We start from the raw sequence: 57,671 nt of genomic DNA, 5'->3' as shown, positions 1-57,671 counted from the left end.
TTATTGTTCAGCCGGCGTTTGGACACACGCTGAACAGGAAAAAAAAACCGCATTCATCTTGCCACCTACAGAGTTGGGAGTCTTCTGGAGCTGACGCTTCACTTTCAGTACAAAAGCATTTGCTGAATAAAGATAAAAGCACCGTATATCCGATAGTGAACGGATATACGGTGCTTCTTGTTTATGTTATTAGTTAAGTGAAGCAACTGCATCAAAATTTGCAACGCGCTTAGCGCCAATATAACGGCTACCCCAGTAGTAAGGGTCGTTTAGCTTATCAATGCGAACACCTCTTGAAGTAGATGCGTGTGCGAATTCACCATTACCTATGTACATACCCACATGTGAAACGCCTTTTCCAGTTGTATTAAAAAATACGAGGTCGCCAGTCTCCAAGTTTGCCTTATTAACTGCCTCTCCTGATGCGTACAAACTAGAAGATGAACGTGAAACATTAATGTCATGTGCTTTAAAAACGTAATTAATATATCCTGAGCAGTCGAATCCTTTTGTAGATGAACCACCATAACTATACTTAACACCAATTAGGCTTTTTGCAGTTTTTGTAAGATCAGTTGCTGCCGATGCTTCCGCTTGTCCAGTGAAAGGGGCAATAAATAACAGTAGTGCCATTACAATGATTATAGCTGATTTGTGTAACTTAACTATATTTTTCATACGTTCCCCCAATGAATTTATTTATCTGTAAACTAACTAAAGTAACTTTAACATGTGCGACGAGCCTCTAACATTACATTCGTGTAACAAATCCGTTACATATCATGTCATTTATTCCTCTTTCGAAACATAATTGTCTTATTGGATGGTTTAAAGTGATAGAAAACGGGAATACAAGGAAAAGGACATGATAAAATGGAGGCGGGTGAAGTGAAAGAGGTCTTTCATGAAATATACGGCTTGACTGGATTAGTAACAGATGGTCATTTTGTAGCTCTTAATGAATGGAAACATCCGCAGCACCGTTTTTTCAAGAACGCCGACCATGATCCAGCTGCAGGAGATTACGAACCTATCCAAAGGGACAAACAAATAACACTCATGGAAGTGAAGCAACGTGCAGAGATACTTGTCCCGATGCGTGATATGCGTAAAAAGGCGGATGAGACTTTGCAATAAGCAACTATTTCCCACACTTCTACTCTATACAAAAACCGCATTCCACTTCGGGATGCGGTTTTCTTAATGTCCAATATGTCCGAACTATGAAGAGCAGGTGAACAAAATGTGAACTCTTTCCACTTTCCTATATAGATAGGGATTTCCCCAATTCCTGTATTCTACCATTTGACTATGATAAAAGTATGACAGACTACTTCATCGTGAACGGGAGGTGTAACAATGGGGAAAGGAAATCCAAAGCAGCAACAGTCCAATCATACCGAAATGGATGCCGAAGTTAGTTTAAAAGGTACTTTTATCTCTGTTATGTTGGTCGGTATTTTCATTCTAATCTCTTGGTTCGGGCTGTACGCACTATTTCTATCTAGATAATGACAATGTTAGGAGGGTAAACGTATGCATTTGCACAAGTACGAAAAAATTTGGCTCACTCTTGGGGTAGGGTCACTCGCATTATTTTTAGTTATTATAGGGTTTGCTGCATTTTGGAAAGGCACACATCCGCAAAGTCATATTGAAATTATTGATCCACAAAATGTGGAAGCACATGATTCATTCAAACCAGAAAACCTTGGGCTCCGTGAGGTTGCTGACGGGAAATATATCGTTAATATTGTCGCTTCTGCATTCAACTATGATCTGGGGAAAGATGCTGACGGGAATCCAGTGAAAACAATTCGCGTACCTAAAGGATCTACTGTTCTTTATCAAATTACGACAACAGACGTTGTCCACGGTTTCAACGTTGCTGGAACAAACGTCAACATGATGGTCGAACCCGGTCACATCAGTCGTTATGAGGCAGTTCTGAAAAACGCTGGTGAGTTTACAATCGTCTGTAACGAATACTGCGGTATCGGTCACCACATTATGTACGGAACAGTGGAGGTGTATGAATAATGGCTACGAATGAGCTCTCAATATCAAAAAAAGATTCTAAGTTATACATGTCATTTATGTACGTTACGTACATATCATTATTGATTGGTGGTCTAATGGGTCTTTTACAGACGCTTGTCCGTTCCGGTAAATATACATTACCATTTAACATTGATTACTATACGATTTTAACGGTACATGGTGTCATTCTCGGTCTTGTTTTGACGACGTTCTTCATTATCGGATTCCAATTCTCACTGATGGGGAAAACAGTTGGGATTTCTGATAAACAGAGGAAAGTTGCCTGGTTAGCTTTCTGGGTAATGGTAATCGGTACGACTATGACTGCGATTACAATTCTCGTAGGTGAGGCATCTGTTCTCTATACGTTTTACGCACCACTGCGTGCACATCCTGCATTCTATTTTGGCCTGACATTTGTAATCGTCGGTAGCTGGATTGCCGCATTCGTTAACTTTCGTCAGCTCTATGTATGGAAAAAGGCACACAAGGGTGAAAAATCACCATTACTAGCCTTTATGGTTATCATTAATATGCTTATGTGGTTCATCGCCTCACTTGGGGTAGCTTCTGCCGTTATTATTCAGTTCATCCCTTGGTCACTTGGGTATGCTGAAACGATTAACGTGCTATTAAGTCGTACGTTGTTCTGGTATTTCGGTCACCCGCTTGTTTATTTCTGGTTGCTTCCTGCTTATATGGCTTGGTATGCAATCATCCCGAAAATTATCGGTGGAAAGTTATTCAGTGATTCACTTGCCCGACTAGCTTTCATTCTATTACTGATGTTCTCCATTCCAGTAGGTTTCCATCACCAATTAACTGAGCCCGGTATTGATCCTACATGGAAATTCATTCAAGTCGTCTTGACGTTCATGGTTATTATTCCATCACTGATGACTGCATTCTCGATTTTTGCAACATTTGAAGAAGCTGGTCGTAGAAAAGGCTATAAGAGTCTATTTGGCTGGTTTAAGAAGTTACCGTGGAAAGATGTTCGTTTCCTTGCTCCGTTTATCGGTATGTTAGCATTCATCCCCGGGGGTGCGGGTGGTATTATTAACGCCTCTTATCAAATGAATGCACTTGTTCATAATACGATTTACATTACTGGGCATTTCCATTTAACAGCTGCAACAACCGTTATTTTAACATTCTTCGGAATTACGTATTGGCTTGTGCCTCATTTGACAGGTAGAAGATTGACACCGAAGTTGAATAAGCTCGGAATTATTCAGACGTATATTTGGACGATTGGTATGACAATTATGTCTGGCTCCATGCATATTCAAGGGTTGCTAGGCGGACCGCGTCGCTCGAACTTCTCTGAGTATGCTGGCGGCGACCAAGTTGCGACTTGGATTAGTTACCAGGTTGCACAAGCAGTCGGTGGAACAATCCTGTTCATCGGGATTATTTTAATGGTGTATATTTTCATCCAATTGACGTTCTTTGCACCACGTGGTGTGGAGGAATTCCCAATTGCAGAGGAAGCTACAAATGCACAGCCTACACCTAAGTTTCTTGAGAACTGGTATTTATGGATCGGGATTACGATTGCGCTCATTCTGTTTGCCTATACAATTCCAATCATTGATATTTTGAAACACTCACCTCCAGGCTCAATTCCATTTGATTGGCCGATTGGTAGATAATAAGAAAAGAAGCCATACAGCTGGGAACCCCAGTCGTATGGCTTTTTCGTTTTACTTATTTATTATTTACCGTCATTCGCTATGCGTTCTACTGCTGCTGCTACGTTTTGGTGGACGTTTGGGTCAAGGGGGTGTGGCACGAGATCGCCAGGTTTTGTACTGTCGACGATAGCTAGCGCCGCTGCAATGAGCATCGGGTAGGTAATTTCTTTCGCATAGGCATTGAGTACACCACGGAAAATACCTGGGAACCCTAAAATATTATTGACGAGACGACCGTCTGCTGCAAAGGCTGCGCCTGCTTTTAGCGCCTCTTCCGGTGCAATTTCAGCACTTGGATTAGATAAAGCCAAAATGATTTGTCCTTTGCGTACCATTTCTGGTTTAATAAGTCCTGCAACACCTGTCGTTGCAACAATAATATCACATGTCTCCATTAGTTCCTCCAACGAATCTATGACCGTTCCACCGTATCGAACAAGCCGTTCACATGCTTCCCCATTGCGATCAACACCACGCATTTCTTTTACGCCATAAGCCATCAGCACACGACTGATAGCAAGTCCTGCTGCGCCAAGACCGACTTGACCAACAACTGAGTCAGCAAGCTCGACACCCGATTGCCTACAAGCGGATAGAACGGAAGCGAGTGTTACGACAGCAGTCCCATGCTGGTCGTCATGCATGACCGGAATCGACAGCTCCGCCTTCAAGCGCTCTTCGATTTCAAAGCAATGCGGTGATCCGATATCTTCAAGTAAAATACCACCAAAGCTTTTAGAAATATGCTTCACGGTCTCAACAACTTGATCGGGGTCACTCGTATCTAACAAAATCGGAATTCCACTTATCCCAGCAAACTGGTCGAATAGCACAGCCTTTCCTTCCATAACAGGCATTCCTGCGACAGGGCCGATATTGCCAAGACCTAGAATCGCAGTCCCATCCGTCACAATGGCTACGGTATTCGAAATCCCCGTGAAATATTTTGCCTGTTCAGGATCATTTTTAATGACTTCGCAAACGTTGGCAACGCCTGGTGTATAGACGCGGCGTAAATCTCCTAATGAACGGATTTCAAATCGTCCTTTCATATGAATTTTTCCACCTTCATGGGCTTGCAGAACATCATCCGTTACAGCCTGGACGCTAATTCCCTCCCCAATCCGATTGATTGCTTCTACAATTTTCAACAAATGCTCTTCATTCAAACACTGGATGGCAATATCACGGATTGTCGATAATGTTCCGACCTTAATCGTTTGAATATCACCTATATCTCCTTCTAATTGCCCGATAGCCATAGCTACTTTGGCAAAATTACCTGGCATTGAAGGCGTTTCGATAATAAGATTGCGCATAAATTGAACTTGTTCCACTATAAAAACCTCCTGTTATGTTGCTGCTACCTATTTTACATCTCTTATAATATCGGAACAACTTATCACATCTATCCGCAAAGAAAAACCGTAATCTACTGTACCACTTGGCAGATTACGGTCCTATTTTCCACTTCAATCAAACAAAAATAGTACTTCAAATTATTGTTCTTCGATAGCAAATCGTTTAACGGATGCTTCTAGCTGATCAGCGAGAGTGGAGAGTTCTGTCACGCCTGCCCTCATTGCTTCTACTTGGTGCGATGAGTGTTCCGCCGAAGCCGTTGTTTGCTGAACGCCTGCGGCAGATTCCTCTGCGATAGAGGCGACTTCCGTCACGCCTTCTGTCAATTTACCACCGATCTCTTCGAGATGACGAAGATCATTTGACATGACACTCGTCTGTTCATTCATCGTTGTCGCAAGCTCTGAAATTTCCTCGAATACAACACCGGTATCTAGTACCTTTTGTTTACCATCTGCCACACTCGTATAGCCACTTTCAAGTGCTTTGACAGCACTAGACGATCCTTCTTGAACCGTGTTGACGATGGTCGTAATCTCATTGACAGAATCAGCAACCTGTTCCGCAAGCTTTTTCACTTCATCCGCCACAACAGCAAATCCTTTGCCGTGCTCGCCTGCACGTGCCGCCTCGATAGCAGCGTTAAGTGCAAGTAAGTTCGTTTGACCTGCAATTTCACTGATGACTGTAACGAGCGTAGAAATCTCTTTTGTCTGAGTATCCAATTGCTTAATCGTTTCGACAGAGTCATTCACTACGCCATAAATGGTATTCATTTGTTGAACGGAACTTTCCATCATGTCATTACCACTTACTGTCCGTTCTAAGATTGCGCGTGACGATGCTACAACCTGCGTTCCAGCTTCATTCGCATGTTGAATGTCTTCAAAAACAGTTCCTACCATTTCAGCCATATTAGAAGCTGTATTCGCCTGTGCCTCTGATCCGGCGGCAAGCTGTTCCATCGTTGCCGCTATTTGATTGGTCGAGTCGCTCACAACAACGGACGTTTCAGTCAACTCTGAACTCCTACCATTCACTTGACGAGAAATCGCCAATGTATCCACTAAAATTGCTTGAATGGATTCTCTCATTTTATTTATGGAGTGAATTTGCTGGCCAACCTCATCTTTTCGTTTAGTTTCAAGAGGCTCATCATTGAATATCCCTTCAGCCATTCGTTCCATTCTTCCTGAAACCATTACGATGGGTCTAGAAATACTCCGTGACATGAAGGAGGCGATTACAAGACCAGCTAAGATAACTAAGATAGCGATTATGTAATTCATGGTCTGCGATGCATAACCAGCTTTTACATACTCTTTCCCATCGGCAAGAATTGTCTCTTGCCGATGGGTTGCAAGACTGTCAAATCCCGCCATTAATTCACGGGCAAGCGGCTGGGCAACCTCACTATCAATGCGAAGTGCTTCCGACTGTCTCCCTGCCATTATCGCTGGAAATACTTGATCCGTCATTATTTCACGCCATTCGATGCTTGTAGCAATCAGGCCCTTTACTTCCTCGGAGGTAGTTGTGCGCCCTAGCTCTTCTTGAAGACCAACACTTTCCTCTGTCAATAAATTGAATTCCTCCAAATATTGCATATCCCCGTACAGAATATAACCACGAGCCTTCGCCACACGATCTGCAATATTAAATGCAAGTCGTGAATCGGTGATAAGTATCGGTAATTGCTCTTCCGTTGTGTTTTCTGTCGTTTCAATAAGATTGTTAATTCCTCTTATTCCACTTACGGCCAACACGGCTGCTAATAAAAGCACTACCACAAAACCTACTAATATAGTTCCGCGTAATGTCTTCATTTTTTATCCCCCAATTCATCAATTTTTTTATAAGCTATACCCTTCCTATCGGTTATTAACACCGAAAATGAATGCGAAAAATGTCGAAATATGAAATTTATATGAATTATCTTATAATTATCCATTTTCCTCCAAAATACACTCTGCTGGTAGTAAGAATTATGTCTTTCGACCCCACATCCCTCCATTGTTGAACCCTGCCAAATGATGTATACTAAAAGAAAATCTGAGAAAGGTGGAGTTGGTAAATGAAAAAAACAAATCGAATAGCACGGAAACTATCTGTATTGATTATAGGGCTATTTTTGATTTTATTTGCGGCTTATTCAATTGTTACAAGTATCATTTTACATAATCAAAGTATTCAAGACGCGGAGGAAGCAGCAATTAGTAATACAGAGTTATACGCTTCCACAATGAGTGATCGCTTTAAAAAAACCAATGAAATGCTTCATACAACAAAACATATTTTTGAAACGTTACAGGCACAAGGGAATTTGACTGCCGATGAAATTATTAGCGTTATTGAAAATAACTTGACGAATAATTCGGATGCAACTGGGATGGCCGCTATTTTTGAAAGTGGGTCAATTCCAATCGACTCATCTGTTTCTAGTGGGTTAGTTGATCCGTCTAAACGTTTTATTCCTTATCTTTACAAGGATGGTGACAAAGTTCATGTCGAAGCGCTTAGTGGCTATGAAATTGAAGGCGAGGGGGATTGGTATTTAGTCCCTAAAAATGAAAAACGGGCAATTTTAACAGAGCCTTATGACTATAGTGCTGGCGGTGAAATCGTTCCTATGACAACGATTTCCGTACCATTGCTAACAAAGACAGGCACTTTTTTTGGTGTTTTAACAACAGATATTTCCATTGATTTTTTAAATGAGTTAGTCGACACGATAAAACCAGAAGGCGGATATGCCAGTATTATTACAGACGCTGGTTTTTTAACAGCCAATAGCTTAAACGAGGAATTGAATGGAACGAATATGCAAGATTCCTTTGATTGGGATACCATTACAAACACACTGCGCCAGGGAGAAATTTCAACATTTTACATCGATTCCAATCAGTTAAATGAAAACTCCTTTAATGCTTTTGCACCTGTAATAGTCGACCAGATTTCCGATACATGGTCGGTGCAAACCGTTGTCCCAAAATCTAAAATCTTAGAAACATATAATACTATTTTATTTTTGACTATTATTTCAGCTATCATCATGGTCATTCTCATGTCAGCTGCTACTTTCTGGTTCATCTTCAAACAATTGAAGCCGCTTGCTTATTTGCGTGATTCAATCGAGACGGCTGCAGCTGGCGATTTAACGAAAAATGTTGACGAAAAATATATTCAATCCGATGAAATTGGTGAGGTTGCACTTGCCTATAACAATATGCTTCAAAGAACTAATGACGCCATTCACACCGTTTTAGACTCTTCTACCCAATTGAATGAGTCATCGAGTCAAGTCAGTCAGGTTTTTGAAAAAGTTGTTGCATCGAGCCAGGAAGTATCATTGGCTACGGACGAAATTGCACACGGTGCATCCAAGCAATCAGAGGACACGGAAGAAACGAGCCACCGTATTTTCGACCTGTCGGACCAAATGGATTCTCTCAACGATCTGTCTAACAACATGAATGACTTGTCTAAACAAACAAGCTCATCGACTGAAATTGGGATGACAGAAGTTCGAAAGCTACGTGAACATAATGTCGCTGCCAATGAAATGAATGAGAAAGTACAACAGCAAATTGAGACGCTGACAGCTAAAATAGCGGATATTAACCAAGTTATCACGTCCATTCACGGCATAACGGCACAAACAAATTTATTGGCGCTCAATGCCAGTATTGAAGCCGCACGTGCAGGTGAACATGGCAAAGGCTTTGCTGTTGTCGCAGAAGAGGTACGGAAGCTAGCCGAGCAATCAAGCTCAGAAACCGATGTCATTCAGCAAACAGTTCAAGAAATATTAGTCGAATCTCAACAAACCGTTGCTGTCATTACAGCTAATATGCAATTGATGGAAGATCAAAATCAATCCGTAACGAGCACAGAATCTTCCTTTATCCGCAATGCGGAACTTGCGCAGCAAATGGGCGGAACGATCGATGAGTTAGCGACAAAACTTGCTGATATGATGGACCATAAAGATCAGGCATTAATAGCCGTTCAAAGCGTTGCCGCAATTTCAGAAGAAACCGCCGCTTCCGCCGAAGAAGTAAGCGCTTCTTCAGCTACACAGCAAACTGAGCTTGAAAGAGTCGCAGAGGCTACTGCACATATGCACACCATTGCGCAAGAACTGCAAGAAGTTGTAAATCGCTTTAAATTGTCATGATGTGCAACGCCGTTTGGGATTATCCAGACGGCGTTGTTTTTTTATAGAGTTGACTGTAATGCTATCAAACTCACTGTCGTCCATTCCATGCTGCGAGTAATCGACGGCTCTTTCATTACCATCCGCATCTCTCCCCTTTGGTATGTTCGGGTCAAATTTCTCTGGTAAATCAGACATATTGATATTTAAGAGATGAATTTGTACTTTTAGGGGAATTTTTCCAAGTTCAATAGTCGACGAAAACCCAATCGGTTTGCCCTTATTAGATAAAATCCAAATACTTATTCATCTTTGTAACATAAATATAATTTATTCTGAGTATTGTCCTATGACTTCAAAGCCGATAGAATAGAGTTATAGAACTATTTGTCGTAGGAAGGAGAATATACATGAAAAAGAAAGTTTTTTCGATGTTAGCAACTGCGGCACTTGCAACATTCATCGCAACAGGAAGTGCAGACGCAGCGACTGAATCATATACCGTCAAGGCTGGCGATACCCTATGGAAAATTGCTTCACAACACAAATTGTCCGTAGACGAGTTGAAAAGCTTAAATAAACTTACGTCCGATGCGATTACAATTGACCAGGTATTGAACATCTCAGGAAAAATAACGAGTCCTTCACCCGCTAATACAAATGGTCCGGCAACTACGTCACCCCAAAAAAGTAGCGTGTTGACCTCTTCCACAAATTCGTGGAAGAATGCGAACACCATTACTACAAATATCAATATAGAAAAATTATCTCCTACTGCTGAAAAAGTCTTATCTGCCATAGTTGATACATCACTTCCCCTTTTGGATACTCCCTATGCTTGGGCTGGCATAACAACGGAAGGATTTGACTGTAGCGGATTCATCCACTACGTCTATCAAGCAGCTGGACTTGATCTACCTCGATTCGATACCATAAATATGTATGTAAACTCTACTTACGTGGATGAGCCTAAAATAGGAGATTTAGTCTTTTTCGAAAATACATACCGAAGTGGAATTTCTCACGCTGGAATCTATCTCGGAAATGGCGAGTTCATCCATGCAGGGACAACGAAAGTTGAAATTTCCTCATTGGAATTAGCTTATTGGAAAGATAAATTCATTGGCTATAAACGCTTTGACCTTCTTTATTAACAACTTCGGCTTTCCCACCAGTAGGGAAAGCTTTTTTTATCCCCTATCCTATCCTTTTTCATAAATGCTACTATTCCAAATAACAATTGTAAGTTATAATCATATAGACATCTGTCAAGACACTCGGAGTGAGGTTGTCAAACTACAATGAAAAGAGGAATTTATCTGATGAAGAAAAACAGTATGTGGTCATTGAACTTCTCAACGGCTGCGCTTGTCCTTATTCCTGCCGCAATCGGCATCAACTATTTAGGGAAATTATTTGCAGGTCTACTCAAGCTACCACTTTGGTTGGATTCTATTGGAACGGTGTTGGCAAGTATGCTTGCAGGTCCGATAATCGGTGGGATTGCTGGTGCTGTAAACAATATTATTTATGGATTTACGGCTGATCCGATTTCATTCGTCTATGCCATTACGTCGGCAGTTATTGGACTTGTCGTCGGAGTTATGGCTTATAAAGGCTGGATAGCGAATGTTGGAAAAGCGCTTGTCTTGGGACTTGTTGTTGGTATTATTGCTGCCACTGTTTCCACGCCACTCAACATCATGTTTTGGGGAGGACAAACAGGGAATGTATGGGGTGACGCACTCTTTGCAACAATGATGTCAAATAACATGCCACTATGGTTTGCTTCATTCGCAGACAGCATTGTTGTCGATGTACCAGACAAAATGGCTACTGTCCTAATCAGTTTCTTAATTTTCAAAGGACTACCTAAAAATGTAGCGCATATGTATGATAATCGTTCAAAAATCGAACGACTGTAAGGAGAGACTTCCGTGAAAAACATGACACTGTATGTTCAAAAGGATTCGGTCATTCATGATGTCGATCCGCTTTCCAAGCTATTATTTGTCTTTATCTCCATCGCATTGACGTACATTGTTCCGAATCATCTATTCGTCATCGGTGTCTTGACGTTTACGCTCCTTCTACTACTTGCCGGCAAAGTACTTCAGTACATTTTGCCGGTTGTTGCACTTAGTATGCTGTTAATCGTTTCAATTATTATCGTGCAAGGCTTCTTCCACCCCGACCGCGCAACCGTTTTGTTTGAAATCGGTCCTTTACCTATTTATAAAGAAGGTTTCGCTTTCGCACTGTTGCTGACCCTCCGGATTATCAATATGGTTTGTGCATTTGGTGTTCTCATCCTAACAACTAAACCGGATAATCTTGTTGAATCGCTTATTCATAAAGGCATGTCGCCCAAAATTGGCTATGTGTTGCTATCTGTCTTGCAGATTATCCCGCAAATGATGGCGATGACAGGCAAAATCACCGATGCACAGCGCGCTCGTGGAATGGAAACGGAAGGTAAATTAGTAACGCGGATAAAATCATTCATCCCTCTTCTCGGTCCCGTCGTTCTTAATTCATTGAACGACACGCGTGAACGGTCGATTGCACTTGAAATACGCGGATTTAACGCCAAAGGGAAGAAAACTTTTTTGAATGAAACCTCGTATTATAAATACGGCTTTCAGCTAAAAATATTGCTTGTCTGCATACTGCTTGCTGTCATCGTTTGGAGGATAATCTTATGACGCGTATTCGTGTAGAAAATCTTACATATAAATATCCGAACACCGACACCTTCGCACTGGACGATGTGTCTTTCACGATTGAAAAAGGACAATTCATTGGCATTACTGGCATGAATACGGCTGGAAAAACGACGCTATGCTATGCACTAAGCGGGCTTATTCCCCACTTTTTCAAGGGAGCATATGGTGGGGATGTTTTCATTGGTGAGATGGAAGTGTTCACACATGATATAAGCGATATTACGGCTAAAGTTGGGCTTATTTTTGAAAATCCGTTTTCCCAAATGACCGGTGCAAAATTTACTGTGTATGATGAAATTGCATTCGGCCTTGAAAACCTCGGTATCCCGCGCGAAGAAATGCATGAACGTATCCAAGAAAGTATGCGACTGCTTGATATCGAAGGATTGCGAGATAACAATCCATTTTCGCTTTCCGGTGGACAAATGCAACGTGTTGCGATTGCCAGTGTCATTGCCATGAAGCCGGATATTTTAATTCTGGATGAGCCAACCTCACAGCTTGACCCACAGGGTTCAGAGGAAGTATTTCGCGTGGTTGAAAACCTGTCGAAGGAAGGCATGACGATTATTATGGTCGAGCAAAAAATGGAGAAACTTGCCGCCTATGCCGACAGAGTTTTCTTGATGCATGGCGGAAAATTGATTGATACCGGCACACCAGCAGAAATTTTTTCACGTGATGATTTGCAGTCGTTCGGTGTAAAACCACCTATCTATACGACTGTTGCGAGGGCTCTTCAACTGCGCAATGAAGAGACTGGACTCTACCCCATTTCCCTTGATGAAATGCCTAGCAATGGCATCGATAGCGACAGCATTCAATTAAAAGGTGAGCTAGTAATTGAAAGTGATTCTCCTGAAATACTTGTCACTGATTTGCATTTTAATTACACAAAGGATAGCCCTATCTTACAAGGCATTAACGTGACATTTCAGGGTGAACCTACCGCGATTATCGGGCAAAATGGCGCGGGGAAAACAACTTTCGTCAAATTGCTAAAATCGTTATTAAAACCAAATGCCGGCAATCTGATGATCAATGGAAACAATATAAAAAACATGACTGCAGCAAAACTTGCTGGTACAATTGGGCTCGTTTTTCAAAATCCAAACGACCAGATTTTCAAAAATAATGTGTTGGATGAAGTGATGTTCGGACCACTGAACATCGGACAAACACCAGAAGTTGCACGGACCAATGCAGAGAAAATGCTGAAGCTGGTTGGTTTGTTGGATAAAGCTGAAGAAAATCCATATGATTTAAGTCTCGCTGAACGGAAAATGATTGCTGTTGCATCCATCCTTGCCATGGATACGGCTATCGTGATTTTCGACGAACCAACGATGGGGCAAGACGCGCAGGGGAAAGCAAAGTTAAAAGAAATTATTCACGGACTGCATACACAGGGTAAACTCGTGCTATGTATTTTACATGACATGGATTTTGTAGCTGAAACATTCGGGCGAACAGTTATCTTTGGTAGTGGAAAACTGCTATACGATGGGCCAACACGCCAAGCGTTCGCAGAGCAAGCCATTCTCGAAACGGCACGGGTGGAGCAGCCCCATCTTACGCAGCTTACTTGTAAAATGGGCTACGACGGGGTTTTATTGTCGATTGATGAATTTGTACAATGATAAAACAAACGACCACCTTGCAAAAAAGCGAGGCGGTCGTTTACTTATAATTTGAATCTTGAAATCATTGTATTTAGGTCCTCCGTTAATTCACGTAAGGCAGTCACCTTATCCACAACTTTTCCGATGGAGTTAAGTTGTTCTTCCGCAGATGCAGAAATCTCTTCACTACCGGCAGCCGTCTGTTCGACAACGGCACTGATGTTTTCTGTATTTTCTAGAACTGTATTATTAAATTTCTGCGACGTGTCCACACCTGCTACAAGATCTTCCAATGCCCCCGTAATGCTATCCATTTTATCTTCAATATTTGTGAAGGCATTGAGCGTACGTGTCACGTTATCATCTTGGGCTGTCGCAATTTCCACACCTTTTCCTACTGATTCCGCAATCGAGCTTAGCCCACCTTTGATAAGATTGACCATATCAAAAATCTGTACGGTCGCCGCAGTAGAAGCATCTGCCAGTTTTCTCACTTCATCAGCAACGACAGCAAATCCTTTCCCTGCTTCTCCAGCCCGGGCTGCTTCAATTGCAGCATTTAAAGCGAGTAAGTTTGTCTGCGCCGCAATATCAGAAACGGTTTTCGCCATCTCTTCGATGCTCCCGGCATATTGTGTAAATTGTTCAGTTGCTTTTTCGATTGATTTCGACGCTTCGTTATTGTTGTCGATTAGCACACGCTGCTCATCAATTGCTCCACGGCCTTCTACAATTGCCTGATTGGCCATTGCTGCTTGTTTTGCAGAATTTCTAGCACGATCAACGTTTGTTCCAAATTCATGATTCATCTGCTCAATGAGCTCTACCGAACTTTGTAGATCCTCAGAAATACTTTGTGTTCCCTTCGCGAGCTCTTCCGTTGAAAGCGTCACTTGATTACTTGCTTCAGCAAGATAACTATTTTCATCTTCCAATTCTTTTGCATAGTTATCCACATTTCGACTCGCAGCATCAATTGATTGGAGGAGAGTGCGAAGCTGGTCAGTCATCGTTGTAAATGAATGATTCAACTGTCCCAATTCATCTTTTTTATCGTAGTGGATTTCCTCTACAACTAGGTTTCCCGCTGCAATTTCCTCTGCATTCGCTGCTAGCTTCTTCAGTGGATTTGTTACAGCATTCGCCAATCGAAGAACAATCACAATCGTTCCTACTATGACAAATATAGTACCAAGTACAGCAAATGTAATGACGTCCTTAATTTGTTTTGCGAGCAATTCTTGTAAATAATCGTAGTGTGCAGATGTATAAAGATCTACCATATAAATATCGTTAACGATCCCTACATTCCGGAGGGATTGTCGATTGATTTCTGCAGAATTGTTCTCTTCAACTGCCGCTAGTGCTGCTTCTTTCAATACAACAAATTTCTCCTGTGCTTCTACTAAAATAGCACGTGCTTCTTTCTCTTTTACCAGGCTCCCAGCGGCTTCAAATGCTAATGTTGTCGAATCAAGCTGATTACGCACATTTTCCTTATTACCGTCAGTCATATTATAAGCGAGCGTATTCAAGCTATTCATTGTTGCTTTCGTTTCAGCATTCACATCATGGACTGCTAATAGGACATTTACATAATCACTGCTTGTATTTTGAATCGCCATCATTCTAAATATAATTACCGCTATCATTACTATAGAAAGACCGAGCACGGAGAGTGAATTGAGTAATATCTTTTTCTTAATGGTCATGTTCATATTCCCCTCCCTATTTCATTTCCGAAGTAGCTTTTTCTAAGTATCCGTCCAGTCTATTTTGGTCCTCCTGCGTTAAATCGAGAACACGGAATGGAGCGAGTCCAACCGCATTTTCCGCAAGCCCAAGCTCAACATGACCTGATGGGATTTCCCCAGTTTCTTTATAGGCATGGATAATATCAAATAAGGCAAGATCGATCTTCTTCATCATCGATGTAATGACAGCTTTTTCTGCGTAAAAGTATTGATCACTATCTACCCCAATTGCGTAGACACCCTGTTTTTCAGCTTCTTGCAGCATGCCAACTCCTGTAAATCCAGCCGCAGCATACAGAACGTCCGCCTGACTATCAATCATATTTGCTGCAATTTCTGCTCCAAGTGCATCATTATCGAAGCTTCCGGCGTATTCAGTCATAATTTCAATCGTTGGATTCACTGATTTTGCGCCTTGCACGAAGCCTTGCTCAAAACGTTGAATGAGTGGGGCTTCTACGCCACCAATAAAACCGATTGTCTGCGTTTCCGACACCGTCGCCGCAACTATACCCGCTAGAACACTTCCCTCGTTTTCCTTGAAGGTAATTGAAGTAATATTGTTCATTTCCGATACCGCGTCAACCAAAACGAAGGATTGTTGCGGATAGGCTTGTGCTACTTTTTCAAGTGCTTCTTGGCCGGTAAATCCAAGCGCGAACACTAAATCATTTCCGTTGTTAGCTAGTTGTTCAAATCCACTTTCATACGTGCCTGTATCTGCAAGCTCTAAGTATTCGACAACAATACCATCTTCATCTCGCGCCTTCATCAAACCCGCAAAAGCCAAATCCGAAAATGATTGATCTCCAAGGCCGTTTTCAGAAAGCATAACGCCAACCTTCACTTTCCCTTCAAGCGGATTTCTTTCTTCTAGACCACAGGCCCCAAGTAACAGTGTTATAAATAAAACAACTATTATTTTATTTTTCATATGATACACTCACTTTCTCTAAGCTATATACAGTAATCATTTCAATATAACTATTTGTTTCTACCCTCTTCTTCGGATGAATGTTTGAAAGTTGAATAGATTTCCAGATAACCATCCAATGTTCTTTAACTCCAATAATTCTGACTAGGAGAGCCAAAAAGCACATTTTGTCAATCTGTATGTTGACTCTATTAACCTATTTTTCGCCCTCCTAATCTTAAAACCTTGTCACTCCAACGTTTGTTGGCTATACTTAATAAAGAATGTCTCAGACAAGTCAAAGTAGACGGAGTGAATTGAATGTTCAAGGATAATCGTTATCTTCATTATGACGCAACCGGATTTCGCAAGGATTTGATTGCGGGAATTACAGTTGGTATTGTAGCCATTCCGCTCGGGATGGCTTTTGCAATTGCCTCGGGGGTCAAGCCTGAGTATGGTCTTTACACGACAATCATCGCCGGCCTTCTCGTTGCATTATTAGGAGGATCTCGTTTTCAGATTGCCGGACCTACAGGCGCTTTCATCCCGATTCTACTAGCAATCGTTCTGCAATACGGTTATGAGGATTTGCTAATTGCCGGATTTTTGGCCGGTGTTTTCCTCGTCATTATGAGTTTTCTCGGCATTAGTAGTCTGATCCACTTTGTTCCACGCTCGGTTACAATCGGCTTCACAACTGGAATCGCTGTTATCATTTTTACAGGTCAGTTTGGCAACTTCTTCGGCATCACCGATCTAGAGAAAAAAGAATTTTTTCATGAAAATATGGTTGATCTCTTCAAGCAATTCCATACGGTAAATCCCTACAGTATTCTAGTCGCAGTTATCGGATTAGCCGTCATCTTTTTATTACCAAGGATTGCTCCACATATTCCTTTACTACTCGTTGCATTACTCGTTCCAACAATCATTTCATTTTTCCTATTCCCCGGGAAATTAGAAACCATTGGAACGGCATTCGGCGGGATTCCAAAGACCCTACCAAGCTTCCATTTTCCACACATCACCTTATCTAAATTGGTATCTCTATGGCAGCCCGCGCTCATTATTGCCGCACTCGGTGCCATTGAATCACTGCTATCAGCGGTTGTTGCAGATAGTATGAAAAGCGGGGAGAAGCATGATTCAAAGAGGGAGCTGTTCGGACAGGGAATTGCCAACATTATTACACCATTATTCGGGGGTATTCCTGCAACTGGGGCAATCGCAAGAACTGCGACAAATATTCGTTCCGGTGCTGTCAGTCCAATATCTGGAGTTGTGCAAAGTCTATTTGTTTTGGCTTTTTTACTGTTATTCGCCCCCTATGCGTCGCATATTCCGCTAGCGGCGATGGCACCGATTTTGATGTATGTCGCGTGGAATATGAGTGCTCGAAAAGCGTTCATTCATATTCTATCGATTCGTTCAGGAGATTCTATTGTTTTATTAACAACATTTCTATTGACGATTTTTATCAATTTAACCGTCGCCGTTCAAGTTGGGATTTTACTAGCAGCCCTCTCGTTCCTGAAGAAAATGAGTGGAAAACTCCATATTGAGGAGGCAAAGCTATCTGATGTAGAGATTGTTAAATTCGGTATGGATGGCCCTACTTCATTAACGAAGTATACTGTAGATGGTCCTATTTTCTTTGGGACCGCCAAAATATTTGAAAATAAATATCCACAGCTGCTTGAATCTGGTGCGACAAAAATCATTCTCGATATGGAACACCTTTCTGTTGTTGATGCAACAGGGGAGGCAACACTTTTTGCTTTGCTTGATGACGCGGATAAAAGGGGAATTCAAATCATTATCAAGCGTTTACCAAAAGATAAAATTTTGTTATTTAAGAAAAGTGGCTTGGAAGATCGAATTGGCGTAGATAACTTTTTTATGTAGGTAATGCTGTGCCCAATTGGGTAACTTAACAAGGTTTTCGGCAAAGTTGACAACGTTCGATCCAGTAAACAATATAATCAACAAACTAGACAACGTTTTTCGGAAACTAGACAACGCTTTCGGGAAAGTTAACAACGTTTGATCAAGTAAGCAACATAATCAACAAACTAGACAACGTTTTTCGGAAACTAAACAACATTTTCAGCAAAGTAGACAACGTTCACTATCCCTAAATACCTAACAAGGAGGACTTATCCATAACGGATAGTCCTCCTTGTTGTTATTCTTCCAAAAAAGAAGCTTTTTTCAATGTAGTGGTCAAAATACGCGCGTCAATATCGAGGGCTTCTCGATTATATAGTAATGACTCAGTCGCCTTTCCAAATCATCTGTCAAATCGTCAAATGCCCAGCACCCGATTCCTATACCTACCAAAATTTCCCGATTTTCCGTAGTCGTAATAATGCCTTTCCAACTGATCCCAGAATATGCATGGAAATGTTCAAACCACATAGTAACTTGTTCTTTCACTATCACCGAAACCGCTCGACTTAATAAACGACTTACAGCTTCCACTTCACTCGTGCATAAATTACAAGCATCACAAAGTTTATCGCCGCACTAATAAACGTACCATATGCAATCGATGAAGCACCAAACGCATCCTTCATTAAATAGATAACTGCTATATTAATCCCCAAGACACTAATCACACTGAATATGACCGGCACAATTGAATTAGCTTTTGCATAATAAAATCGAGTAATAAACGTATTCGCAGCCAAGAAGAACATCGACAGCGCAAATACTTGGAATATCGGTGTCATCAACAAGGTCGATTCTCTCGTAAATTCCCCTCGTTCGAAAACGAAACTGATAAGCGGTTCCGCAAAAAAGTACGCGACAGCCGTTGCTGGTGCAAGTAGTGTAACTAAATAGAGCATCCCTTTTTTATAAAGCTTGCGGATGGTCTCCATATCGCCCTCTCCTTCTTTTTTACTCAAAAGAGGGTAAATAACCGTTGTCACCGCAGTCATCAGAATTGCCTGTGGAAGGCCTGTCGATTTCGATGCGTAGTTAACCGCTGAAATCACACCTGCATCAAATTGAGCCGCTACAATTCGATGGATAAGGATATAGAATTGTAATGAGGCTCCACCAAACAAAATCGGCAACGCGATGACCCATAACCGTTTAACATCATCAGACATGCCAAAAGATGGTTTTAACGAATATAGTTTTGATCTCCGAAAACCAACATACAAGAATCCTCCCATTAAAATGGCAGCTATCATAGCACCAATTCCGTAGGATTCCGCTCCAAACGGCTTCGTCAGCAGCACAGCAATTCCGACAAATGCCGCATTGTAGAGCAGTACTGCCATACTCGACAAATTGTATTTACCATTGATATTTAGCGCCCCACTCATCCATGTCGATAACACAAGAATGATAGAAGAAGGCATCATCCAAAGATAAAGATTACGTATCAATGCGAAATCCTCGGCACTTCGATTGTTGAAAAACAGCTTTAACACTGGATCTGTAAAGATCATTAAGAAAGCCGTTATCGACACAGCCGCCACAAGAACAGTCGTAAACGATTTGCGTACATACAAGGACTTATCCGTTCTCGTCGAATGATAGACCGATATAAACGCCGTCGTCAATCCCCCACCTACCACGAGGTAAATGAAATTCGGTATTGCATACGCTGTCGCAATGGCATCCGCCGTCGTCGTTGTGCCATACTGGTTCCCAATGACAACTTCTCGTAAAAAACCAAACATCCGCGCCACGATATTAATCACAGCGACAGCCCCGATAATTTTCATCATTTTACTCATTACGATCAACCTGACCTTTCTCAGCTGAACGATAAATCGATAATAACTTCTCTAAAATAGCTTCAAAGGAGTGTTCCGCAATTCTTGCGCGCACAACGGCTTCATCAATCACCTCTTCATCTAGCACACTCCACATACCTTGCGCCAACGAGTCCGGATTTTTCGCTTCGACTAAAACCCCAGCACCATCCTTCAATAAATAAGACAGCCCACCAACATCTGTACCAACAACCTTCGTGCCAGCAGACATGGCCTCAAGTGCGACCAATCCAAAGCCCTCATGGTGTGAAGGCAAAATCAGTGCATCGGCAGCCGACATCCAAAGAGATAACGCAGCTTGTCCTAATGGCTCTTTAAAGTGGATATCTTCCACATCCTTATCGCGGATAAACGACCGCAACTCTTCGAAAAAATGACTATCTTTCTGCGAACCAACGATATACAACGAGCTATCAGGTAACGACAATTTCAACGAATCGAACGCTTCAACAAGTTCAAGCAACCCTTTTGCTCGGGTAATATTCCCTACGAATAGCAGTATTTTTTCATCTTGCGACAGGCCAATCTGGTTGCGGGCCTCCTCTTTCTGCACATAGTTAAAGACAGACGTATCAACACCCATGCTCATGACATGCACGTTTGCATTTGCAACACCGAAACGGCTTGTTACGTCTTTCCGAAGCTTGTCCCCCACAACAATGACAGCCTCCGCCTGTTGCAAAATCCTCTTCGTCATACGAGCAATTCGTTGACTCCTTGCAGCCATTTGATCAATATCGCCACCATGAACCGTTACAACATAAGGAATGCCAAACATCCTTTTCCCCATCAATGACAGAATCCCTGTCGGAAATGCATAATGTGCATGCGTAAGTGATAATTTTTTTTGGTTTTTCATTAAATAAACAACAGAACGACTAAACCATATCATATATTTTTGTAAGGCTCTTACTTTCCCTTTACCCGGATCCTGAATCGCAACTACATCCACATCAAGACCTGCCCATTGAAGAAGCTCCACTTGATTTTTGACAAATAATCCAAATGTCGGATGCTGTGATGACGGATACATATTGCTAAACACAACTATTTTTTTCATGTTAATTCTCATCCTATCCCTATCTATATAATAGCTCATTCGCTACGCCTTTAATTTCATTCAATGATTATAACATATCATGTAACGTTCAACCTCTTGACTGTGAATTCAATAATAAAAAAATAGTGGATTAGTTATTTATCATTATAGCTTTACGGCCCCATCACTGGTAAACTGAATCTACGACTCTAGTATAACAAGGGAGGACACAATGAGAACAATTAAATGGGCTGCCGTTGTACTGATGATCTTCGCTCTCGTTTCCATAGTCCCGGGACGTTCATCTGCACAACAAATTCAATTCAAGGATGTCACACCTACTAAGGAATATTACGAGCAAGTCAATTACATAGCGGGTCTTGGTATTATTAAAGGTTACCAGGAGAAAGATGGAGCGACCTTTAAACCTGGCAATAATCTAACTCGTGCACAAGCAGCTAAAATGCTTATCATTGCTGCCGAAAAGCAGGACATCCCTACTCCGTCTATCGAATTCAAAGATCTTAAAGTTGGAACCGAGCAGTATGATTATGCAAGCCGTGCTGTCGCCCTTGGTTATTTCAAGGCAGATACAAATGGCTACTTTAAACCTAACGAAAACTTAAAACGTGGTGAAATGGGCAATGCACTTGCGGTTGCCTTCAATCTTTCAGAAAAAATTACAGGCGAGCGTCCTATGATGATGACCGATATCTCAAAAGACTATGGCTATGCCGAACGCATCAATGGGCTGTACTATGCTGGCGTTACAAGAGGGGACGCCGGAAAGTTCCTGCCGAATAGCTTTCTAACACGCTCACAGTTCACACTTTTTCTAGCACGTGCGATGGATGAAAAGTTTACTTTAGCAGTCAAACTTCCTGAAGTAACAGCTAGGACCTATTTTGCTAAAGTAACTACTGAAGGCGAAGACGTACTTAACGTTCGCACTTTGCCATCAGTTGATGGCTCTGTTATTCACAAGTTAGGCAGTGGAGATATCGTTGAAGTAGTCGGTCAAACTGGGGATTGGCTACACATTCTTTTCAATCATGGGGTAGGCTATATTAACAGAAGCTACACGATTGAGGTTGGCACGGAAGTACCCCCTGTGATTGCACCACCGACTAGTACAAGCAATTTGACGGGAAAAGTAACCGTTAATAGCCTTAATATCCGGGAATCTGCCAGCACAGACTCTCCCATCATCGACTCATTAACACTTGGACAAACAGTCGAGATACTATCATTGGATGGTTACTGGGCCGAAATCTATATAAATTCAAATATAGGTTATGTCCATAAAAGCTATTTAAAATTACTGAACACAACTAACAAGCCCCTTCAAGATCGAATTATTATATTAGATGCTGGTCACGGCGATCATGATCCAGGTGCTACCAATAATAAAGTAACAGAGAAAAGCATTACCCTAAAAGTCGCTCTGCTTGTAGAAGCTAAGCTGAATAATGCAGGTGCAAATGTCATCATGACACGTTCTGATGATACCTATTTATCATTGGAGCAGCGTACGGAGTTTGCAAAGAAAAATTATGCCGAAACATTTGTCTCTATTCATGTGAATTCTGCTACATCTGCTTCAGCTAAAGGGACTGAAACGTTTTTTGATTCATCTTCTAATCCTAATTCTGCTGAAAGTAAGGCGTTAGCAACTTTGATTCAAAAAAATCTAGTGAAAAACGCCAGCATGACTGATCGAGGCGTGAAGGATGAGCGTTTTTACGTCATTCGAAATAATAACGTTGCTTCCGTACTCATCGAGCTTGCTTTTCTATCAAATACAGATGACTTTAAAAAGCTAACAAGTGATAGCTTTTTGGAAATCTACGCCGAGTCCATTTATCAAGGTCTCGTACAATATTATTCAGCGCCTTAACCGAAAAAACCTGAGAGGATGATCTATTCTCTCAGGTTTTTTATTCATAAAATTTACCTAAAATTAATTTGTTCAATAGTAGCCTAAATGATACACTTAATAAGAATACTATTTTGTCATTATTCAATATATTATTTTGGTGATAAAATAGTAACAACTAAGGGAAAAGGAAGGTGCTCTATGTCTAGTAAATACTTTAAAGGGACTGCAACTGCTATGCTTTTATTAAGTACAGTTGCCATCACACCGGTTCTTGCTGCCGAAACACCAGTCGCTGCTACAGGAGATTTTTCTTTAACTGTTCTTCACACGAATGATACGCACGCCAATCTTAAAACAACGGCTGAACGTGCTGCACTCGTCAAGAAACTGAAAGAAGACCATCCGTATAATGTTCTTCTTGATGCCGGCGACGTCTTTTCAGGTACTCTCTATTTCAATGAGTTTTTAGGAAAAGCGGACCTTGCGGTTATGAACTATCTTGGCTATGATGCTATGACATTTGGCAACCACGAATTTGACCTTGGTTTATCTTCAGAGGGCCATAAAGCATTAGCTGATTTCATCAAGGGCGCAAAGTTCCCATTCGTTAGTTCAAACGTCGATTTCACAGCAGATGGTCTTTTCGATGGCTTACAATCTAGAACAATTGAAGCCGATGCAAAAGATGGAAATATCTACAATGGTATTATTAAAGAAATCAATGGAGAAAAGGTTGGTATTTTCGGACTCACGACAGAAGAAACAGTCGCCATTGCCAGCCCTGAAAAAATAGTATTTACAAATTATATCGTGGAAGCAAAAGCCGCTGTTGCTGCATTTGAAAAAGCGGGTGTCAACAAAATTATCGCCCTTACACATATTGGCTATGATGACTCTGATAAGATCGATAATGATTTACTATTAGCCAAAAACGTACCCGGCATCGATATTATCGTTGGCGGTCATACACATGTCAAACTGGATGAACCAGTTGTTTTAAACAAAGATACTGAACCGGTTGTCATTGTCCAAGCCAATGAGTATAACAAATTCCTCGGACAACTAGATGTTACATTCGATGAAAAAGGTGTTATTAAGGACTATAGTGGCGTTCTACACGCAGTTGGTGGTGAAAATGCAGCAACAGACGCCGCGGCGGCTGAACTACTTAAGCCTTTTACCGCTAAAGTAGATGCAACAACCGAAAAACAAATTGGTGCAACTGCTGATGTTTTCCTAAGCGGTCTTCGTGATATGAGCGAGGACAGCAAGGCGCTCATTGGCGGTGTTCGTGCTGGTGAATCCAATCTAGGAAATCTTATCACAGACGGTATGCTGAAAAAATCAAAAGAAATTGACCCAGAAACTGTGATTGCTTTCCAAAACGGTGGGGGCATTCGTACATCTATTCAACAAGGACCGATTACATATGGTCAGGTTCTGACGGTTCTACCATTTGGTAACCCACTTGCAATCATTGAACTAAGTGGTTCTGAACTGAAAGAAACTTTCGAACATGCGGTTAAAGAATATCCAAAAGAATCTGGTGGCTTCCTTCATGTTTCAGGTATGCAAGTTATTTTTGACGGTGAGGCTGAAGCCGGAAAACGCATCATTTCATTAAATATTGACGGTCAAGAAATCGAAGCCAATAAAATGTATAAAGCAGCTACAAATGTCTTTACGGCAAGAGGCGGCGATGGCTTTGAAGCACTTGGTAAAGCCTATGAGGAAGGTCGTGTGAGCGAGCCTGGCTTCTCCGATTGGGAAAACCTTGCAGATCATTTAAAATCGGTAGGGACGCTCAATACAGGTATTGAAGGACGTATTCTAGCAAAAGTTCCTTATACCGATTTAGCTTATAACAGTAAATCGTATAAATACGTTTCAGATCTTTATTACCGTGGTGTTGTCAATGGAACGGACGCAACATTTGCTCCACAAAAAGAAATGACACGTGCACAAGCTGCTTCTTGGATTGTTCGTTCCCTTGATTTAAAAGCAGATGGAACTGCACCATTCAGTGATATCAGCGATTATGCCGCGGATACACAAGCTGAGATTGCGGCAGCCTATGAAAACGGTCTTGTGAAAGGCGTTGACGGCAAGTTCAATCCTAGCGAAAATGTCACACGTGCACAATTCGCGTTAATGCTCGAACGTGCTTTTACAGCATATACAGGCGAAGCATATAAAGCATCTACGGCTGCACCGTACAGTGATTTCGGTAACTATGATGCCGAAGCAGTCAATGCCATTTCTATGCTTCACGAACTTGGCATTGCATCAGGTTCAGATGGCAAATTTATGCCTACTCGTTCCACGTCACGTGAACAAGCCGCAAAAATTGTTTCAAACTTCATCTACAACATTAAACAGGTGAAGAAAGCTGAATAAGTACTAGCAAAAAGCGTTCCCATACTCCTTCATTTGGAGGGGAACGCTTTTACTTTTTCACCAAGATGGTACACCTAAATGCTTGCCTATCCATCCTTCATCATACATAGCAGAAGTACCCGCATTTCTTAACGGCACAACAACAAACCTCTTTTTGTCATCTCTCTTCACCGCCGTCGGATAAAATACTGGATCAAGCACTTCCGTATAATACTTGCCAGCAACCTCAGTTCTCCTAACAGTAACTCTCGCAATTCCCCCAATATTTGTAGAATCAAACTGCTGAGCAGAGTAAAAATTACCTAGCGAATAAAATACTTTCGTCTTCCCAACCTCATCATATTTCTGCAATACGTGTGGATGATGGCCAAAAATAATATCCGCCCCTGCATCCGAAACGAACTGTGCAAGCTCTTCTTGCCCCTGTGACGGTGTCAGCTGATATTCGTTCCCCCAATGCATAGAGACTACGACCACATCCACAAGTCCCGACAAATGACTGATTTCCTGTTGCATTCGTTCACGGTCGATTAGAGACACTAAATATTCTTTACCGTGTGGAACAGGGTTCCCATTTGTCCCATACGTATAGCTCAGAACTCCAATTTGAATACCGTCGACTTCTAAAATTCGATTGGCTGACTTATCTTCAATCGATGTGTAGGCACCTACATAGGGCATGTTATATTCCTTGATATGCCCTATCGCTTTTCGCAGCCCTGCTTCTTTTCGGTCAATTGTGTGGTTATTCGCAATCGATATCATATCTACGCCATTCACTTTCAAATCCCGAATGATATGCTTGGGACTGTTAAAGCTCGGATACCCGGATAACCCAAGTTCCTTGCCACCTGGCATCGATTCTTGATTGGCTAACAAAAAATCGATACCAATTAGTTTGTCTTTCACGCCAGCAAACGCAAAATCATAATTATCATACGTGAAAAGTGGATGATGCAGAAGGATATCACCAATCATTCCGATAGTAATCGTCTTAGAATGTGGCTCGAAATGCAGTGTTGTTGAATTGCCCCGTTTCAAAAAATCAGCCGGTGCCTTCAGCACGGTAGGCTGCTTATCAAGCAAACTATTTACTCCATAAGCAATAAATCCCCAGCCACTAATAATGAATACAATCATTAATAAGTTCACGATCTTTTTATTCAATAAACTATCTCCAGTCATACTAAATTCAAATCCATTTTGTACATCATTCATTATAGACCAATAGCCGGGTTGGGGGAAATTTCCTTTGCGTTTCTTTTTTTATGAATACGGGAACTGGACAACGGAAATGGAAAACTGGGCAACCAATTCAGCGAACCGGACAACGAAAGTCGAACCAACAACAAAAAACGAACAACGGCATCATAGGATGCGTTGTTCGTTACTGCGCTTTACACTCTAAAATGTTTCATTTCCGTTTGAAGTTCCTCGGCTAGTCTTGCTAATGCTTGAGCGCTTGCGGAAATTTCCTCAGTTACCGCAAGCTGTTCTTCCGTAGCTGCACTTGTATCACCTGCAGAAGCAGCCGCTTCGCCACTCAACTGTTGGATCTCATTAGCACCACGACTTACTTCATCAGCCATCGCTTGAATTTCTTCAATGGCGGCAGATACCGTTTCGACTTTCGTCGTTACATCGCCAACCGCATATTGAATTTTCTCAAATACTTCACGCGATTGTTCAGTAGCTGCTATGCCATCATCCACACGCTCACTGCCTGCAGATATAGATGTCACTGCACGTTTTGATGCGTTTTGGATCATACCAACCATCGCTTCGATTTCAGAAGCCGAATTTTTCGATTGCTCGGCCAGTCTTCGTACTTCTTCTGCAACAACTGCGAATCCTTTACCGTACTCACCTGCACGTGCCGCTTCTATCGCTGCATTTAATGCAAGTAAATTCGTCTGATCCGAAATATCTGTAATAAGAGATGTAATTGTTTGTATTTCATCTGAATGACGCGCCATTTCTTCCATAATCCCGGAAGATTCTTGGATTGTCGTGTGAATTGTGGACATCTGCTCCGACATTTTCCCGACCATACCTGAACCTGTCGTAACAAGCTGCGACATCGTTTCTGTTGCCTGTAGCATCTCTTCATTATTGTTTGCAATCTCAGCAACGCCTAAAGACAGCTCTTCCATTGATGAGGTCGATTGTCCAATAATTCTTTGCTGCTGTTCGCTACCCAATAACTGATTTTCAGCCGTCTTCGCCACCATTTCTGATGAAGCCAAGCTCTCTTCTGAACTTGCTGATAATTCTTCAGATTGGGCCGCTAATTGAGTAGCCGAAAAGTTGATTTTACGCACCATATTTGCAACATCCGTTCCCATTTTGTTAAACGCTGCTGCCATATCACCAATCTCATCTTTGTTTTTAACTGAAAGTAAATCCATTGTCAGATTACCGTCAGCAATCTCGTTCAATCCATCTGTCACAATACGAACAGGTCGCGAAATACTACGAGCGATCAGCATCGAAATGACAAGACCTACAATTACTGCAAAGGCAACCATACTGATAACGAAAACAATTATGCCAAACATATAACCTTCCAATTCATCACGTGCATCATTTCGCTCTTTAAATTGGTCCTGTTTGATGATTTCTGCATTTTCGAGTATGACAGCGCCTACTGTTGCCGTCGCTCGTCCAAGCTCTGTCGCCTTACGTTCTTTATCATCTTGGACACTTTCTATAATATCATTTTGTAAATTTGCAAACTTTACTCTAGCTATTCCCATTTCTTCTAATAAGACCTGGTGTTCCTTTACTTGCAATACTTTGGATAGTTCTTCCATTAGTTCATCAGACCGAGTAGCGTTTGCTGTCTGTGCCTCTAAATAGGAAGCATCCTTAAATAACATATAACCGCGTACATTACTTTGCACTTCATTGTGCCTTAAAATGAATTCATCAATTAACTCCACTTTTTTGACACGATCATCTAGTAAAAATGTATACTCCTCATCAAGGGTAATCGTTGCCCACAAACTCATTACACCAACAATTACCAGCAAAACTAATACTGCTCCAAAACCAAACCATAATTTTTTTGCTACAGTGAACTTCATGATTTCCCCCCTACAATCTTTTAACCTATAAAAGCGGACTTTCTATTCAAGGACAATAGCATTACTTTCATTCTAACATGGAAGATTGATAATATTCTACTCACTTCCATTTTTTCAGAATAATAAGAACCCTCTACTTATAATGAATACACTCCCTTTTACATACAAAGAAGGATTAGATGCGCAAACTTATGGTCTTTTTACAGACAAGCGAGATATTGCCGCTTGCTTCCGAGACAAAAAAGCCATATGGGCTCTGATTAGCATCCATACGGCTATACTCTGTGGTAAATTCAATTACAGATTCTTTTATTCAAGCTTAATCTACAACTAATAAATCCCCTACACACTACAATTAGTGGTAAGGGATTTACTAGTCACATTATAGCTGCAAAATACTTCACACTACTCTTCTCGTCACCGACCGCACGCTCCGGCCAATTCGTTTCAATGAAAATCATCATCAATTTTTCATATTGATCACCGTAGCGCTCTGCCCATTCCAGTGCAATTACTGCTTCATAGAGCAATGCCATTTCATGCATTAATGCCTTTGCTTCAACTGTTTGATGGTCTGGATCTAGTCTTGCAAATGTCGCAAGATCTAGCGACATTTTCCCAGCTATGCCAACTACTCGCTTGCGCCATGCATGATCAGGAACAGCATGGAGCCTCGCCGTCATTTCATCCATAAATAAGGTGTGTGCACTGAATTTATTGACCAGTCGAATGAGTTCTAGCCCTAGAATATTGGCAGTTCCTTCCCATACCGTTAGCACTTGTGCATCGCGCAGCAGCCTTGGCGTAACAAAGTCCTCGATGTAACCATTGCCGCCGTGCATCTCAATCGCTTCATGGGAAAAGTGAATGGCTTGCTCCGCCGTTTCTTTTTTCAGAAGTGCAATTTTTAAACGACTCAAAACAATTTCCTCGTCCGAAGCTTTGCCAGCAGTCACTTTATCGTATAGCTGAATCAAATCAAATGTGGTGGCTAGCTCGATTTCCAGCTTTGCTTTCATTGTTGCGAGGCTTTCTCGAATCATCGGAAAGTCCGTTAACTTTTTACCGAACGCATTGCGTCTATCTGCATACATGGACGCCTCGTTGAACGCACGGCGCATGATGCCAAGGGATGCAATGGCGTTGCAAATACGCGATAAGTTCAACGCTTCCATCATGTAATAGAAGCCTTGTGACGGCTCACCTACAACATAGGCCAGCGCACCATCGAATTCTACTTCTCCAGATGGTACCGCTTTGACGCCAAGCTTATCTTTCAATCTACGAATTTGGATGCCATTTAACGAACCATCCTCTTGTCGCCAAGGCACTGCAAATAAACTCAAACCACGCGAACCTTCCGGGGCCCCTTCCATCCGTGCAAGAACCATCGCAACGCCCGCTATACCGGCATTGGACGCAAAATATTTTTCGCCATATAAGCGATAATTATCACCAGCTGCCACTGCTTTTACAACATTAGCCCCAACATCAGATCCCCCTTGCCTTTCTGTTAAGAAAGTCGCGCCTTCAAATAATTCCACATCTCCCGTTGCACAAACATGCGGCAGGAACTTCTTTTTCACTTCATCACTGGCATAGTGGTCAAGCAAATAGGCTGTTGCTTGTGTCAACGTTACCGGACAATGGAGTCCTGGCTCTGCCTGTGACAGCAAATAGCCTTGGGCAAAACTGTATAGATAGTTCCCCTTATGACCTAACTCTGGTATATCTTTATGAACATAGCCAACAATCCCTGTGCGGTATGTTTCCTCCACCGTTTTTTTATAGCCTTCATTGACCCAGACATGCGACGCTTCATCACCATATTTATCATACTTTTCTAAACGGGGTTGCCCTTCACGGTCTGTATGTCGGGCACGTTCATCAATTTCATTGGCAGCTAAAGAACCGAAATCCGTCAATTTTTTCTGTGCGTAGGCGTAAAATTCTGGTGATAAGGTCTCCTTCAAGATTTTTTGAAGCGTTCTATCACCTTCGTAAAAGTTCTTTGCGAGTTCGCTATCAATCTGTTGTTGTAGCACCATAATTATCCCTCTTTCTCAGCGGTTGCTTGAGTATTTTTCCAGAAGCATTCCGTGGCAAAGCATCGACTTGCTCATACAGGCGCGGGACTTTATAATGTGCTAGTTTCTCCTCAGCAAATTGTTTCACATCCTCCAGGTCAAGCTCCTCACTTGCCGCAAAATAGGCCTTCACTGTCTCGCCCCACTCTGGATGTGGCACACCAATAACCGCTACTTCATTGATTAATGGATGTGTGACCAGAGCGTCCTCCACTTCCTTTGGATAAATATTAACCCCACCAGAAATAATTAAATCCTTCTTGCGATCAACAATCCAGATGTAGCCGTCCTCATCGACCCTCGCTAAATCGCCCGTTTTCAACCAGTTTCCGGTGAACGTCTCTGCCGTCGCCTCTTCATTTTTATAGTACCCAATCATATTGCCCTCCCCGCACAATAGAATTTCCCCGACTTCACCAAGCTGGACAGTTTCACCAACCGCATTCGCCACCATGATTTCCGCATGCAAAGCTGCCCGTTTCCCAATACTTCCCGCCTTCGTCGCATGTTCACTTCCGGTTAATAAAGTTCCGTTTGGCCCCGCCTCTGTCAGTCCATAAACGCAAACAAGATTATCTGTTTTAAAGGCTTGTTGCACATATTCCACCTCTGGCTTCGATAATGGAGCTCCCCCGTAAATCCACCATTGCATCGAAGACAAATCGGCCGTTGCCATTTTTGGATGCTTCGCTGTCAATAAGTAAGCGACAGGTGCACCAAAGAAATGCGTCGTTTTTTCCTGCTCCACCGTATCAATCAACAAATCTGGCGTAAATGTCGGCGTCAACACGCTCGTCGCGCCTACAATAAGACCTGCCATAAATAACAGATGGAGTGGAGCAGAATGACTAAGTGGCATCATGATAAGTAAACGGCTTTCCGGCTTTATTTCCATTTCGACACAAATCATTTGCGCAACCGTCAGGATATTTTTATAACTAAATAACACACCTTTCGGTTTCCCCGTTGTTCCAGACGTATACAAAATAGTCGATTCCGCAGATTCCGGTAAATTACAGTCAATTGGCGTACTGTTTTCTTCGAATACAGATTCAAAACTAATCCAGCCAGTTTGTCCTTCCCCTGTTTTGATTAGTAGCAGATTGCTGTTCATCTCTTTAATAGCCGCAAACAATAAGTCATGAGCAACAAAAGCCTTGGCACCAGAATCCCCCAATACATACTCCACTTCAGAAAGAGTCATCCGTGCATTAATGGGCACAACAATGGCTCCTAAACGCTGAATTGCAAAATAAGCAATCGCGAATTCCGGGACATTCGGCATATATAGAACAACCCTGTCCCCTTCACCTATTTCATGGTTCCTCAGCCCGTGTGCGAACTGATTCACTAATCCGTCTAGCTGCTGATACGAATATCGCTTCCCCATTCCAATAACCGCTTCTGTTTGCGGATACTTCCTTGCATTACGCGCCACCAATTGTGAACTGTTCATCTCCCTATTCCCCCTTTAGGTCGTTTAGCTTGTTCGTGAAACCAGCAAGAAGCTGCTCCATTTCCGCTTTCATGTCTGTCAGCTCTTGAATCTTCGCTTCCACCTGATCAATTTTTTCATGGCCAAATTCAATGGTACGCTCCAATTGTTTGCGTCCCGTACGATCTTTATCAAAAAGCAAAATCATTTCCTTTATTTCATCCAATGTAAATCCGTAGCGCTTGCCTCGAAAGATAAGCTGCAATTTCACGCTTTCCGCTTTCGAATAAATCCGTTTGTTGCCTTCTGTTCGATCAGGTTGCAGCAACCCAAGCTCTTCATAATAACGAATGGTACGCGTCGATACCCCATATATCTTCGCAACTTCAGTAATATCCTTGATGGTTGCCTCCCCCTTTAGATATATTTGAATATTCAACATTATCATTAGTTTAGCATTGACGTTAACGTCAAGGTCAAGCGAAAAATTATATTCTATTGTAGAGCTTTGCATGCTGGCCAGCGCGGGTTGCACGTGGGATTACCTTTCCTCATATAAAAACCCCATTTCGCAACTACACGAAATGGGGTTATCACAGCGTATTTAATTACACCTGAACAGGTTTCTTCCATAGACCTACAATCAACGCTGTAACCAAACTCCCTACTACGATGGCAAGGAGGTATAAGAATGGATTCCCTTCAATGATAGGAATAACGAATATACCACCATGTGGAGCTGGCAAACCAATTTTAAACATCGCCGTTAATCCACCTGCAACAGCGGAGCCGATAATCGCTGCTGGTAACACGCGCATTGGGTCTGCGGCTGCAAATGGGATGGCGCCTTCAGTAATAAAGGTTGCACCCATAATATAGTTCGTTTTTCCGGCATCTTTCTCTGCCCTCGTAAATTTTTTCTTAAAGAATGTTGTAGCAAGTGCTATCCCAAGTGGCGGCACCATGCCGCCCGCCATAATGGCTGCGTGTGGTGCAAAATTTCCCGCATCAATCATTGCAATACCAAATGTAAAGGCTGCTTTATTAATTGGTCCACCCATATCAACAGCCATCATTCCACCAAGAATAACGCCCATCAACACTAGGTTCCCTGTTCCTAAACCATTCAACCAATTTGAAAGTCCTGCGTTAAGTGCTGTAACCGGGTCCATCACTACAAATAACATGATTACACCCGTTAAGAATATACCGAATAACGGGTAGAGCAATACAGGCTTGATCCCTTCCAATGAAGATGGTAGTCCTGCAAAGAGCTTTTTCAGTAATAGAACGATATAGCCGGCTAAAAATCCGGCAATCAATCCACCAAGAAAACCAGCTCCGCCCGTCGCTGCCATTAAGCCACCAACCATACCCGGCGCAAATCCTGGACGATCACCAATACTCATCGCGATAAAACCAGCAAGAACAGGAATCATTAATCCAAACGCATTGCCGCCACCAATCGTCATGAGTGCCGCTGCGAATTCATTGTAGGATGGATCATCTGGATTAGCTGAAAGAATACCAAACATAAACGAAATTGCGATTAAAATCCCACCACCTACGACGAATGGTAGCATATTGGAAACACCGTTCATTAAATGCTTATAAAAGTATGATTTCTTCGCTGCTCCCTCTTCACTAGCACTCTCGTTACCATCACCTTTAAATAGCGGCGCGTCCTGATTGACCGCTTTTTCAATTAGTTCCTGAGGGCGACGAATCCCCGCTGCAACCGGTGCCTGAATCACATGTTTACCAATAAAACGATTGGTATCCACCTTTGTATCCGCTGCAATAATAACAGCCGTTGCATTTTTAATATCTTCCTTCGTTAATACATTTTTAGCTCCACCAGAACCATTTGTTTCTACTTTAATCGAAACGCCCATTTCTTCCGCTTTTGCCTTCAAAGCATCCGCCGCCATATACGTGTGGGCAATTCCAGTTGGACAAGCTGTCACAGCTACAATGGTATGGCCACCTGTCGGAACCGCTTTCACTGTTTCCTCTTCTTGATCATGCTCGTTAATAATCTCTAGAACTTCATCCTCTGAATTAGCTGCCAATAGTAATTTTCGAACCTTGTCATTCATCAACATACCTGAAAGGCGTGCTAGCGCTGCTAAATGCGTATCATTCGCGCCATCCGGTGCTGCAATCATGAAAAACAAATGAGCTGGTTTATTATCTAATGACTCATATTCAATACCTGTTTGTGATTTCCCAAACGCAATTGCCGGTGCTTTCACAGCTGTTGTTTTAGCATGTGGAATCGCAATGCCCTCACCAATACCTGTCGTACTTTGTGCTTCCCTTGCTAAAATGGCTGCTGTAAATCGAGCAGGATCAGCAAGCTTCCCTGCTCGATCTAGTTGGGTGACCAGTTCCTCAATGGCGCCCTTTTTATCGGTACCCCTCATGGACAAAACAATCGTTTCTTTTGTTAATAAATCAGTGATTTTCATTAGAATTCGCTCCTTTCAATAATTGAGATTTGTGGGTATAACTGTTCGATTTTTTCTTTCATCGCTAGGCCAACAGAAAATGCCGTTGCACTACCTGTTGCCACGCCATACTTGAATGCTTCCTCAACATCATTCGTTTGTAAATATTTCGCCAAAAAACCTGCCACCAACGAATCGCCTGCACCTACTGAACTTTTTAATTCACCAGTAGGCACTGAAGAGATTAACGCAAGCTTGGCATTGACAAATACCGCCCCTTTTCCAGCTAATGAAACAATGACATTTTGCGCGCCTTGCTCGACTAATTGCCTTGCATAGGGAATCGCTGCCGCTGGTTCTGCAATCTCCACATTAAATAATCCGCCCAATTCATGGTGATTTGGCTTGATGAGGAACGGGCGATACGTAATTGCTTTCTGTAATAACTCACCTTCCGCATCCACCACAAACTGCACACCATTTGCCACACAAAGTTTGATTAAATCCTCATACGTTGTCTCCGGTAAAGCCGCCGGTACACTGCCTGATAAAATTAACGTGCTGCCTTCCGGAAGATACTTAATTTTCACTTGGAGCTGTTCATACTCCGCTTTGGTAATCATCGGTCCTTGCCCATTAATCTCCGTTTCAACATCCGTCGTTAATTTCACATTAATTCTTGTATCTTCTTTGACATGCACAAAATCTGTTGTAATCTGCTCTGCTTCTAAATAACGTTCCAAATAAGCACCTGTAAAGCCACCGATAAACCCTAACGGCCTACTGTCCACTCCTAAACGTTTCAGCACGCGTGATACATTAATGCCTTTTCCACCAGGAAATTTGGCATCGTGTTCAATCCGATTTAACGCACCCAGTTGTAGCTGTTCGAGTGTGATTAAGTAATCAATCGAAGGATTTAATGTCATTGTATAAATCATGAGGTCACAACCCTTACTGTTGTTTTATCTTTATATAAATCTATGATGTCTTCATCTAACGCATCTGTAATAATCGTAATCTTTTTCAAATCCGTTATTTTAGCAAATGAAATCTCACCAAACTTCGTGTTGTCTGCCAGCACAAACGTTTCTCGCGACATTGACAGCGCTTTCTTTTTCACCAAAGCTTCCTCAGGATCAGGTGTCGTAAATCCATGCACCGTATGAATACCATTTGCCCCTAAAAAACACTTGTCAAAGTGATATTGCTCCAAGCTGATTAATGCACTACCACCCGCCAGTGCTCGAGTCCCCGCTTTCGCATAACCGCCAGTCACATAGACGCGTATCCCCTTATCCAATAATCGCTCGACATGCATCAAGCCATTTGTTACGACAACAAGATCTTTTTCCGGTAGGTAATCGATCATTTCCGTAATCGTTGAACCAGCATCCAAATAAATGCAATCACCTTCCTCAACTAAACTGGCAGCAAACTTCGCAATCTTTTGCTTCTCACTCAAATTACGATTCACTTTTTCTGGCATGCTCGGTTCAATAATCATCCCATGCAATTTAGCTGCGCCGCCATGTACACGCTTTAAAAATTGTTCCTCTTCCAGTACTGTTAAATCTCTTCGAATCGTTGACTCAGAAGCCTGTGTCGCATCCACCAAATCTTGTATTTTCACAACGCCCTGTTCCTTGACAATTTGCAAGATGAGCTGATGTCTCTCTGAAGTTAACATGAATAATCACCTCCACTGTTTTCTGTATATTTCAATTATAACTGAATTACGATTAAAAGCAATCACGAATAATCAAAAACAGTCATAAATGATTAATTAATGATTGTTTTTGATTGAATATAACTGTTTGATAGGGTTAATTAATTGAAATTGAGAGGTTGTACGGCTTAACTTTGAAACTGGGCTACCTATTTGGAAAACTGGACTACCCTTTCGGCAAACTGAGCTACGCCGGATGAACTGAGCTACCGATTTCGCAAACTCGACTACCTTAAGGTGAAACTGGACTACCTTTTCAGCAAACTGAGTTACGCCGGATGAACTGAGCTACCGATTTCGTGAACTCGACTACCTTATGCTGAAACTGGACTACCTTTTCGGCAAACTGAGCTACGCCGGGCGAACTGAACTACCTTTTCAGCAAACTGAGCTACGCCGGATGAACTGAACTACCTTTTCAGCAAACTGAGCTACGCCGGATGAACTGAGCTACCGATTTCGTAAACTCGACTACCTTATGCTGAAACTGGACTACCCTTTCGGCAAACTGAGCTACGCCGGGCGAATTGGACTACCGATTTCGCAAACTCGACTACCTTAAGGTGAAACTGAACTACCTTTTCAGCAAACTGGACTACGCCGGATGAACTGAGCTATCTTTTCAGTAAACAAGCATAAAAAACAAGTCATTCCAGTGTCTACACCAGAATGACTTGCTCATATCTTCTTAAACGCCTAACAAAACTTCTTCCTTAAACCGCCCAACAGCCTTCTCTACATCAACAGCGTGTCCGATTTGATTCAACGTTTCGCCGATTGAACGGATGGCTTGTTCTAACATTTCTTCCGTCGTATTGCCCATATGTCCAATACGGAAGGCTTTTCCTGCTAAATGAGCAAGCGAGCCTGCGACAATGACACCTTTTTTCGCCAGTGCTGAACGGAATACCACATCGTCTACGCCTTCCGGATAAAGAATACAGCTCAACGTCGAAGCCGCAACGGTTTCATCGGCTAATGCTGTCATGCCGTATTCGCCTAGAGAAGCACGCACCGCTTTACCAAATGCAGTGTGGCGTCTAATTCTTGCCGACATACCCTCTTCCGAAACGAGACGCATCCCTTCATCATAAGCATAAATCAAGTTCACAGGAGGTGTAGCAAAGTATTTGGATGGATCATTCATAATCGGAATCCAATTGTAAATATCGCAATAATAAGCTGGCACACGCTCAATTTGCTTCCGTGCAGCCAGCGCGGTTTGGTTAAAGGCAACAATCGCCAGTCCCGGTGGTACGCCGATTGCTTTTTGGGAGCCTGTTAAAATAATATCAATCTTATAGTTAGGATCACCGTAAGTTTTGCCCATATCCTCTTCCATCGCAGCCGTTGCACAGACACCATCCAAAATGACAAGTGCTCCATGTTTTTTCACGATTGGTACGAGCGCATCCAGGTTAGCTGCAACGCCTGTCGAAGTATCGGCATGTGTAACCGTCACTGCTTTATACTGCCCTGCTGCCAGTTTCGCCTCCACATCTGCCGGAGCTACTTGCTTGCCCCATTCCGCTTGCAGCACATCCACTTCAATACCAAAGGCCTGCCCTAGTGTAATAAAGCGATCGCCGAAATAGCCTTGACTAATGACTAGGATTTTTTCACCAGCAACAACTGTGTTGACGAGCGCCATTTCCATCGCAATCGTTCCCGAACCAGCAACGACAAACACTTCCCCATCTGTTTGCAGCATTGCCCTCGTCTGCTCAATGGCGTTTTTATAAATGGCGACAAAGCGCGGATCCGTATGTCCTCTCGTTTCACTCGCCATCGCATCATAAATCGAATCGACTACTGGCGTTGGTCCTGGTATTAATAACATTTCTTCATTACGCATAAAAATTCCCCCTTACTTTTTTCAGATTACTTGTGAAGTCTAGCCTCATCATACATGATTACTAAATTACTTCAATAGACATCACGAAAACCCTTTATTAACGATAAAAACGGCCCACTCCCCACGCAAAGAAATAGAGCCGTTTCTACAATCATTCTTCATTTAAACCCATACACCGCTCACACTCGTAAAGAGGAGAGTCCACCTTCTCTACGATTTCACAACCACATTCCCGACAAATTTTCTTTGGCTTGTCACTTCTGTTCGTGTTCGTTTGCATACTAATCTCCTCCATTTTACTCGATTTTTTAATTACTTATTATCACTAAAAAGAGAATCATTATATGATTTTCTGTTGTAGTGTTCGTAACTATAACAGTCTACTTTCGTTGATTGGAGCATAGGGCGGCGACTCCTGCGGGAACAGCGCGAGCTGAAAGCCCCGCAGGAACGTAGTGACGAGGAGATTGAAGCCGTGCCCGCGGAAAGCGTCCGCCTGAAGCGTTAATCAACCTTGTTCGGATTATAATGTTGATTCATTTTATTTTGTCATACCCAGGCAAGGTCAAAAACTCTATAAAATTATTTTGCAAGGTCAATGTTGAAAATAGTTCAGCCGCCTCTTCGTATTTCCCAATGTGGAAATTACCTTCACCGACTGTCTGTCGAATCAATTCTAATTCTTCCTTCAATATATCCGACACCAATTGTTCTGAAATATCGCGACCATCCTCCAATTTCCCTTGTGCATGGCGAATCCATTGCCATACTTGTGACCTCGAAATTTCTGCGGTCGCAGCGTCTTCCATCAAATTATTTATGGGCACTGCACCATTTCCTCTCAACCAAGAAGCAATATACTGAACACCGACACTGCAATTCACGCGCAGTCCTTGCTCCGTAATCGTTCCAAATGGCACTTCCACTAAATCCTCCGCAGTCACCTGGACATCCTGCCGTTTTCGATCAATCTGATTCGGCGTCGGCATATGTTCGTTGAATTGCTCCAAAGCGACAGCGACTAGCCCTGGATGCGCTACCCATGTGCCGTCATGTCCGTCTGTTGCTTCTCGACGCTTATCCTCACTCACTTTAGCAAAAGCTTCTTCGTTTGCTTGCGTATCATTTTTAATCGGAATTTGCGCCGCCATTCCCCCAATGGCTGGTGCATTCCGTTTATGACAAGTTTGCACACAAAGCAATGTGTACGCCCGCATGAACGGAGACGTCATCGTCACTTGCCCACGATCTGGTAAAATAACATCCGAACGATTGCGCAGTCGTTTGATAAAGCTGAAAATATAATCCCAACGCCCACAATTCAAGCCTGCGGAATGATCCCGTAGCTCATACAAGATTTCATCCATCTCAAACGCCGCCATAATCGTTTCAATTAATACTGTTGCCCGGATTGTACCGTTTGGAATACCAAGTTGCCGCTGTGCAAAAACAAACACATCATTCCACAATCTCGCCTCCAAATGACTCTCCAGCTTTGGTAAATAAAAGTACGGTCCCGAGCCTCTTGCTATTAATTCTTTCGCATTATGGAACATATACAGTCCAAAATCAAAGAAGCCTCCCGCAATCGGCTCGCCATTCACAAAGATGTTTTTCTCCGATAAATGCAACCCACGCGGGCGAATCATCAATACAGCAATCTCATCGGTTAACTTATATGTTTTGCCATTCGGCTGCTGTTCAAATTCAATTGTTCTACGAACAGCATCCCTCATATTGAGTTGCCCTTCCAGCATGTTTGCCCATGTTGGAGATGTCGCATCTTCAAAACAAGCCATGAAGGTTTTCGCACCAGAATTCAAGGCATTGATGACCATTTTCCGGTCAACTGGACCCGTAATTTCTACTCGTCTATCCTCAAGATCTTCGGGAAGAGGCGCAATCGTCCAATCCCCTTGTCGGATAGTTTGCGTTTCGGGCAAGAAATCCAGTTTGCCCCCCCGATCAATATCACGTTGGCGCTCTTGCCGCTTTGCAAGTAGCTCTTTCCTTCTCCCATCGAAGTTATCATGAAGAGTTTGTAGAAACGCCAATGCTTGCGGTGTTAATATTTCTTCACTTCCAGCCGTTAACTCCCCTAAAACTTTTATCGAATGCGATGTCACTTGTTGAGTAGACAGATTGATCACCCTCCTCGATTCAATTCCATTGAACTCGCTACGGCGCTCGGGGATGCCTCTCACCATAAGCCAAGCAGCTTCGCCGCCAGTCTTATGGCTTCGGCGACCCCTTTTAAGGCGCCTTCGCTGTTATTCATTTATTCAAATCAAACAAACTGCGCGACTTCCGTTGAACCTTGCATTGCCGTCGTCGAAGACGTACCGCCCGAAATGATTTGTGACACTTCATCAAAGTACCCTGTACCTACTTCGCGTTGGTGTCTTGTCGCTGTGTAGCCTTTGTCTTCATTGGCAAACTCAGCTTGTTGCAGTTTCGAATACGCCGCCATGCCATTGTCTTTATAGTCATGCGCAAGATTGAACATACTGTGGTTCAAAGAGTGGAAACCTGCAAGTGTCACGAACTGGAATTTGTAGCCCATTTTGCCGAGCTCCACTTGGTATTTCGCAATCGTTTCTTGATCCAAATTCGCTTCCCAGTTGAAGGAAGGTGAACAGTTATAAGCCAGCTTCTTGCCCGGAAACTTCGCATGGATAGCATCCGCAAATTGCTGTGCTTCTTCCAATGAAGGATGAGATGTTTCACACCATACAAGATCTGCATACGGTGCATAAGCCAATCCACGTGCAATCGCTTGATCGATTCCTGGTTTTGTACGGTAAAATCCTTCAGGTGTACGCTCTCCTGTTAAGAAGTCTTTATCCACAGGGTCAATATCACTTGTCACCATATCGGCTGCATCTGCATCTGTACGTGAGATCAACACAGTTGGTACACCAAGTACATCAGCCGCAAGTCTTGCAGCTACCAAGTTACGAATGGCATTTTGTGTTGGTAACAATACTTTACCGCCTAAATGCCCACATTTCTTTTCAGATGCTAGTTGGTCCTCCAAGTGAACGCCCGCCGCACCTGCTTCAATCATGCCTTTCATTAATTCGAAAACATTTAGAGGTCCACCAAATCCTGCCTCAGCATCTGCTACAATCGGCGCAAACCAGTCAAAACCATCTTCTCGTCCCTCTGCATGGTCAATTTGGTCTGCCCGTTGAAGTGCTTGGTTAATACGTTTAACAACTGATGGCACACTGTTTGCTGGATATAAACTTTGGTCTGGATACATTTGACCTGAAAGATTCGCATCTGCCGCCACTTGCCAACCACTTAAATAGATAGCTTGTAGTCCAGCCTTCACTTGTTGCACTGCCTGATTTCCTGTCAACGCTCCAAGTGCATTTATGAAGTCTTCTTCATGAAGTGATTTCCATAAACGCTCCGCCCCTTTTGTAGCTAGCGTTTGTTCAATAAGAATAGATCCACGAAGCCTCACAACATCCTCCGCAGAATAAGCGCGCTCAATCCCCTTCCAACGGCTATCCTCCGCCCAGCTTTTCTCCAATTGTGCAATCTGTTGTTGTCTAGTCATATTTCCCCACACACCTTCCCATTTTTTAACGTCAACTGTTTCGGAAAATTAATGCTTTCGAACTGTTTCATAACAGATGAATTTGTTATATAGTAATATATAACAGAAAATTAAAACTGTCTGTACATTTGGACAAAACAATGTTTTTGAGGGATGAAATGGTTTATTCAAAAGACGACTAATAGAATCGAAGGGGGAAACGAGTATGACCATGGGGAGAACGGCAGTTTCGAAAGAGGTTTTACTGCAATACGCTATGATAATGGAGGATTGGATACCGAAGGATGCGGCTATTGCCATTGCTATTGGCGAGCATTATGTCTATTACGCTGCTGGATTGCACGACATCCGATTAAAAGAAGGGCAAGTGATTAGACCTGGGAGCATTGCAGATCGAGTCATTATGGAACAGCGTAAAGTTGATACGATTATGGATAATTCATTGTTTGGCGTGTCCTATTATGGCATCGGGTATCCGATTCATCTTAACGGTGAACCCGGGGCGTTGGTCGTTATCCTCCCTCCCAATTATCATGTGCTAAAGCACGAACCCTTCCGCTTTCTTACCGGTAAGCAACAGGATGACTGGAGTCTACTACCTGTTGAACAGATTACGCATATAGAAAGCTTGCAGAAGAAAACATGGTTTTATGCTGAAAATGAGCGCTTTAACACGAGTCATACATTAAAGGATTTGCACTTACGTTTGCCGAATACGTTTTTGCGCATTCACCGTTCCTATATCGTCAACATTCCCTCTATTCATCGTATCAGCAGAGATTTCTCTTCAAATCTCATACTCATTCTAAAAGATGGCACTGAATTACCTGTCAGCCAGACGTATATCAATGAAGTGCGAAAAGTACTTGGATTTTGATGAAGCACAAAAAAAAAACAAGCCGCTAGGAAAATCCCCTAACGGCTTGTTTTTCAGTCAATTATTTCTTAATTAATTCTAATTCAACTGGAATTGATGCTTCTACTGTTTCACCTTTAAGTGATTGTACAGCTGCCTCTACTGCTTTCTTACCAATCTGTTCTGGTTTTTGAGCAACAGTTCCAGCCAACTTGCCTTCTTCGACAGATTTCACTGCGTCATCTGTTGCGTCAAAACCAACCACTTTAATATCCTTACCTGCAGCATCAATTGCTTCCAGTGCTCCAAGTGCCATCTCATCATTATGAGCGAAAACGCCTACAATATCAGGATTTGCTTGTAAAATATTTTCCATAACTGTTAAGCCCTCTGCACGGTTAAAGTTCGCTGTTTGTTTAGCAACAACATCCAATTTACCTGCCGCAATTTCATTGAAGCCAGCCCCACGGTCACGTGCTGCTGAAGAACCCGCGATACCTTCTAACTCAGCCACTTTCGCGCCTTCACCAAGTAACTCAAGCATATACTGTCCTGCTAATTCCCCACCAGCTTTGTTATCCGAAGCAATGTGAGAAACCACTTCTCCACCTTCAGAACTGCGGTCAACTGTAATAACTGGAATCCCTGCATCATTAGCTGATTGAACAGTCGCTACAACTGCTTCCGAATCCGTTGGGTTGATCAAAATCAAATCAACACCTTGTTGAATTAAGTCTTCCACATCACTCGCTTGTTTAGCAGCATCGTCTTGTGCATCAATCACGATGAGTTCCGCACCCATTTCATCTGCTTGTGCTTGTGCTCCTTCACTCAACGTCACGAAAAATGGATTATTCAATGTTGAAATAGAGAAACCAATTTTCAAGTCTCCCTCTCCACCTATTGATTCTGACTCTTTTTTAGCACCTGGTGCTTCCGTCGAACATGCCGCCAAGACAAGCATAATCGCCATCAAAAACGCTACATGAATTTTCTTCATTTTCCCCATCTCCTTATGCTGTTTTTTTACGATCTAATAGTACTGCAACTAATATAACTGCACCCTTCACCACTTGCTGGAAGAAGGAGGATACACCAATCAAATTCAAACCATTATTCAAGACACCAATAATGAGCGCGCCGATTAACGTCCCGACGATCCAACCGCGTCCACCCGTCAAACTTGTTCCACCGAGCACAACCGCGGCAATCGCATCGAGTTCAAACATGCTGCCCGCTGTAGGTTGAGCTGAATTGAGCCGTGATGTCAATATCAATGCGGCAAGCGCAGCCAATGCTCCCGTTAACGAGTAGACGTAAATCTTAATCCGATCTACACTAATCCCTGATAGACGAGATGCTTCTTCATTGCCCCCGACTGCATAAACCCGACGACCAAACGTCGTCTTCTTCAAAATGAAGTACAACACACCAAACGTGATAGCCATCGTAATAACTGGTACAGGAATCCCGAAGAAGTAACCTTTTCCTAGCAATTGAAATGCTTGTGAATCACCAAGTCCAGAAATTGGTCGTCCTTCCGTGTAGACCAACGTTAGCCCACGGAAAATCGTCATCGTTGCAAGCGTTGCGATGAAAGGAGCAACTTTTCCTTTCGCAATAATGACGCCGTTGATGGCACCAAGAACTGCTCCTAGCAGTAAACCGAGGAACATCGCTAGTACAGGATCTACGCCGCTAGCCATCATACCGGCAGTCACCGCACCGGTCAACGCTAATATAGAACCGACCGATAAATCAATACCACCTGTTAAAATAACAAATGTCATCCCAAATGCAATTAATGCGTTAATAGACACCTGTCTTAAAACGTTGAGTAAATTGTTTAAAGTTAAGAAATTTGGACTCATGATCGTAATGATTACAACAATTAATAGTAGCCCAATAAACGGACCAATTTTTTGAAGTACCGATTGTGAATTAGATTTGAGCAACTTTGTCACCTCCCGTAGCGTAATGCATAATTCGTTCTTGCGTCATATCCTCTCGCTGTAGTTCTGCCGTGACAGTCCCTTCATGCATGACAAGCACGCGGTCAGTCATCCCAATAATTTCAGGTAATTCCGATGAAATCATCAAAATCGCGACACCTCTTTCAGCAAGCTCATTGATAATCGTATAAATTTCTTTTTTCGCTCCAACATCAACACCACGCGTTGGCTCGTCCAGTATTAAAACATCAGGCTCAATACCGAGCCATTTAGCAATAACAACCTTTTGCTGGTTTCCACCACTCAGTGATTTTGCCAATTGATGTGGACCCGAAGTTCGGATACCTAATCGTTCTACCATACTGTCGTATAAGCTTTGTTCTTCCTTCGTCTTAATGATGCCGTTACTGGCGATTTTATTAAAATTCGGTAAGCTTAAATTGTCTTTTACCGAGAACTCTACGATTAGTCCTTCCGATTTCCGGTCTTCTGTGACATAACCGAAGCTCAGTTTTTTAGCTTGCAGAGGATTCGTAATTTTAACAGGCTTCCCGTCGAGTAACAGGTCACCTTTATGCAATTTCCGATAGCCAAACAGTGCCTGTGCAACCTCAGTTCTTCCTGCCCCCATCAAACCTGCGATGCCAAGAACCTCGCCTTTTCGCAGCTCAAAGGATATATTTTCGAAATGCCCATTTCGCGTCAATCCGTCAGCAGTCAATTTCACGTCGCCAATTTCTGCATGACGTTCCGGGAAACGTTCCCCGAGCTCTCGCCCAACCATCATCTGTACGATTTCATCGAAGGATGTTTCTTTAATCTCTTTAACGCCGACATAATTGCCATCCCGTAAAATAGTAATTCGATCACAAATCGCAAAAATTTCTTCCATACGATGTGAAATATAAACGAAAGAAACGCCCGTTTCCTGTAATGCTTTAATCGTTTCAAACAGTGACTCAATTTCTCGATCAGTGAGTGCCGCTGTCGGCTCATCCATAATAATCACTTCTGCATTGGATGACATCGCTTTCGCAATTTCAATGATTTGCTGCTTTCCAACTGAAAGATCGCGAGCAACCGATTTCACATCGACATCCAATCCAAGCTCCAATAAAACCTTTTTGGCTTCTCGATTCATTTTCCCCGTCTTTAAAATCCCACTTTTCCCGAACGTCTTTTCATTACCAAGGAACAGGTTTTCCGTCACAGTCAAATCCGGTAAAATATTAAGCTCTTGGTGAATAACCGCAATCCCAGCACGTTCTGCTTCCTTTGGATTTTTAAAATCGACCAGCTTGCCCTTTACCTTTACTTCACCTGCGTCTCGCGCATAAATACCAGTCAAGATTTTCATCAACGTCGATTTCCCAGCACCATTTTCACCCATGAGTGCGTGAATTTCACCTTTTTTTATAGAAAACTCAACATTATTCAGGACTTTATTGCCATCAAAAGCCTTTGAAATTCCGGTCATTTCAATCATGTTTGTTCACCCACCTTCCGTTTAAAATATAACGCCAGACTGCAAAATAATATTCGCGTAAGGTGTTGCCTCGCCTGTACGGATAATGACTTTTGAACTCCTTGTTAGTTGCTTAAAGTCTTCATGTGGCAATTCAGCGATTTGTGGAATCTTATGATGTACTTTGTTAAAGATCTCCGCATTCGCACTCACCATTTCACTTGCAATAAAAGCATATTCTACTTCAACATCATCCAAAACAGCTTCTAGGATTTCAATGAAAGATGGCTTGCCAATGATATAAGACAGATCTATACAACGAACACCATCCGGAATAGGTAATCCGCAATCTGCAATGGTGATCTGATCTGTATGACCCAGCTTGGCAAAAGCCGCTGCCAGTTCGCGGTTCAAAATCCCTTGTTTTTTCATCGTTGGTCACTTCCAAGTCTGGCTTCCACATCTGTACGTGTTGGCATACCGCCTTGCGCCCCGAATTTTTCAACAGATAATGATGCAGCTGCATTCGCAAATTGAACCGCTTCCTTCAATGCATAGCCTTCAACAATCGCAAAGGCAAATGCACCGTTAAATGTATCGCCCGCTCCTGTCGTATCGACAACCTCCGTCTTAAATCCTTCAACAATGATGTGTCGATCACCATCATAATAACGGGCGCCTGCACTGCCTAGTGTCACGATCAATTTATTCGGATGGCTTTCTAACGCCGATTCCATATCCATCCCAAAAATCTGCTCACATTCTGTTTCATTGGGTGTCAAATACGTTGTATAACGCATGAATTTTTTATCGTAGCCACCCGCGGGTGCTGGATTTAACAACACGGGAATGTTTAAAGTTGAGCATAGTTCCAACGTGTGTAAAATCGTTGGAATCGGAATTTCTAGTTGTAAGATTACTAGCTTACTTTTACGTATACTTTCTTGCATTTCATCGATATAAGAAGGTGTTACTTCAAAATTAGCACCCGATACGACGATGATGCGGTTATCTCCATCTGACAGTAAAATATTCGCAATGCCAGAAGCTACTTCTGAACTTTGTCGAACTCCTGAAATGTCGACAGCGTTTGCTTGTAGATTTTCAAGGAGCTCCAAGCCAAAACTATCATTGCCCACACTCGCTACCATTTGCACTTGCCCACCAAGACGGGCCGCAGCTACTGCCTGATTAGCACCTTTGCCGCCCGGTACAGTCGTAAATAATTGACCTAAAACCGTTTCACCTTGTTTTGGAAAATCATCCGTCTGGACAACTAAGTCCATATTGATGCTACCAATAACTGTAATCATCCTTCTTCACTCCTCGTTGTCCCGCGAATAACCAGTCTAACTGGCACTTGAATTTCTTTATGCTCCAGCTCAAGACCTTCTATTGACTTAATAAGCATCCGTGTCGCAAGTGTACCCATCTTATAAATATCCTGCGCTACTGTCGTTAACCCCGGCGTCAACATACCGCCAAGTGTAATACCATCAAAACCGACAATTTGCAAATCATCAGGCACCTTCATTCCTAATGTATGCGCCGCCTTCAATACACCTGCTGCCGACACATCACTACTTGCAAAAATACCATCAATCCCTTGTATATCTGACAGAAACTTTTGAGCAATCTTTTCCGACTGCTCAAAATGGAAAGGACATTCTATAATATGAGTTGTTATATTTTTCTCTTTAACTGCCTCTAGAAAGCCAGCTAGCCGATCATCTGCCGGTCCAAGTCCTTCGGGTCCGCGCAAACAAACGATATTTCGACAACCCTGTTCCAGCAAATAGGTTGTTCCCATTTGTGCACCTTCTTTATTATTCGATGACACTGTAGGAATAGCTGCATGAATCGTACGGTCCAATGCAACAATCGGTAGCTCCAAGTTCTGATAGTGGCTCGCATGCAATTGGTTGGTCGTGACAATAAAACCCGCCACATATTTCTGCTTCAATGTTTCAATATAATGAATTTCTTTTTCGGCCTTTCTATCGGAATTGCACAGTATAACTGTATAGCCATACATCAATGCCACATCTTCTACTGCACGGGCAAGCTCCGGGAAGAACGGATTCATAATATCAGGCACAATTAAGCCAATGAACTTCGTTTGCTTCGTGCTCAAAGACCGCGCCACTTGATTTGGTTTATAATCTAAATCCTTAATAGCTTGCTCAATGACTTCTTTGGCCTCTTTACTGACATAACCTTTTTTGTTCAAATAACGCGAAATCGTCGCGACAGATACGCCCGCCTTCTTCGCTACATCTCGAATATTCGCCAACTAGTACACCCTTTCAATCCGATGTGTAACCGGTTACACATACTATAACAACAAAGATATTTATTTGTCAATAGCTCTTCACATATACAATAGATTTCAAAATACTGCCCTATCAGTTCAAGAAACGCCTCCTTCTAAGTCCTTCAAATGCTCCCCATAAGTACAGTAGAGTGGATCTTTCGCACCTAACAAATACTTCTATTCTATAAAAAATCCGTCAAAGTGGCGTTCACTTTGACGGATTTTTTATCATTATTTATGTTTAATTGCATCTACAAACTGTTTTGTTCCCTTCATGGACTCCTCATATAGCTGACTAGATAGGCTTTTCGTATCTGAAATCGTAGCTTGCCAATTTTGTTTCATTTCGCTGAACGCATCCAGGAATAACGTAGGGTGATGATGGATATCTCCAATAGGGAATGCATACTTTTCTAAATTCGCAAGCTTCATGAAGTCACTCACTTTATGATGATACGAAATCGCCATAATTGGCGTTTCCGTACAGGTTGCCAAGATTAGTGAATGTAACCTGGTGCCGATTACCACATCTTGCTGTGCCGTTATATCAAGAATCATATTCGGTAGGAGATTATCGTCAATTATTGTTGTCTTATCTTGGTAGATCATTTTTTTCACAATATCCTTTGTCACATCTGCATCTTGAGGAAACTTTGTCGCAAAAAATGTCAGTTCGACATCATGTTGCGCCGCAAGCTTGTCCAAGTTTTTTGCCATACCTTCAACGTAATCGTTATAGATCGTAGCATTTCCTTCTGGCCAATAGCCTGCATTATAATAAGGAACGGCTGTAATTCCAATTTTCGTCGGAGCAGCTGCTTTGTCCTGCACGACTTTCCGTAGTGAAAATGCCGGATCCCCAATGATCTGCACTTGCTCCTTCACACCAATCGCTTGCAACAAGTCTGCCGATTCAGGATCACGCACCGAAATACTTTCCGCGTGCTTACACATATAACGGATGAACCATTTGCCCAACCCAGATAATAGCGGCCCTGCTCCACACCCATAAATGACATAAGGCGTATTCGAATTTTTAGCCATCATGGCATACGAACCGTACAACGGAGCTTCCCTTCGATACAAGTCCATTAAAATACCACCGCCGCCAATAATTAGTAAATCGAATGTCTTCACGATTTCCTTATTGAGACGGTACGTTTTGAAAAATGTTTTAACCGCATTACCATTTTTATAATAAAGAGGAAAACTACTGACTCCATAGCGTTTTGCCGTTTGCTCAGGATTATTACTAAAGACAGTGAGCTGTTCACTACTTATATTGAACGTCGATGTGACCTGCTTAACGATACTTAGCAAAATCGCTTCATCTCCGTTATTATCATTCCCATAATTGCCGACAATACCGATTTTCATTGGCCAACTTCCTTTACTGCATGATGTTCCCATTATATCATACCAGTGCATCCACATGAAAATGGAACCCTCACGAATGAAGGGTTCCATCTATATTACTGATTAATACTACGATACAAGAATGCACTAAATTGTGCGCGATTGACAGGCTTATTCGGTTCGAAATTACCCTTTTCGTTACCTGTCGTAATACCGTAATTCGCTAAAATATGAACTTGCTTATACGCCCAATGACCTGCTGGGACATCCTTAAATTTCTTCGCAGATTCACCTGATAGATTATACGCTTTGACAAGAATTGCTGCCATTTGCGCACGTGTCAATTCGCCGGCTGGATCGAATGTTCCGTCCCCTTTACCGCCTACTAAATTAGCATTTGCAATCGCATTGATTTCATTGACATAGCGATGCGTTGCCGGAACATCTGTAAACTTCTGTTCGCTTGTTGCTACTGTATTCAGATTAAATACTCGACTCAAAATGACTGCCGCATGTTCACGGGACAACGTGTTGCCTGGATTGAATTTACCATCCAAATCTCCTCGAATATAGCCGAGATCCTTCAAATAACTAATCTCTGTATAATAGGCATAATTCGCGGGAATATCTGTAAACGCAGGTGTTCCATCCGTTAACGAGATAGGAATACTAGCTGTTTTTGTTCCTATTGTCACTGTCACCGTTCCTTGCCCAGCTTTATTGACTGCTTGGAAGCTACCAGACTGTGTGATTGTACCAATATCACCTGTGACACTCCACTTCGCTTGTTCTGGTGAGTAAATAATTGGTTTCCCTTGTGCATCCGTTGCATTCGCTTTAAATGCGACTGAAGATCCAGGCTTCACCTTTGTTGTAGACGGTGAAATCGTCAACTTCGCTGGTTCGTTAACGATTGTCACTGGGAAGGATTGTTTCGCATTTCCGTATTGCACAGTCACGCGATCCTCACCCGCATTCAGTGCACTATAGGATAATCCAGTAGCAGATAGATTACCTTTCTCCGAAGTAATTACTAGTTGGCTGGTGTCTACTGTTAAAGGATTATAGTGCGTATCGAGCACATAATTGACAGTTAAAGAAGTTGTGGCACCAGTCAACATCGTACCTACCTGGTTACGCGATACATTCAAATGTGCTGGATCACTAACTGGTGCTGTACTGATTGCTTCAATAATAGAAGACACCCTTCGTTCTGCTGCTGTAGTACGGTTTGCCAATACCACAGTATTGCTACCATAATTTCTTATGCCCATAGCAGTTGAACCACCACCGTCAAAATTGATAGCACGGTCATAGCCTTGTGCCACCAAATAATTAGCAAACTGCGTCAATGTCATTCCTTTACTATAGCCTTTGACATTGTCTACAGTAACTAAATGCACTTGCTTCTTATCTTTACTAATCGCAATGGCTGTACGCGCTGTTGGTGTACTTGCTCGCCAATTGGACGTGTTCATCGTAATATTCCGCTGGCCATCTTTTACTAACATCGGGCCGCTCGCCAACATAAATTGAGAATCCATCCATTTATCATCGATGGATAAAGAAAGTGAGACATCATCCCCAACATTCATGCCCTTAAAGCGTTCTAACCCTTTCGCACCATGGACAGATAGGACAAACCCTGTTGATGGGATTTCTAATTTCTCTTTTGATCCGTAGTCTCGTACTTTAACTACTTTCCCAGTCAGTTGTTGGCCGTACTGTGTATTCGTAATGGGCTGACCTGTATCAATGACAACTTCAATCCCGAATTCATTGGAATTAGTATTTTTACTATTGTATTGCGGAGTAAAAATAATCGTTTCATCGTTCTGGCGCTCACGATTCAATCCCGTAATTTGATAATTTTGACCTTTGTAGCCGACATGTATACCTAATTTATATGTATCAATTTCAGCGAGTCCATCTTTCGTCACACCAAAGGCAATCGGCTGGCTAACATAATAGCTAGATGACTTGGAAATAACGCCTCCGTTTACAATGTTATTCCCTTGTGAAATCAAATACATAGGCAAGCCGCTTTTCATATCAAAAAATGAAGCATTCACTGCACCTACCACTCGATTACCATCTCTTGAATCTCGATTGGCTTGGGCAGTTGTTGTCGATGTTTTTGTAATAGGTGCCGGTAAACCAACTGCTAATTTTGTATAAGGATCTCCTAAGTTAACCGAAAGATGGTTTATGTAATTAGTTGTCGAATTGGCATATTGTGAGTATGTCACGCCCGATGATACTGGATAACTTTTCACCGGAGTCTCTTTTGCGAATGTATTTCCAGGTGCAGTCCAGATCAACGAGGCTGCCACCGCTGTTATTGCAAGTTGTTTACTAAAACGTTTAATTGAAGCTACTTTACTAGTGATAAAGCGCCACTCTCCCTTCCTATGAATATACAGCTTACCAGAGGATTCGACAGATTACCATAATCTATAAGAAGGAAAAAACCGTTCAGAGGAAAGTCTTATTCCTCAGAACGGCTCCGTTCACAAATCTTTTATTTTCAACTTAACATATTGGTTCGTCTGCGAGGCAAATACACCGAATATCAGGAAAAAGAACATCGTATACAATTTCAGTTCCCAAATATTATAGTAGAAACCAGAGAATCCTGTTGCAAGCCAAAAGGCAATCATGAATTTACCAAAAGTAGTCTTGCGTTCTTTCCAGAACATTCCAAGCATAGTGAGAAGAAATGCAGCGAATAAGGCTACACCAATCGCTCCAGTTTCAGCAATGACTTGAATATACTGATTATCTGAGTAAAAATACTTTCCTCCGTAAATATCCGAACGAATTCCGTAGTACTTATAAATAGGTGATCCGTAGGACAGTGTAGCAGATCCTCCAAACGAACCAAATCCAGTACCTGTTACTGGATTATCCTTAAATACTTCAAATCCTTTCTCGATATAGAAAAAGCGACCACTTTCAGACATCAGCGCTAAGTTTTTCTCATCAAATGTTTCATTAAAACGTTCCCCAATACTGCCTGGTCCAGTTGGTGGCGCTTCTAGCCCTAGTTTTGCAAAAAGCTGGACGCCAAGGTTCACTGGATAATAGACCAATACAAGTGCAGCAACGCCCGCCAATGCGAGACGTTTTAACACCTTCCAGTTCTTTGTCGAAAAGATAAAAACTGCTCCGAATACCGCAGCTGAAATCCATGTCCCGCGTGAATAAGTCATAATAAACGTACCAAGGAATAACACTAAATTAATCATCAAAAACCATTTGTATTTCTCCGATTTATAGATATATTGAAGATACAAGATGGCAATTATTCCGAAGAACAACAGCAAGCCTAGTGAGTTCGGATTACCCGGTAATCCATATATTCGTACAAAGTTCGTGGCAGATAACGTCTTATATTTCCAAACATCAGGCAACAATAGCGTTCTCATAGATAGCTTTTCAATGAGTCCATGAATGGACACAATCAAACTTGTCCAAACCGTAATCCATGCCAGTTGCTTGACCCAGCCCTCTGATAAAAACATCCTTGACACAATATAATAGAGCAAGTACATAATAACAAATGTTCTGATTTGGAAAATAATAGAAGAAGGCAACACGCCATGTGTGAGCCCGATAATAGAACCAAATAGTAAGAAGGCAAAAAATGCCCACTCAAACCACTTAAATGTAAACAATGATTTCCAGTCTCGCCCACTCGATAACACTAATTTTGCAAAAGCAACGAGTGTGATTAGATCCCCAATGAGCTTAAGTCCCGAATTCACTTCCACAAGAAGCGGACGAATACTGACATACACAACTAGGAACAGCAAGCTCTGCTGTGGTCTCAAAAAGGCAAAGAGCACAAAAAATACCGAACTTACAATAAGCGCAATGGATGTAGGAAGGAGTAAAGCTATCACGGTGACAGCCAGTGCCACCACGAAATACAATGTATCTTTTTCTTTTAATTTCTCTTTTAATATTGTCATCAACGAATTTACCCTTTCTACGACTGCTCGCACGATAATAGATGTTAGCTAGTAATTTTATCAATCGCGCCTCGGCGTGATTGCGTCCAGATTTTGAATTGAGCTTGCTCAATTCACTCCCTTCAAAATCTGTGACATCCGCCGGAGGCTTTAACTTGAATCAGCAGGGAGTTTGAACTCCCTCTGATTGAAATACTTTTCTGGCATTCATCCCCCCACTTATGGAAGTGGGGGACTTCTGCTGAATCAAGTTAAACAAAGTCCTTCATATTATAACATTTTATATGACGTCGTGGCATATCCTTTAGTTTCATTTTCATTACAAGTAACTTCAACTCCTATCATTCTCATGAAATTCTGCTAATATAGAAGAATAATGAGTAGGGAGGATTATAATTGAAAAAAATAGTCACTTTTACGTTAGTCACATTGCTTTTGTTTGCGCCACTCTTCCAAACAAAAGTGTTCGCTAGTGATATTGACGGACATCAAATGGAAATGGAAATGAATTATTGGATTGCCAAAAATGTTATCCGGGCAGATGCCAAGATGAATTACAACCCAAACAAGGCAGTTACGCGTGGAGAATTTGCTTCCTATATAGCCCGCGCACTCGATTTACCGGCTTCTACCAAGTACACATTTAAAGACTTGAAAGCCAACTCAAGCATAACAACTGAAATCCAAAACGCTGCTGGCGCCGGTATTCTATCGGGCTACCCTGATGGAACATTCAAAGCCAATGATAAAATCACAAGACAACATATGGCAGGAATGATGTACAAGGCTTTCCGTTATTTAAAGTTGCCCGTTCAACAATCAACATTCACATTCAAGGATTCCAATAAAATTTCAGCTAACTTTGTCGATGCCGTTAACGCCTCCGTCAATTTGAATATTATCCGAGGGGATCACCGTAAAGATGGTGTCTATTTTAAACCAAAGGATAACGCAACAATCGCACATGCTTCCGCATTTTTGTTCAGAATGTTTGCGGCAGCAGATTCACTAAAACCTACTGCTCCAAGTACACCAGGCGTCATCCCAGAAGTCTATCAGGTCAGTGGTATTTCAAATGGCGAATTGAATCCTACACCTGCACAATACCAAACTTATGAAGATGCATTAGCTGTATACAATTCATCTTCCACTATTCAGGCCATTGTTAAAAACAACAAAGTGGTAAAGATGAAGAGCGGGCGTGCATTTGGCGCAGAAAATCCTAAACAAGTGACTTCCCTTTATCTAGACTCCGCCCTTCGCACTGAAGTGACATACATTCAAAAAGGGCGTGAGATGAAATATATCGGCAGTGGCCCCGATTATGTCATTGTAGAATTAGCAGGCGCTACTTTCTATGCAAGAACTAACGAAGTTGAGCTTGTTCCAACAGAGCTTGTCCAAGGTTATGACTTTTATGAAGTCGGCCAAGATGGTTTATTATATCATAATACGTATAATCAATTGGCAAAAGTTCGTGGGGTTTATTACATCGGATTAGCTCCTTCAACTATGCGGGTTGGTAAAAAATATACAAGCTTTGATGGTGTCCATTTTAATGAAATGGGTACGAAAAATACAATAACCCACTATTCATATTTCCAATTTCAATCTGTTCGCCAACCTACTTCCTATAGTAGCGAAGAGCTTAATCGATATATTAATGAAATACTGAAGGACCGTGAAAATACAGGAATTGCTCGTTATCAAGGTGCGACTACTCAGTCAAAACTCATCGGCCTTGGTGATTATTTGAAGACAATTGAAGAAACACATCGTGTCAATGCGATGTTCATTCTCGCGACAGCCATCCATGAAAGTGATTACGGAATGAGTGGCAATGCCCAAACGAAAAATAATATTTTTGGTATCCAAGTATTTGATTCTTCTCCAGAATTAGGAGCTACCTATTTGCATCCCATCAATAGTATTGATGCATTCATCACACGCTATATCAATCTTAATTACGCCAATCCACTCGGCGGCCATTCTAACGGAGCCGCTCCGGGTAATAAAGCTGTAGGCTTCAATGTGAAATATGCGTCTGATCCAAACTGGGGTGCGAAAGTTGCCGGACACATGTGGCGAATCGATTCATATCTTGGTCAACGCGATTACAAACAAGCCGATCTTGGACGCATTATTTACAAGGGTCCTGTCGGTGTCAATGTAAGGACAAGTCCAGATCCTTTAAGTACAAAACTATTTTCGTATAAGCAGAAGGATCCTGGTTATAATGCCGCATTTGGCTATCCTTTAGTAATTGTCGAAGAAACAATCGGCAGCGATGGTGCACTGTGGTACAAAGTGCTATCAGACGCTAATCCACCATCAGACTATGGCTGGATTCGCTCAGACCTCGTCGAACGCGTAACGACTCAATAAATTTTAGTGACCCCATCCACTCTCGACTGCTGAGTTGTGGATGGGTTTTTTTATTTGACTTGACAATGCTTTCGCGAAAATATGCGATGCTTTCGTCTAACTAAACAACATTTTCACGATACTTCACAACCTTTTTGCCTAACTACGCAACGTTCACACCACTTAGCAACGTTTCCTGCTAACTTAACAACGTTTCCATCTGACTAAACAACGTTCGCGCAATACTTCACAACGTTTACACCTAACTAAACAACGTTCGCGCAATACTTAACAACGTTTACACTTAACTATGCAACGTTCACATCAAAAAAAAGCACCCCACACAATGTGAGGGGTGCTACTGTTTTATAGGGCATCAGTATGTTCAGAACCCGCTGGAAGTAACTCCGGCAGATTTATGCGCTCAAGGCCATTTTTGATTTTCGTCGTGTAGCCTAAGCCATTTTGATTCAAATAGCCGGCTTTTGAACGAATCATTTCTTCAAAAATCGGCAATCTCGTGGGATCAATCTCAGACCATAGCTCGTAAGAATTAATCAAATCCTCTAACGTCAAGTGGACATAATCGCGACCGATGAATTCATATTCAGGTGAAATCTTATACCAAATATCCCCATCTGGACGTATCCACTTCGCCTTATCCTTTTCCACCGCTGTCTGGATGCTAATCGCCGTATTTAAGTACGCCGGATCATTGAATTCTTGGTATGCCTTTAGAAGAATGTTCATTCCACCCAGTAAATGGTTCATGGATGTATGTGTCTTCACCTTTTGCGCCAATGGGAAATAATCTGAAATATAATAGGACGCATTATCCACTACGATGACATTACCTTTTTTCTTCTGTGACACAAGTAAATCAGCATAGTTTTTCAACCCAACGCTATAATCAGTATGATTGAATGCTTTCCCACTATTATACATAAACAAAGCAATCTGCTCGTTAAACCTAGTATCGACAAACGGAGCTGTTATACCATACAAGCTCTTCAAGTACGTACTCGTTACTTCAGTTTCCCAATAGGTTGCGCCACCTCTAAAAATATCTAGATTGGCAAACGAATTATATAACAGGCTTTCATAATACCGTTGGTTCGTTGCCGAATAAAGTGCCATAACTCTATCCTCTTTCACAAGTAATAGGTTACGCCCATAGCCTTTTCCTGACTTAGGAATCGGCTCAACAGTGATTGCCATTTTATTATATGGACCTTGTGCCGTATACCATTTATTACGTTTTTTATAATTTATTGCTGATTCTAACATCCACGCATCCATCTGCTTGCGATCTTCAAACAATCGCTCCTTGGATGCTAACAGCCATTGATCGACTACATCAAAGCCTCTTGAATGCAATCTGTAAATCGACAGCTGTGTTTCCCCTAGCTGAACACCACTAAAGGCTTCGTTTTCTTGATGCAATTCTCTTGTATGACTTTCCGCACCCGTCGGATACTTCTGATATAACTCCGTTGAACGGTATGACTTCCCAATCATATCTTGAGTCACTTTACCGTCAACATCAATTTTCTCAAAAACCCCTGTCGGATACGTTGTAATGTCTAGACCAAATGTTTCATCCACAACTCTTTTAATGGGGAACCGACTAAATTCATGAAGAACAGCTTTTGCCAGACCCACTTCTGTCTGGACAACATCAATTGTGAGAGGCATCCGTTGTGGATTTCGCAGCTCTGTGAATAAAAAGTAATCCCCATTCGGTAATTCCCTTTTCGTTAAAGTTACCGTCGCAGGTGATTTACCAGCAACCCTATATGTA

42 protein-coding genes (1 of these 42 cut by a window edge) are annotated in these 57,671 nt (G+C 42.1%); 14 read left to right on the top strand and 28 right to left on the bottom strand.

The genetic code is table 11. From position 1 onward, the window contains the following. Positions 1-189: 189 nt before the first annotated feature. Complete coding sequence (locus tag MKZ10_RS05880; RefSeq protein WP_342508749.1) at positions 190-678, bottom strand: C40 family peptidase; 489 nt, start codon at positions 676-678, stop codon at positions 190-192. 210 nt (positions 679-888) lie between these two features. Between MKZ10_RS05880 and MKZ10_RS05875 the strand changes: the two genes are divergently transcribed. The 4 genes from MKZ10_RS05875 (at position 889) to MKZ10_RS05860 (ending at position 3,695) form a co-directional block, all read left to right on the top strand. Beyond that, on the top strand, positions 889-1,137 hold the full coding sequence (locus MKZ10_RS05875; RefSeq protein ID WP_342508747.1) for a hypothetical protein: 249 nt from the start codon (positions 889-891) through the stop codon (positions 1,135-1,137). Positions 1,138-1,359: 222 nt separating this feature from the next. Beyond that, a complete protein-coding gene (locus tag MKZ10_RS05870) occupies positions 1,360-1,512 on the top strand; it encodes a cytochrome c oxidase subunit 2A (RefSeq protein WP_342508745.1) in 153 nt (50 codons plus the stop codon). A gap of 24 nt (positions 1,513-1,536) precedes the next feature. Continuing rightward, positions 1,537-2,040: a cytochrome B5 gene (locus MKZ10_RS05865; RefSeq protein ID WP_342508743.1), complete on the top strand. Its 504-nt coding sequence runs from the start codon at positions 1,537-1,539 to the stop codon at positions 2,038-2,040. Continuing rightward, positions 2,040-3,695, top strand: coding sequence for a b(o/a)3-type cytochrome-c oxidase subunit 1 (locus MKZ10_RS05860; protein WP_342508741.1), 1,656 nt, complete (start codon positions 2,040-2,042; stop codon positions 3,693-3,695). The genes MKZ10_RS05865 and MKZ10_RS05860 overlap by 1 nt, the downstream gene beginning before the upstream one ends. Before the next feature lie 62 nt (positions 3,696-3,757). Here the strand turns inward: MKZ10_RS05860 and MKZ10_RS05855 are convergent, their stop codons facing one another. Next, on the bottom strand, positions 3,758-5,056 hold the full coding sequence (locus tag MKZ10_RS05855; protein WP_342510042.1) for an NAD(P)-dependent oxidoreductase: 1,299 nt from the start codon (positions 5,054-5,056) through the stop codon (positions 3,758-3,760). Positions 5,057-5,236: 180 nt separating this feature from the next. Continuing rightward, complete coding sequence (locus MKZ10_RS05850; protein ID WP_342508739.1) at positions 5,237-6,925, bottom strand: methyl-accepting chemotaxis protein; 1,689 nt, start codon at positions 6,923-6,925, stop codon at positions 5,237-5,239. A gap of 248 nt (positions 6,926-7,173) precedes the next feature. Between MKZ10_RS05850 and MKZ10_RS05845 the strand changes: the two genes are divergently transcribed. The 5 genes from MKZ10_RS05845 to MKZ10_RS05825 all read left to right on the top strand — a co-directional run bounded on the left by MKZ10_RS05845 (position 7,174) and on the right by MKZ10_RS05825 (position 13,621). Continuing rightward, entirely contained in the window at positions 7,174-9,276 is a 2,103-nt protein-coding gene (locus MKZ10_RS05845; RefSeq protein ID WP_342508737.1) for a methyl-accepting chemotaxis protein, read from the top strand. Positions 9,277-9,665: 389 nt separating this feature from the next. Then, positions 9,666-10,409 carry an NlpC/P60 family protein gene (locus tag MKZ10_RS05840; protein WP_342508735.1) on the top strand — a complete coding sequence of 248 codons (744 nt, stop codon included), beginning with the start codon at positions 9,666-9,668 and terminating at the stop codon, positions 10,407-10,409. Between the two features lie 168 nt (positions 10,410-10,577). Continuing rightward, positions 10,578-11,180: an ECF transporter S component gene (locus tag MKZ10_RS05835; protein ID WP_342508733.1), complete on the top strand. Its 603-nt coding sequence runs from the start codon at positions 10,578-10,580 to the stop codon at positions 11,178-11,180. A gap of 21 nt (positions 11,181-11,201) precedes the next feature. Continuing rightward, positions 11,202-11,960 (top strand): energy-coupling factor transporter transmembrane component T, encoded by a 759-nt coding sequence (locus MKZ10_RS05830; protein WP_342510040.1) that lies wholly within the window; start codon positions 11,202-11,204, stop codon positions 11,958-11,960. Beyond that, positions 11,957-13,621: an energy-coupling factor transporter ATPase gene (locus MKZ10_RS05825; protein WP_342508731.1), complete on the top strand. Its 1,665-nt coding sequence runs from the start codon at positions 11,957-11,959 to the stop codon at positions 13,619-13,621. The genes MKZ10_RS05830 and MKZ10_RS05825 overlap by 4 nt, the downstream gene beginning before the upstream one ends. Before the next feature lie 44 nt (positions 13,622-13,665). On the opposite strand, the gene MKZ10_RS05820 is transcribed toward MKZ10_RS05825, so the two are convergent. Next, positions 13,666-15,321: a methyl-accepting chemotaxis protein gene (locus tag MKZ10_RS05820; protein WP_342508729.1), complete on the bottom strand. Its 1,656-nt coding sequence runs from the start codon at positions 15,319-15,321 to the stop codon at positions 13,666-13,668. A 10-nt stretch (positions 15,322-15,331) separates the two neighbouring features. Beyond that, positions 15,332-16,291, bottom strand: coding sequence for a BMP family ABC transporter substrate-binding protein (locus MKZ10_RS05815; protein ID WP_342508727.1), 960 nt, complete (start codon positions 16,289-16,291; stop codon positions 15,332-15,334). Positions 16,292-16,591: 300 nt separating this feature from the next. Between MKZ10_RS05815 and MKZ10_RS05810 the strand changes: the two genes are divergently transcribed. Next, positions 16,592-18,178, top strand: coding sequence for a SulP family inorganic anion transporter (locus MKZ10_RS05810; RefSeq protein ID WP_342508725.1), 1,587 nt, complete (start codon positions 16,592-16,594; stop codon positions 18,176-18,178). Positions 18,179-18,741: 563 nt separating this feature from the next. Here MKZ10_RS05810 and MKZ10_RS05805 read toward each other — a convergent pair. Together MKZ10_RS05805 and MKZ10_RS05800 are read right to left on the bottom strand one after the other, a co-directional pair. Beyond that, entirely contained in the window at positions 18,742-20,025 is a 1,284-nt protein-coding gene (locus MKZ10_RS05805) for a lipid II flippase MurJ (protein ID WP_342508723.1), read from the bottom strand. Then, the gene (locus MKZ10_RS05800; protein WP_342508721.1) at positions 20,018-21,124 is read right to left on the bottom strand and encodes a glycosyltransferase; all 1,107 of its coding nucleotides are present in this window, start codon (positions 21,122-21,124) and stop codon (positions 20,018-20,020) included. The genes MKZ10_RS05805 and MKZ10_RS05800 overlap by 8 nt, the downstream gene beginning before the upstream one ends. Before the next feature lie 211 nt (positions 21,125-21,335). Between MKZ10_RS05800 and MKZ10_RS05795 the strand changes: the two genes are divergently transcribed. Both MKZ10_RS05795 and MKZ10_RS05790 read left to right on the top strand, forming a co-directional pair. Continuing rightward, positions 21,336-23,000 (top strand): N-acetylmuramoyl-L-alanine amidase, encoded by a 1,665-nt coding sequence (locus MKZ10_RS05795; protein WP_342508719.1) that lies wholly within the window; start codon positions 21,336-21,338, stop codon positions 22,998-23,000. A gap of 180 nt (positions 23,001-23,180) precedes the next feature. Continuing rightward, the gene (locus MKZ10_RS05790) at positions 23,181-25,379 is read left to right on the top strand and encodes a 5'-nucleotidase C-terminal domain-containing protein (protein WP_342508717.1); all 2,199 of its coding nucleotides are present in this window, start codon (positions 23,181-23,183) and stop codon (positions 25,377-25,379) included. Positions 25,380-25,436: 57 nt separating this feature from the next. On the opposite strand, the gene MKZ10_RS05785 is transcribed toward MKZ10_RS05790, so the two are convergent. The 11 genes from MKZ10_RS05785 to aceA all read right to left on the bottom strand — a co-directional run bounded on the left by MKZ10_RS05785 (position 25,437) and on the right by aceA (position 41,589). Beyond that, positions 25,437-26,546: a CapA family protein gene (locus MKZ10_RS05785; RefSeq protein WP_342508715.1), complete on the bottom strand. Its 1,110-nt coding sequence runs from the start codon at positions 26,544-26,546 to the stop codon at positions 25,437-25,439. A 230-nt stretch (positions 26,547-26,776) separates the two neighbouring features. Continuing rightward, a complete protein-coding gene (locus MKZ10_RS05780; protein WP_342508713.1) occupies positions 26,777-28,465 on the bottom strand; it encodes a methyl-accepting chemotaxis protein in 1,689 nt (562 codons plus the stop codon). Between the two features lie 377 nt (positions 28,466-28,842). Further along, positions 28,843-30,513: an acyl-CoA dehydrogenase family protein gene (locus tag MKZ10_RS05775; protein WP_342508711.1), complete on the bottom strand. Its 1,671-nt coding sequence runs from the start codon at positions 30,511-30,513 to the stop codon at positions 28,843-28,845. Then, positions 30,491-32,008: an AMP-binding protein gene (locus MKZ10_RS05770; RefSeq protein ID WP_342508709.1), complete on the bottom strand. Its 1,518-nt coding sequence runs from the start codon at positions 32,006-32,008 to the stop codon at positions 30,491-30,493. Before MKZ10_RS05770 ends, MKZ10_RS05775 begins: the two co-directional genes overlap by 23 nt. 4 nt (positions 32,009-32,012) lie before the next feature. After that, complete coding sequence (locus tag MKZ10_RS05765) at positions 32,013-32,501, bottom strand: MerR family DNA-binding transcriptional regulator (protein ID WP_342508707.1); 489 nt, start codon at positions 32,499-32,501, stop codon at positions 32,013-32,015. Positions 32,502-32,595: 94 nt separating this feature from the next. Then, complete coding sequence (locus MKZ10_RS05760; RefSeq protein WP_342508705.1) at positions 32,596-34,458, bottom strand: fructose-specific PTS transporter subunit EIIC; 1,863 nt, start codon at positions 34,456-34,458, stop codon at positions 32,596-32,598. Continuing rightward, positions 34,458-35,378: a 1-phosphofructokinase gene (pfkB, locus tag MKZ10_RS05755; RefSeq protein WP_342508703.1), complete on the bottom strand. Its 921-nt coding sequence runs from the start codon at positions 35,376-35,378 to the stop codon at positions 34,458-34,460. The genes MKZ10_RS05760 and pfkB overlap by 1 nt, the downstream gene beginning before the upstream one ends. Beyond that, a complete protein-coding gene (locus MKZ10_RS05750; RefSeq protein WP_342508701.1) occupies positions 35,375-36,127 on the bottom strand; it encodes a DeoR/GlpR family DNA-binding transcription regulator in 753 nt (250 codons plus the stop codon). Before MKZ10_RS05750 ends, pfkB begins: the two co-directional genes overlap by 4 nt. A 727-nt stretch (positions 36,128-36,854) precedes the next feature. Beyond that, the gene (locus MKZ10_RS05745) at positions 36,855-38,021 is read right to left on the bottom strand and encodes an alanine--glyoxylate aminotransferase family protein (RefSeq protein ID WP_342508699.1); all 1,167 of its coding nucleotides are present in this window, start codon (positions 38,019-38,021) and stop codon (positions 36,855-36,857) included. Positions 38,022-38,557: 536 nt separating this feature from the next. Continuing rightward, positions 38,558-40,162: a malate synthase A gene (gene aceB, locus MKZ10_RS05740; RefSeq protein WP_342510038.1), complete on the bottom strand. Its 1,605-nt coding sequence runs from the start codon at positions 40,160-40,162 to the stop codon at positions 38,558-38,560. A gap of 146 nt (positions 40,163-40,308) precedes the next feature. Beyond that, positions 40,309-41,589 carry an isocitrate lyase gene (gene aceA, locus MKZ10_RS05735; RefSeq protein ID WP_342508697.1) on the bottom strand — a complete coding sequence of 427 codons (1,281 nt, stop codon included), beginning with the start codon at positions 41,587-41,589 and terminating at the stop codon, positions 40,309-40,311. Between the two features lie 205 nt (positions 41,590-41,794). Here aceA and MKZ10_RS05730 point away from each other — a divergent pair, with 205 nt between their 5' ends. Further along, complete coding sequence (locus MKZ10_RS05730) at positions 41,795-42,466, top strand: LytTR family DNA-binding domain-containing protein (RefSeq protein WP_342508695.1); 672 nt, start codon at positions 41,795-41,797, stop codon at positions 42,464-42,466. 61 nt (positions 42,467-42,527) lie between these two features. Here the strand turns inward: MKZ10_RS05730 and rbsB are convergent, their stop codons facing one another. The 9 genes from rbsB to MKZ10_RS05685 all read right to left on the bottom strand — a co-directional run bounded on the left by rbsB (position 42,528) and on the right by MKZ10_RS05685 (position 53,506). Then, positions 42,528-43,445 (bottom strand): ribose ABC transporter substrate-binding protein RbsB, encoded by a 918-nt coding sequence (gene rbsB / locus MKZ10_RS05725; RefSeq protein ID WP_342508693.1) that lies wholly within the window; start codon positions 43,443-43,445, stop codon positions 42,528-42,530. Between the two features lie 13 nt (positions 43,446-43,458). Then, positions 43,459-44,400 (bottom strand): ribose ABC transporter permease, encoded by a 942-nt coding sequence (gene rbsC / locus MKZ10_RS05720; protein WP_342508691.1) that lies wholly within the window; start codon positions 44,398-44,400, stop codon positions 43,459-43,461. Next, the gene (locus MKZ10_RS05715) at positions 44,387-45,883 is read right to left on the bottom strand and encodes a sugar ABC transporter ATP-binding protein (RefSeq protein ID WP_342508689.1); all 1,497 of its coding nucleotides are present in this window, start codon (positions 45,881-45,883) and stop codon (positions 44,387-44,389) included. Before MKZ10_RS05715 ends, rbsC begins: the two co-directional genes overlap by 14 nt. A 21-nt stretch (positions 45,884-45,904) precedes the next feature. Beyond that, the gene (gene rbsD, locus MKZ10_RS05710; protein WP_342508687.1) at positions 45,905-46,294 is read right to left on the bottom strand and encodes a D-ribose pyranase; all 390 of its coding nucleotides are present in this window, start codon (positions 46,292-46,294) and stop codon (positions 45,905-45,907) included. Then, positions 46,291-47,175 carry a ribokinase gene (gene rbsK, locus MKZ10_RS05705; protein WP_342508685.1) on the bottom strand — a complete coding sequence of 295 codons (885 nt, stop codon included), beginning with the start codon at positions 47,173-47,175 and terminating at the stop codon, positions 46,291-46,293. The genes rbsD and rbsK overlap by 4 nt, the downstream gene beginning before the upstream one ends. Continuing rightward, complete coding sequence (locus MKZ10_RS05700; protein WP_342508682.1) at positions 47,172-48,155, bottom strand: LacI family DNA-binding transcriptional regulator; 984 nt, start codon at positions 48,153-48,155, stop codon at positions 47,172-47,174. The genes rbsK and MKZ10_RS05700 overlap by 4 nt, the downstream gene beginning before the upstream one ends. 252 nt (positions 48,156-48,407) lie before the next feature. Further along, positions 48,408-49,553: a polysaccharide pyruvyl transferase family protein gene (locus tag MKZ10_RS05695; protein WP_342508680.1), complete on the bottom strand. Its 1,146-nt coding sequence runs from the start codon at positions 49,551-49,553 to the stop codon at positions 48,408-48,410. 95 nt (positions 49,554-49,648) lie between these two features. Then, on the bottom strand, positions 49,649-51,853 hold the full coding sequence (locus MKZ10_RS05690; RefSeq protein ID WP_342508678.1) for an S-layer homology domain-containing protein: 2,205 nt from the start codon (positions 51,851-51,853) through the stop codon (positions 49,649-49,651). Positions 51,854-52,042: 189 nt separating this feature from the next. After that, positions 52,043-53,506 (bottom strand): O-antigen ligase family protein, encoded by a 1,464-nt coding sequence (locus MKZ10_RS05685; protein WP_342510036.1) that lies wholly within the window; start codon positions 53,504-53,506, stop codon positions 52,043-52,045. A gap of 396 nt (positions 53,507-53,902) precedes the next feature. Between MKZ10_RS05685 and MKZ10_RS05680 the strand changes: the two genes are divergently transcribed. Continuing rightward, the gene (locus MKZ10_RS05680) at positions 53,903-55,891 is read left to right on the top strand and encodes an S-layer homology domain-containing protein (RefSeq protein ID WP_342508676.1); all 1,989 of its coding nucleotides are present in this window, start codon (positions 53,903-53,905) and stop codon (positions 55,889-55,891) included. Positions 55,892-56,236: 345 nt separating this feature from the next. Here MKZ10_RS05680 and MKZ10_RS05675 read toward each other — a convergent pair whose 3' ends face one another. Continuing rightward, a protein-coding gene (locus MKZ10_RS05675; protein WP_342508674.1) for an S-layer homology domain-containing protein crosses the window boundary here: on the bottom strand, positions 56,237-57,671 show its 3' portion. Its footprint extends 833 nt past the window's final position; 1,435 of the gene's 2,268 nt are visible here — the last part of the coding sequence; its start codon lies beyond the right edge, outside the window; its stop codon occupies positions 56,237-56,239.

Origin of the sequence: Sporosarcina sp. FSL K6-2383 (assembly GCF_038618305.1) — a bacterium.
Taxonomy (GTDB): Bacteria; Bacillota; Bacilli; order Bacillales_A; family Planococcaceae; genus Sporosarcina.
The sequence above is the reverse complement of the archived record's forward strand: the minus strand, read 5'-3'. Positions and strand labels throughout refer to the sequence as shown.

Coding starts and splice junctions, on each gene's coding strand:
- MKZ10_RS05880 (WP_342508749.1), bottom strand. CDS start 678: ATGAAAAATATAGTTAAGTTACACAAATCAGCTATAATCATTGTAATG.
- MKZ10_RS05870 (WP_342508745.1), top strand. CDS start 1,360: ATGGGGAAAGGAAATCCAAAGCAGCAACAGTCCAATCATACCGAAATG.
- MKZ10_RS05865 (WP_342508743.1), top strand. CDS start 1,537: ATGCATTTGCACAAGTACGAAAAAATTTGGCTCACTCTTGGGGTAGGG.
- MKZ10_RS05860 (WP_342508741.1), top strand. CDS start 2,040: ATGGCTACGAATGAGCTCTCAATATCAAAAAAAGATTCTAAGTTATAC.
- MKZ10_RS05855 (WP_342510042.1), bottom strand. CDS start 5,056: ATGCGCAATCTTATTATCGAAACGCCTTCAATGCCAGGTAATTTTGCC.
- MKZ10_RS05850 (WP_342508739.1), bottom strand. CDS start 6,925: ATGAAGACATTACGCGGAACTATATTAGTAGGTTTTGTGGTAGTGCTT.
- MKZ10_RS05845 (WP_342508737.1), top strand. CDS start 7,174: ATGAAAAAAACAAATCGAATAGCACGGAAACTATCTGTATTGATTATA.
- MKZ10_RS05840 (WP_342508735.1), top strand. CDS start 9,666: ATGAAAAAGAAAGTTTTTTCGATGTTAGCAACTGCGGCACTTGCAACA.
- MKZ10_RS05835 (WP_342508733.1), top strand. CDS start 10,578: ATGAAGAAAAACAGTATGTGGTCATTGAACTTCTCAACGGCTGCGCTT.
- MKZ10_RS05830 (WP_342510040.1), top strand. CDS start 11,202: ATGACACTGTATGTTCAAAAGGATTCGGTCATTCATGATGTCGATCCG.
- MKZ10_RS05825 (WP_342508731.1), top strand. CDS start 11,957: ATGACGCGTATTCGTGTAGAAAATCTTACATATAAATATCCGAACACC.
- MKZ10_RS05820 (WP_342508729.1), bottom strand. CDS start 15,321: ATGAACATGACCATTAAGAAAAAGATATTACTCAATTCACTCTCCGTG.
- MKZ10_RS05815 (WP_342508727.1), bottom strand. CDS start 16,291: ATGAAAAATAAAATAATAGTTGTTTTATTTATAACACTGTTACTTGGG.
- MKZ10_RS05810 (WP_342508725.1), top strand. CDS start 16,592: ATGTTCAAGGATAATCGTTATCTTCATTATGACGCAACCGGATTTCGC.
- MKZ10_RS05805 (WP_342508723.1), bottom strand. CDS start 20,025: ATGAGTAAAATGATGAAAATTATCGGGGCTGTCGCTGTGATTAATATC.
- MKZ10_RS05800 (WP_342508721.1), bottom strand. CDS start 21,124: ATGAAAAAAATAGTTGTGTTTAGCAATATGTATCCGTCATCACAGCAT.
- MKZ10_RS05795 (WP_342508719.1), top strand. CDS start 21,336: ATGAGAACAATTAAATGGGCTGCCGTTGTACTGATGATCTTCGCTCTC.
- MKZ10_RS05790 (WP_342508717.1), top strand. CDS start 23,181: ATGTCTAGTAAATACTTTAAAGGGACTGCAACTGCTATGCTTTTATTA.
- MKZ10_RS05780 (WP_342508713.1), bottom strand. CDS start 28,465: ATGAAGTTCACTGTAGCAAAAAAATTATGGTTTGGTTTTGGAGCAGTA.
- MKZ10_RS05775 (WP_342508711.1), bottom strand. CDS start 30,513: ATGGTGCTACAACAACAGATTGATAGCGAACTCGCAAAGAACTTTTAC.
- MKZ10_RS05770 (WP_342508709.1), bottom strand. CDS start 32,008: ATGAACAGTTCACAATTGGTGGCGCGTAATGCAAGGAAGTATCCGCAA.
- MKZ10_RS05765 (WP_342508707.1), bottom strand. CDS start 32,501: ATGCAAAGCTCTACAATAGAATATAATTTTTCGCTTGACCTTGACGTT.
- MKZ10_RS05760 (WP_342508705.1), bottom strand. CDS start 34,458: ATGAAAATCACTGATTTATTAACAAAAGAAACGATTGTTTTGTCCATG.
- pfkB (WP_342508703.1), bottom strand. CDS start 35,378: ATGATTTATACAATGACATTAAATCCTTCGATTGATTACTTAATCACA.
- MKZ10_RS05750 (WP_342508701.1), bottom strand. CDS start 36,127: ATGTTAACTTCAGAGAGACATCAGCTCATCTTGCAAATTGTCAAGGAA.
- MKZ10_RS05745 (WP_342508699.1), bottom strand. CDS start 38,021: ATGCGTAATGAAGAAATGTTATTAATACCAGGACCAACGCCAGTAGTC.
- aceA (WP_342508697.1), bottom strand. CDS start 41,589: ATGACTAGACAACAACAGATTGCACAATTGGAGAAAAGCTGGGCGGAG.
- MKZ10_RS05730 (WP_342508695.1), top strand. CDS start 41,795: ATGACCATGGGGAGAACGGCAGTTTCGAAAGAGGTTTTACTGCAATAC.
- rbsB (WP_342508693.1), bottom strand. CDS start 43,445: ATGAAGAAAATTCATGTAGCGTTTTTGATGGCGATTATGCTTGTCTTG.
- MKZ10_RS05715 (WP_342508689.1), bottom strand. CDS start 45,883: ATGATTGAAATGACCGGAATTTCAAAGGCTTTTGATGGCAATAAAGTC.
- rbsD (WP_342508687.1), bottom strand. CDS start 46,294: ATGAAAAAACAAGGGATTTTGAACCGCGAACTGGCAGCGGCTTTTGCC.
- rbsK (WP_342508685.1), bottom strand. CDS start 47,175: ATGATTACAGTTATTGGTAGCATCAATATGGACTTAGTTGTCCAGACG.
- MKZ10_RS05695 (WP_342508680.1), bottom strand. CDS start 49,553: ATGAAAATCGGTATTGTCGGCAATTATGGGAATGATAATAACGGAGAT.
- MKZ10_RS05685 (WP_342510036.1), bottom strand. CDS start 53,506: ATGACAATATTAAAAGAGAAATTAAAAGAAAAAGATACATTGTATTTC.